We start from the raw sequence: 49357 nt of genomic DNA on the forward strand, positions 1-49357 counted from the left end.
CTGTTCGGCGGCTCGGTGGATGCGGGGCAGTTGCAGAACCTGCAAAAAATCATCTTTGGCGTGTTGATCATCGTGTTCCTGATCAAGGAACCCGAAGGCTTGATTCGCCTCTTGCACAACCTGCTTGACCGTCTGCGGCAATGGCCGCTGCGTTTCTGACCTTGATGAGAACTCCTATGCGTACATCCTTGAAACGTTCCCTTGTCGGCGCTGCTTTTGCGTTGGCAGCTTTGGCCGGTGCTGTGCCCCAGGCAATCGCCTCGCCCGACCAGCAATTTATCCCGCTGGCCACCTACCGCGTCGGCGCCTATGCCTCCAGCGGCGTGCAGGTGTGGGCCGGGATGATCGACTACCTGCGTTATATTAATGAGGTCGAAGGCGGTATCAACGGCGTCAAACTGGTGTGGCAGGAATGCGAGACCGAATGGACGGCGGAGAAGGGCATCGAGTGCTACGAGCGCTTCAAGAATGGCCTGGATGGCGCGCCGGTCGCGGTCTACCAGCCTAACGGCGCACCGGCGGCGTATGCGCTGAGCGAGCGCGCGGAAGTCGACAAGATCCCGCTGATTACCCTCGGTTATGGCCGCACCGAAGCCACCGACGGCACCGTGTTTCCTTATAACTTCCCGGTGATGCTGACCTTCTACAGCGAAGCGTCCACACTGGTGAATTACATTGCCCAGCGCGAAGGCGGCTTCGACAAACTCAAGGGCAAGAAGATCGCCACGGTCTATCACGATTCGGCTTACGGCCGTGAAACCCTCGGCCCGTTGAAGTTACTGGCCGAGAAATACGGCTTTGAAAATATCCAGATTCCCGTGGCCGACCCGGGCAACGAGCAGTCGGCGCAATGGCGCCAGGTGCGCCAGGCCAATCCGGACTGGGTGTTTTTGCGCACCTGGGGCGTGTCCACGCCCGTGGCGGTGAAGACCGCTGCACGTTTTGGCTTCCCGGTTGACCATATCATTGGCGATATCTGGGCCAGTTCCAGCGAGGACGTGTTGCCCGCGGGCGCCGCCGCCAAAGGTTACCTGGCGCTCACGCCTTACCCGGCAGGTGCTGACTTCGAGATCCATAAACGCCTCAAACAGTCCATCCTCGACAAAGGCCACAGCGACCTCAAGGACCTGAAAAACTTCGGCAGCGTCTACTACAACTCCGGCCTGGTGAACGCCGCCGTGGCGGTGGAAGCGATCCGTACCGCCCAGGCCAAGTTCGGCAAGCGCCCGCTTAATGGCGAAGAAGGCCGTTGGGGCCTGGAGCATCTGAATATCGATGACACGCGCCTTAAAGACATGGGCTATCTGGGCCTGATGCAGAACCTCAAGCTGTCGTGCCGCGACCACGAAGGCGGCGGCTCGGCGCGTGTGCAACAGTGGGACGGCGCCAACTGGACGCTGATCAGCGACTGGATCGCCGCCGACCGTGCGCTGCTGCGCCCGCTGATCGATGAAAAGTCCGCCGCGTTCGCCAAGGAAAAAGGCCTGACGCCGCGTACCTGCACCGGGGATGAATAAGCCATGAGCCAGCCCGCCGCTGAACCTGCGAGCCCGTCACTGTTAAACGTCAATGACATCGAAGTGATCTACGACGGCGCCATACTGGCGGTGGCCGGGGTCTCGCTGCACGTGCCCAAGGGCGCCATCGTGGCGTTGCTGGGTGCCAACGGCGCCGGCAAAAGCACCACGCTCAAGGCCATTTCGGGGCTGGTACGCGCCGAACGCGCCGAGGTCAGCCGTGGCGTGATCGAGTATGCCGGCCGCGACCTGGCCGGCATCGACCCCAGCCAACGGGTGCGCCAGGGCATGGTCCACGTATTGGAAGGCCGCCATGTGTTCGGCCAACTGAGCGTGGAAGACAACCTGCGCAGCGGCGGCTTTGTGCGGCGCCTGAGCCGCCAAGACATGGAGCACGACCTGGAGCGTATCTACGCCTGGTTCCCACGGCTCAAGACCAAGCGCCACACCCGCGCCGGGCTGACCTCCGGCGGCGAGCAGCAAATGGTCGCCATTGGCCGCGCGTTGATGACTCGGCCGACTTTAGTCTTGCTCGACGAGCCTTCCATGGGCTTGGCGCCGATGATCGTGCAGGAGATTTTCGCAATCATCGCCCAGCTTAACCGCGAGCAACAGGTGAGCTTCCTGATCGCCGAGCAGAACATCAATGTCGCGCTCAACTATGCCTCCCACGGCTATGTGCTGGATACTGGGCGCGTGGTTTTGAGCGGCAGTGCGGCTGAACTGCTGGCGCGGGGTGATTTGCATGATATTTATCTGGGCAAACAGTAAGGGCGAATGTGCATGACTGAATCCATCCGCAACGCTGATGTGCTGATCATCGGCGGCGGCTTGAGCGGCACCATGCTGGCGGTGCAACTGCTGCGCCAGCCTGGCAAGCGGCAGATCCTGGTGATTGAACCACGCAAGGAACTTGGCCGTGGCGAGGCCTACAGTGCCGTCGAACTGGGGCACACCCTGAACGGCAATGCGGCGCGCATGAGTGTCGACCCGGACAACCCCGATGACTTGACCCAATGGCTCACCGACTACATCGGTGCTGGGGGCTGGCCGGAGTCGAATCAGCAGCCTGTACCCATCAGTGAGTTGTTCCCGCCACGCGGGATTTTTGGCGTGTATGCGCAACAGCGTCTGGCTGAGGCCAAGGCGCTCTCGGCTTCCACGGTCGAGCATATTCGTGCCGAGGTGGTCGACCTGCAAGTGGATGCCGACTCAACTCGGCTGACGCTGGATAACGGCCAACAATTGCGCGGTGCCCAGGCCGTATTGGCCACTGGCATGTTCCCGGCGGCACGCACGCCGCAGACCGAATCCAGCGGCTTGAATGCAGCGGCAGTGGACCCGTGGGACGTCAAGGCCATGCGCCAGATCGAGCCGCAGTCGACGGTGCTGATCATCGGTTCCGGGCTTACCATGGTGGATGCCGTGGTGTCCCTGGAACAGGCCGGTCATCGCGGGCCGATCGAGATATTTTCGCGCCATGGCCTGCTACCCCATGTGCGCCGGCAACCGCCGAGCTGGGTGGACTTCCTCGCCGACGACCACAACCTGCGCAGCCCTCGACAGTTGCTGCGCGAGGTGCGGCGCCAATGCCAACTGGCGGTGGAACAGGGCATTGATTGGCAAGCGCCGCTGGACACGGTGCGAGCGCATATCGGCCGCTTGTGGAGCCAGGCCAGTGAGCGCGAGAAACGCCAGTTCGTGCGCCATGTAAGGCCGTGGTGGGAGAGCCATCACCATCGCTCGCCGCCATTGAGCGCGCAGTTGGTGGCGCGGTTGCATGAAGCAGGACGGTTGCGGATTCAGGCGGCGTCGTTCAAGGGGCTGGTGGCGTCGGACAACGGGGTGACGATCAAGCTGCGACGGCGCGGCGAACAAGCTGTCACCCAGGTGTCGGGTGCTGCGTTGATTAACTCCAGCGGTATTGAGTACGACTGGCGGCGAGTGGCCAAACCGCTGCCGCAGCAGTTGCTCAAACGTGGGTTGATCAAGCCTGGGCCGTTGGCGTTGGGAATTGCGGCGGATACATCAGGTGCAGTGCTGGATGCTCAAGGCCAGGTCAGCCAACGCCTGTTTGCCATGGGCCCGCCCTTGCGGGGGATGTGGTGGGAGAGCACGGCAGTCACCGACGTGGCGATTCAAGCCAAGGCCCTGGCCGCCAAACTCACCTCAGCATGAATGTGGGAGCTGGCTTGCCTGCGATAGCGGTGGGTCAGGCACAGCTGTTCTAACTGACAGTCCGCCATCGCAGGCAAGCCAGCTCCCACCTTTGGATCTCCAGCTATTTTGATGTTTTTACAAACCCCGGCTTGAGCCCAAACACCTCGACACCTTCGGCGGTTGACTGTCCTGTGGTGACTTTCACCCGCTCAACCGGCTTATCCATCGCGGCCCGATATTCCACGCTCATGTCCGGCTGGATCGCCTGGCTCGGCACCACAATCGCCTGCGCATTGTTGTAGGTGACGATGGTCAACCGCGCACTCATCCCCAGCCGCACCCGCTGCAATTGCTGCGCAGTGAGCGTGGGGATCGACAAGGTGACCGGAAACTGCGCGCTGCCCTGGCTATCGCTGGCAATCGCCAGGCCGCTGACCACGCTGACGGAGCCGGTCAGGCGCTCGCCGTCAAAGCCATCACCCATCACTTCCACGGCCTGGCCCTGATGCAACTGGTTGATGTCCAGTTCCGACACCTTGGCGACAATTTTCAGCCGTTCGATATTGGCCAGCCCGAACAGCACCTGCCCCTGGCTGACCTTGCTGCCGGCCTGCACCGGTGCGTTGTTATTGGCTCCCCCTGGCGAGGAGTTATTGCTGCCCGGCGCCGGCACGACGATGCCGGAGAAGGGCGCCTTGACCTCTTGGCCGTCGAGCAGCTTGTGCAGGGCGTCGTATTTCACCGTGGCGTTGGTCAGCTCCATCTCGGCGATTTGTCGGTATTCGCCTTTGCCCTGATCTTGCGCCTGCTGCAGCTCGCTGCGGGCCGAGGCCAGGTCCAGTTGTTGCTGTTGGGTCTGCTGCTTGAGATCGTCCAGCTCGTTGCGCGGGATGATGCCGCGCTTGAACAGGTTTTCACTCTCGGTGAGTTTGCGCTGGGTGTTGCCGGCGGTCATTTCTGCGGTGCGCAGGCTGCGGCGTGCGCGGCTGACGGCGGGGCTGCTGTCCCAGTCTTGCATCTCTTGCACGGTGCGTCGGGCCTTGAGCTGGGCGGAAAGCGCGTCGCGCAGTTGCACTTCGAGGGTGGAGGGGTCCATGCGCAACAGTACCTGGCCGGCCTCGACGCGTTGGCCTTGTTCAACCAGGTTGACCAGCACATTGCCGTCGAACGGCGCGGTGAGGGTGATGGTGGTGTCGGGTTCGATCTTGCCCACCAGGCCTATCTGGTGCACCAACGGGTCGGGCTTGACTGCCAGCCATTGCTCGGTTGCGGCCGGCTGATCGGTAGCCGGGCTGCGCAGGGCAATGCCTGCGCCCGCCAACAGCACGACGATCACGGCACCCAGCAGGTATTTTTTATTAGTAGTCATTGAGGGCGATTTCCCAACTTTCCAGCGTCATGCCCAGGGTCAAATCGAGCTGGGTCTGGGCGTTCAGATAAGCGATCAGTGCATTGAGCCGCGCGTTTTCGGCGTTGCGCAGGTCAGTTTCGTAACTCAACACCTGGAAGTTGGTGGAGCGCCCGGCACTGAGTTTTTCCCGCTCGATTTCGATCTTGCGCCGCGACAGCTCGACGGCGCGCTGGGAAATTTCATATTGGCGCCAACGCGTGCCCAGGTCGCGCACCACGTCGTTGACACTGCGTTCCAGTTCCTGGCGCGCATCGGTGATACGGATCTCCTGGTCTTCCACATTGACCCGCGCGCGCACCTCGGCCTGGCGGGTGCTGATGTCGCCGATGGGAATCTGCACCTGCACCCCGGCGTAGCTGTTCCAGGTGCGGTTATTGTTGTTGCCGCTGTCATTGTTGCTGTAGGCATCGCGCAGCTGGTTGGCGCCTGCCACCAGGTCCACCTGCCAGCGCCCGGAGTCTTTGGCGATCACCAGGTTGAGGTCGGCCTGTTGGCTGCCGAGCAGGGCGGCGAGGTACTCCGGCTGCTGGGTCTGCGCCAGGCTGAAGGCCTGGCGTTTGTCGATGGTCATCGGCTTGGCTTCCAGGGCTTCGCTGGCGCGGATCGGCGTCGACAGGTCCAGCGCCAGCAGGCGCAGCAAGGCCAGGCGGCTGGTGTCGAGTTGGTTCTGGGCCTCTTCCACGCCCAATTGCTGGGTGGCGATATCGGCTTCGGTCTGCACGATTTCGAACTCAGCCATGCGCCCCGCGCTGATCAGCGCCTTGTTCACGTCCAGCAAGGTGTTGGAGCGCTTGAGTGCGTCCTGGACGATGCTCAACTGCTCTTGGGCGCGCAGCAGTTCGCGGTAGGTGGCGATGATCTGGCTGATGGTCTGCGCCACGGTGGCCTTGAGGTTCAGGCGGTTGGCCTGCTCCGACAGGCGCGACAGGCGCAGCGGCGCGGTGGTGGCGTCCCAGCCGCCGCCGCGCATCAGCGGTTGGATCAGCGTGAGGTCGAGGCCGTCGCTGCGGTAGCGGCCGGCGCGGTCGGCGTTGTTCAGTTGTTGGGTCCAGGCCATGCTCAACTGGGTGCCGTACTCACTGAGCAAGGTCGCTCTCGGCGCCAGGTTGGCATTGCGCGCGTTGTCGGCCGAGCCGCGACTTTGGCGGTAGTAACTGTTCAGGGAGAGCTTGGGGTTGAAGGTGTCTTCGGCCACCCGCAGGTCGAACTTTTGCGCCACGCGTTGCAGGTACGCGCTGCGGATCGCCGGGTTTTTGCGCAGGCCCAGGTACACCGCATCACCCAGGGTCAGCGTCGTGACCTGGTTATTGAGCGACACACTGCGGTCATAGCCACTGCGGGTGGTGCTCGGCGCCGATGGGTTGATCACCACATCGGCGGCCATGGCTGGCAGGCTTGCCAGGGCGAGTAACCACAGCCATTTATTCATCGCGCAGGGCCTCCACCGGCTGCAGCCGCGAGGCCGAGACCGCCGGGTAGATGCCAAAGAACAAACCCACCAGCAAGGTGCTGCCCACCCCCAGCGGCAGGGCGGCGGCGGCCAGGGCAAATTCCCAGCCCGACAGCCAGGCGTAGAGCCACGCGGCGGTCATGCCCAGCACCGCACCGCACAGCGCACCCACCGCCGTCAGCGTGACCGCTTCGAGCAAAAACAGATTGCGGATGTCACGCTGGCGCGCGCCCAGGGCCATGCGGATGCCGATTTCGCGGCGGCGCTCCGAGACATTCATCAGCATCACGTTCATCACGCCGACACCGCCACCGACCAGGGAAATCGCGCCCAGCGCCAGCAGCAAGTAGGCGAACGTGCGGCTTTGCCGGGTCATGCCATCGATCATTTGCTGGGGCACCTGAATGTCGACATCGTGGTCGGTGAGCTGGCTTTTCAGGGCAACTGCGGCCTCACGGGCGATGCGCTCCATGTCCTGGCCGGGTGCGGCGCGGATGATCACATTGCCGATCTGCGGCGTCGGGTAGATGCGCCGCATGCCTTCGGCGGGGATAAACAGCGATTCGTTGGCCTGCACCGGCATCAGCATCGCGCGGGGTTGGTTGTGCAGGATGCCCACCACCAGGAACAGGTAATCGTTGATACGCACACGGTCGCCCAGCTTCAGCGGGTTGCCCGGCGTGCCCAAGGCCTGGGCGACTTGATCGCCGATCACGCCGTAGGTTTCGTTGGCGTCGAAGGCGGACAGAAATCGCCCCTCGCGCAGGGCCAGGCGCATGGCGTCCTTGATATCCGCGGTGCTGCCGACGAAGTTGGCGTTGGCCGTGCGGCCTTGGAACACCAGCGGCCCGCTGAACAGGCTGAGCGCGCCGATATGGGCAATGCCCGGCACCGCCTGGCGCACCGCGTCCAGGTCAAGGCTGGCGCGCATCGGTGCATTGCTGTTGCCTTTGGACGGGAACTGGGCGATCAGGGTGTCGGTGCCCATGTCCTTGAAAATCATCGCCGCGTCCACCGCCGCGTTATGGCCGATATTGATCAGGGCCACCACCGATGAGCTGCCGATCACGATGCCCAGCAACGCCAGGATCGAACGTTTGCCCAGGGTGCGCAGGCTCACAAAGGCTTCATGCAGCAGTTGGCTCAGGCTCTGTTCGACCCGCTGGCTCATAGGCGCCCAGCCTCATGCACCACGCCATTGCGTACCAGGATCTTGCGCTCCAGGCGCTCGGCGATGTGTGCATCGTGGGTGACGATAATCAGCGTCACCTGCTGCTCGCGGTTCAGGGCCAGGAGCAGGTCCATGATCTCCTGGGCAGTGGTGCTGTCGAGGTTGCCGGTGGGTTCGTCGGCGAGGATCACCGACGGCTTGCCGACCAGCGCGCGGGCGATCGCTACGCGTTGGCGCTGGCCACCGGAAAGATCGGCCGGGCGGTGGTGGGCGCGCTCGGCCAGGCCGACTTGCGCGAGCATGCGCAGCGCCTGTTCCACCGACTCATGGCGCGACACGCCACGGTAACTGAGGGGCAGGGCGACGTTGTCCAGGGCACTGAGGCGGGGCAGCAGGTTGAAACTCTGGAACACAAAGCCGATCTGCTGGTTGCGGATCGCCGCCAGCTCATCCGGCGTGGCGCTGAAGATATCGTGGCCGGCAAAGTGGTACTGGCCGCCGTCGGGCAAGTCCAGCAGGCCAAGAATATTGAGCAGGGTACTTTTGCCGGAGCCTGAGGCGCCGAGAATGCCGCAGCTGTCGCCGGGGGCGATGGACAGGCACACGTCATTGAGAATCGACAGGTGTTGCCCGGCGAGCTGATAGCTCTTGCCGATGCCTTGCAGGGAGATCAAGCCTGGGTGCGCGGGGGTATCTGTCATCATGACTACGCCTGCAGTCTCGACGCTATCGCCACGCCCCCGGCAAAGCCTTGTAACAAGTTCGGGAACTGCCTGATACGCGCCACGGACTGGTTTTATTTCTTGTTTTTAAAATATTGTTTGAATAGTAACCGCGATCAACGCGCTTCGCCAGCCATGGATGTAGAGCGGTTTCACCTCTTGTGACGATTTGCCGGTCGTTCGGCTGCGGCGCCTGAAAATCCCTTCGGCTACCCTCGACAGGCCTGTTTATACAGGCCTTTCGTAGCATGGCGCAGTGTCACTACTTGCTTTCGAAGGGCTGCCCCGGTATAAAAAATCAAATTATTTTTTAAAACAATATTTCCCACGTGGAACCTTTCATGGTCGCGAAGAAACTCAGCGCTCCAAACGTTACCAAGACTCGACTGCTGGATGCGACAGAGGCTCTTTTCATCAAATACGGCTATGACGCCGTGTTGCTCCGGCAGATTACCGAGCGCGCCCAGGTGAACCTGGCCGCCGTGAACTACCACTTCGGGGACAAGGACTCCCTGATGAAAACCCTGCTGATGCAACGCCTGGAGCCGCTCAACGAGCAGCGCCTGGAACTGCTCGCGCGCTGCGAAGCCGAGGCCGATGGCCCGCTCGACTGCGACACCTTGCTCGGCGTGCTGTTCGCCCCGGCCATGGGCCTGGAACGCAGTGACCCGGCCAGCGGGGAAGGGCGATCATTTATCCGTTTCCTGGGCCGGGTGTACAGCGACACCTCGCCGTTTATCCAGGAATACCTCAAGGTGCATTACCAGCCGGTGTTCCAGCGCTTCTTCGAAGCCTTCGCCCTGGCCCTGCCGGATCTGCCACGCAATGAGCTGGGCGTGCGCCTGCAATTTGCCCTCAAGGCGATTTCCGGGGTAATGGCCGGCACTGAACTGCGCCTGCTGATGAACTCCATGAGCCTGGGCCGCCCGGCCACGGATGCCGAGGTCATGGCCAAGCTGATCACCCTGGTCTCGGCCGCAATTCGCGTACCGCAGCAAAGCCCCGAAGCGGAAACCGCACTGGCCAAGGTGCTCGACACCCAGCGCGCCATTCGCGAACAAGCCGCTGCGCCCGCCACCAAAGCCGCACGTTAAATCCCTAAATCCAAAGCAAAAAAAAACCCGCTGGGGCGGCGGGTTTTGATGTGCAGCGTTTGTAACGGATGAGGCTTCACCCTACGGCTGCGGATGTGAATAAATCGTGAAAAAAATGTAAGAAAATGGCTGGGGTAGACAGATTTACGCTGGTCGCGTGGTCTGTCGGATTTTACCTACGCGCCAGCCACTCGTCGCCACTGTCAGTTCTGACAGTAGATTTGCCGATTGCTCCAAGCGCCTTATTTACCTTGCTCGTCGCGCTATTCCTGCGCGGCCTTAATCCAGCAAGGTGATAGTTATGTCTACCCCTCCAGATAACTTCGATAGGCTAGATGTTGGCCCCTACCCGCCGTCCGACGGAATAAACCTGAGCAATACGAAGTATAAGGAACTGGCCCGTATAGGCCTGGGGCGTAATGAATTACTGCCCATCTGTTATTGGATTTTTGAGCCGTGGACAGACTGGGCTCAGTTTGACCGCTGTGCCGTTCAGTTGGGTCTGCCTAATCCAATGAAGGCCGAAGCCGTTACCGTGGAGATAAAAAAACGATATTCTGTTAGCTTCGATGGATACAAGATTTCCGACGGAAACCATAGATTCTATGGGCAGGTCTTTCGAGCGGGTTCGGGGCAAGAAGTTCGTTCGGACGAAGATTTGGTTTTTTGCAAACAGAGTATACCGGGCGGTAATGATCCCAACCCCGGGGAACCGTGGCATAGCGGCCTGTTGATGAAAGTTGTAGATCTTCCGGAAGGCTCGAGCATCACGAAAAAAATTGCTGAAAGTGGCATTCAGATCTGGGTGTATCCTTATTTGGACATCCGCCAGAATGACAGCAATATATTCTATTTCGGTACGTTTTCGTATACGCATACGGTCAGTCCGACAGAGGCGTCCCAAAAGGGCGGCTACCCTGTGTCAGTTCCCTACGAGGGCTACCTGGAAAAGCTTCCATCGCGCGGAACTTTCACTGTTCGCATGGGCGTGAAGGACGTAGTGGGGAATGAGCCTCTGGGGGCGTACACCCTTTCCAAGCCCTATATGTTGCGCAGCGAAATAGATCCCAACTTACTCAACGCCCCCGTGGTGATGAAGAACAGCGATGAAATTACCGTCGTTGATCTGGATGTCCCATTTGATGCTGAAGTTATAGTGTTGATCCACCCCCCCAAATCAAAACCGGCACCCAAGCCGCTCAACAAAATCGTATTGGTTGTGGAAGCTTCCCCGGAGGGCGGTTCACCCGTCATTACGCGCTTCGACGCCATCACGGACAGAAATTTTGAATCAGAGACGATCTCACTCCCCAGTAAATTTTTCCATGACATAGGCCGCGGCACGATACGCCTATGGTGGGAGTGGAGGACTGCTAAGGATGTCTTCATTAAAGAATCGGGTAGTTACTCGCTCGATATAACCGGTACACCGACACGGATGCCGGCGCTGAAACTTCTCCACCCTTTTAACGCCGGGCTGATTTCAGCAGATGTGAATGGAGTCGCTGAGGTTCCGATATATTCACCTTATGCAGCGAACAACCTCGAGCTTATACAAGCGGTGCACAAAGGCGGCCAAAACGGTGCGACACTCGTTACTTTGAGTAGGCAGCGCGCCGGTGCTGAGGGCGGAACACAGGTATTGCCGGCAGACCTCTTGAAACAGTTCGATGGGCTGGGGCCGTTTGATGTTTTTTTAGACGTAAGAATGTTCAATGGGAACAGTCCTCGTCAATCAGAAGTCGTGATGGCTGAGGTGGGCAAGGCGCTTCCAGTATTGCCTGAAGTGTATATTAAAGAGGCTAAAAAATTCTACGGTAACTGGAACCTTGACCTGAAGGATTTGAATGGCTATTCGGTTGGGGTCTACTTTAATTATGCCAATACAAAAGTCGGGGACACGATAGTCCTTACCCTTGCAGGGGAATCGCCGAGAAACTATCTTCAAATTGAAATTGATATCTTTGAGGATATTGCAGGGGAGGCCTTGTTGGAACTTGAGACACCCATTGAGCAGGCGTTTATTGAGCATAACCTAGGCAAGAGTCTCGATATCTATTACAGCGTGATGAGCCCAGGGGCGCCGCCCGTCACCCTGCGCTCGGAAGTGCTCAAGCTTAGTATCGGTGAGCCGGTGAACCTCGAAAGCTTTAAACTGCTTGAGGCGAACGCCACCGCGATGACGATTAACCCGGTGGCTGTCATCAACGGCGCGAATGGCGAGGTGAGGTACTCGAAGGCCGCAAAAGGTGACCGCCTTCTTATTTCCTGGCTTGGGCAGTATGGTATCAGCCAACATAAGCTAGAAATAACGGTTGATCCGAAGCTCGGTGTTTTCACATTTAAAATTCCGGTTGAAGTGATCACACTGGCGGTGCGGCCTGATGGCAATAATATCCTGATGAATTGCACGTTGCTTCGCGGGTCATTCAGCTACGCGTTCGAGCCTTTGCAGTTATTGCTGTTGCCTCTCGATGCACTGCCCAGGCCGTATATCAGCAAATACGCACATACCACGGTGCTGCCGGTCTACGAGCTGGATGCGCCTCGCTGGATTATTGATGTATGGAAATTTATCAGCGTGGGTCAGTTCATGTTCATGACGATCACTGGCGAATTCGCTGATGGCGGACTTTACGAAAATAAAATTTTTACGCCGAACGAGGTCATCGCAGATCACCTTGCCAAGGGCGTCTCCGTTCCTTTGGCGATGGATAAAATACCTCTGCTTAAGGACGGCTCATTGTTAAAAGTTTCGTTCTCGGTCAGTTTTGTAAAAATTCCTCTTATGCAGACGGCGATACCTTTTGGCGAAACAGCCTATGTGATCCAGCAACTTCCTACCGTGCTGGCCTTCCCGACCCTTATTGGCGCCGCCACGATCGCACAAGAAACAACGGTTGACCCACTGGCCATTGAGAAAAGCGTTGTCGTCAAAATAGTACTTAAAGGTATGCGCGCCTCGGACATTTTATTGTGTAAATGGATACAGGAAAATGGAGAGGTTGTAGAGTTGGAGGTTCCAGGCAGTGCGACGGGCTCAGTGTTGGCCGATTTTACTGGGGAGCAGGCGCTGCACAATGGTGTTGGGCGCAGGGTACAGTTGATGTACGTACTCGTGCGTGATGGAAAATCCACGCCCTCTGAAGTTCAAACAGTATCGGTTGCTGCGATTGCGCCCGCTAACCTTCCGAAGGCAACGATCAATAATCAAGCTGCTGGTACCACTGTCGATTTGAATACCTTTGCCGGTAATACACGAGCGGACATGGTCAAGGTCCCGCTGTGTAAAGCAGGGCAAACAATATGGATAACCCTTATTGGTGGTGGCAGGTCGGTGGAAATATTACCCGCTCATACCATCAATGTGGATGAAGTAAAAAATGGTTTTGTAAATATACCCGTATTGCGTGGCACGCTGACGGCACTGCCTAATGGTACAACGTTTCAGCTGGAGGTGAGGGTTGCCTTCGATGGCGGTGTGGACAAAACCCGAGCGTTGGTGTTTCCGTTAGTGCAGTACACTAAGTCTGATTCATTTGCGACACTGGGTACTAACTTTGTCTACGGGTTAGGCCCTTGGACGCCAGGCAATGGAGCAGATCGATATAAGTTTTCGGGATCAGGACTTGATTTGTCTACTATTGCAGATAGACCGCCCACTTATGCGGGGCCGGTAATCACGACCTATCTAAATCTTAACGCTGTTCATATCTATCAAGTTTCATTTACTATATTTAATTATTCGCCGTCAGGTGGATGGAACTTGGATCCTTCTCTCGCAATACATGTAGGAGGGCGATTGATTTCTGGCGTGGTCTCGCCGCCCAAGAATACTTGGTACACGCTAGCCGCTAACGTTAAGGTTCCTGCAAACGGGGTAACGGCCGTTACCCTTCATAACTATCAGAATAGTGGCTTAGGTAACGATTTCATCGTCAACTCCGCCAGCATCATTCGCCTGACATGATCCTTCCTCGCTGAACAATCGGGACAGCTCTACCTAACCGTAGGCTGTCCCTTTTTTCACCGCTCTCAAATCTTCCAATGACTTGCCGTCTTCGCCAGCAACTGCCGCATCGCCTCCACATTGCCGACCAGTTGCAACGTCAACAACCGATACCCATCCAATGCACTTTGCACCGGTGCATCCAACCCAGCTTCATCCGCTGCGTGCACCGTAGGCCGCTCCAGGCGCTCGGTAAACCCGGATTTCAGTGCGCGCGCCATCCCCACCAATTGCACGCGAATCTGCCGGTGCTCGGCCTTTAACATCACTTGCATCCGCACCATTGCCTGCTCATCACGCGGGTCCGGCCGGGTGTTGCCAAGAATCTCCAGGGTACTGATGCACATGCGCAGGTGCCGTTGAATCATGTCCAACTCGGTCATCGAGATACGCACTTCCTTGGACACCGAAGGCATCAGCGAGCGCAGTTGCAGTATGGCGGCATTCAGGCGGTTGAGCAGCTTGAAGTGTTCATCGTCAGTGACTGACTGGCCGTTGATGATGCGGCTGTAAATCGCCGCACAGTCGCGCAGTGCGCTGGCCATGTTGTAGCGCCACGAATACACCGCGTACAGCGGCAGGGCAAAGGAAAACGCCAGTGCCAACACGATGCCGATAAGGATATCGACGGTGCGCCACAAGCCATCCGAGATCGGGTTGTCGCCGTGGCCGGCGACGATAAACACCGTAATCGCCGACAGCAGCGCGATGTAACCGCCTTTGCCGATGGCGTGATAGGAAAAGAACCCGCACACCACCGACATCAGCAGATAGGTTAGCAGCGGTATGCCGAAATAGGCCTGTTGCACCACCAGCAGCAGGCCGACGCTGGCACCGATCAGGGTGCCGTAGGCGCGCTCCACGGCTTTTTTGCCGATATTGCCGTGGTGCTGCAAGCCGCCGATCACGATCAGCATGGTCACCGAGGCCCACTCGCCGTGGGGCAGGTTGATGCCGGTGGTGAGCAGGATGGTCGCCAACAGGCCGATGGACACGCGCACGGCGTGGATCAGCTTGGCGTGGCGATAGCGGCGGTAGGGGTCGAGCAAAGGGCGCAGCAGGCGCCGGGCGAAGAAGGGCAGGTTCATCGGTATTAAAGTGGCCTCATTATGCAGGGTGGACCGGATCGCGTGTGGGAGCCGGGCTTGCCCGCGATGCAGGCACTTCGGTCTTTCAGTCAGACCGCAGTGATGCTATCGCAGGCAAGCCAGCTCCCACTCTGACCTGTTTATACAGGGAGCGGCGCTGTCTTCAGAAAATGTAATCCGTGGTCAAGAAACTCGAATCTCGATTACGCAAGATATCGCTGACCAACGCCTTGTTGCTCTCCTGGAACTTGGTCGCCACCAACGTGCGGATCGAGAACACGCGCAGCGCGTCATGCACCGACAGCGTGCCCTCGGCCGAGTTCTTGCGCCCGTTGAACGGGAAGGTGTCCGGCCCGCGCTGGCACTGGGCGTTGATGTTGATACGCCCGACCTGGTTGGCAAAGGTGTCCACCAGCCGCCCGACTTCCACGGCGTTGGTGCCGAAGATGCTCAACTGTTGGCCGAAGTCCGAGTCCAGTACGTATTCGATCACGGTCTCCAGGTCACGGTACGGCACGATCGGTACAACCGGGCCGAACTGTTCCTCGTTGTAAACGCGCATTTGCGGGTTCACCGGGTACAAAACGGCGGGGTAGAAGAACGAACCGCGACTTTCGCCGCCATTGGGGTTCACCACCTTGGCGCCGTGCTGCGCGGCGTCGGCCACCAACGCGTTGAGGTAATCGACCTTGCCGACTTCCGGCAACGGCGTCAGCGATACGCCGTCTTCCCAGGGCATACCGGGTTTGAGCGTCGCCAGTTTGCTGTTGAATTTCTGGATGAAGCTGTCGACTACCGCTTCGTGTACGAACAGGATCTTCAGCGCAGTGCAGCGTTGGCCGTTGAATGACAGGGAGCCAGTGACCGCTTCGCTCACGGCATTGTCCAGGTCGACCTCGGGCAGCACGATGCCGGGGTTTTTTGCGTCCAGGCCCAAGGCTGCGCGCAGGCGGTGTGGCTTTGGATGCAGTTTTTTCAGGTCGCTGGCGGCCTTGTTGGTGCCGATAAACGCAAAGATATCGATTTTGCCGCTGGCCATCAGCGCGCTGACGGTTTCGCGGCCGCTGCCGTAGATCACGTTGATCACGCCGGCCGGGAAGCTGTCGCGGAACGCCTCCAGCAGCGGGCGAATCAACAGCACGCCGAGCTTGGCCGGCTTGAACACCACAGTGTTGCCCATGATCAACGCGGGGATCAGCGTGGTGAAGGTCTCGTTGAGCGGGTAGTTGTAAGGGCCCATGCACAGTGCCACGCCCAGTGGCACGCGGCGGATCTGGCCGAGGGTGTCCTGTTCCAGCTCAAAGCGGCTGCTGCGGCGATCGAGTTCCTTGAGGGCGTTGATGGTGTCGGTGATGTAGTCGCAGGTACGGTCGAATTCTTTCTGTGAGTCCTTGAGGTTCTTGCCGATTTCCCACATCAGCAGCTTGACCACCGCGTCGCGCTGTTCGCGCATGCGTCGTAAAAAGGCTTCGACATGCTGGATACGTTCGGCCACGCGCATCGTCGGCCATTCACCCTGGCCGCGGTCATAGGCGCGCACGGCGGCGTCCAGGGCGGTGAGGGCGGTGTCGGCATCCAGCAGCGGCGTGCTGCCGATGTGTACGCGCTCATCGCCCAGTTGCACCGGGCTTTGCACCTTGGCCAGCGGGCCGTTCCACACCTGCAACTGGCCGTCGACCAGGTAATCACGCTGTTCGATGGGCGCGGCCAGGCGGAATTGCTCGGGAATTTCGCTGGCGGCGGTGGGAAACAGCTGGGCGAGCAGGTTACTGGTGGTCATGTCGCTACCCCTGGAATAGTTGCAAAACATGACTAGAGAGTCACCCATCCAAGGGCTGTGTGGCAAGCGCCAGAGGCGTTACGAAGGCGCGCACGCACTCGCCGGCCGTCAGGCTGCCGATGCTCACCAACACCGTCAGTGGCAGGAACGCCACGCCGGTGCGCAGCGGCGAGAGGCCCAGAAATACAGGCTGAGTACAAACAGCAGGCCATACAGCAGGCCGTGGCGCACGCCTGATTGATCAGCGCCAGGGATTCGCGTGCGGTGCGGGTCACGCCCAAAGGCTGGGCGCAGTTCAAGGCGCAATTGGGCCTGGAACCGCGTGATCTGGAAAACCTTGAGCAAAAGCCCGCGCTGGCCGGTTAAACTGCGCGGCTTTTCAGAAGGAGTTCACATGAGTCACTACCAGCCGGGCATTCTTGCCGCACCGGTGCCGTTGCAGGCACGCCATCTGTTTTTTGCCGTTGATGCACTGGCAGCCGTACCCGCCGCGTTAGACGCGCTGGTGCAGTTGGCGGACGAGGGCGCAGTGGTCGGTGTTGGCGAGCCGCTGGTAACTTCGCTCGGCGCGCACATTGAAGGGCTGCGCGCATTCCCCGCCGTTACTGGCCCAGGCGCCCATAACCCGTCCACCCAGCAGGCGTTGTGGGTGTGGCTGCACGGTGTGGATCGCGGTGAACTGCTGCTGCGCAGCCGCGCATTTGAAAAGGCCCTGGCTCCGGCATTCCGGCTGGTGCAGATGACCGAAGGCTTCCGCTACAAGACCGGCTTCGATCTGACCGATTACGAAGACGGCACCGAAAACCCCCACGCCGCCGCCGCCGTCGAAGCCGCCCTGACCGACAGCGGCGCCAGCTTTGCCGCGATCCAGCAATGGCAACACGACCTCGATGGTTTTGCCGCGTTGCCCGCCCAGGAGCGTGACCACATCATCGGCCGCCGCCATGGCGATAACGAAGAGCTGGACGACGCCCCCGAATCCGCTCACACCAAACGCACCGCCCAGGAAAGTTTTACCCCGCAAGCCTTTGTGGTGCGCCGCTCGATGCCGTGGGCCGAGAACGGCCAGGCGGGGTTGATGTTCCTGGCGTTTGGGCATTCCTTCGATGCGTTTGAAGCGCAACTGCGGCGCATGAGCGGGTTGGAAGACGGGATTGTGGATGGGTTGTATCGGATCAGTACGCCGCTGACCGGTGGCTATTACTGGTGCCCACCGGTGAAGGATGGGCATTTGGACGTGAGCGCACTCGTCTGATCCCCCAGATCTGAAACAGTGTGGGGGGCTGTGGCGAGGGCGCTTGCTCCCGTTCGACTGCGCAGCAGTCGCAGCTATCCTGGGGGCGCTTCGCATCCCAGCGGGAGCAAGCTCCCTCGCCACACAAGCCAGCTCCCACAGTTTGATTGTGTGGGGGCGTAGATCACGCCACCCACTGGCGCTTATCGTCACCATCCACCGACGGTTTCATCACCTGCACCGGCTCGGGTTCCAACCAGGTGGGCGCGACGAACCGATAACCCAGGCCCGCTGCGGTGGCGATGTAGAACGAGTCATTGTCGCCCAGCGCGCGGCGCAGGGTCTTGATCTGTGTGCGCAGGTTGCATTCCTCCACCACCAGCCTGGGCCAGGCGATGTCGAGCAATTGGTGTTTATGCAGCAATTCACCAGGCCGGGAGGCGAGGGCGATCAGCAAGGTCAGGGCGCGGTTGCCCAGGTTCACGGGTTGCCCATGCTTGAGCAGCAGATAACGGTGGGGCAGCAGTTGGAACGGGCCGAAGTGAATGCCGAAAGAGGCGTCATCGGTGAGGTGGCTGCGAGTCGAGTACGTCATGTCAGTTAACCTTTGTGCGTGGACATTGCAGCCCGACGCGGCTCCTTTTTACGCCGGGTTGCCAGGGAGAGTCAGGTGTTGATCGCCGGGATCGGGTCAGACGGATAATCGCCATCCATCGTCGGGCCACCGGTGAGGCCGTATTGCTGCAGCACAGGTGTCAGTTGCCCGTAGAACGCGTCTTGCGCCTTGCCATGGGCATCGGCCAGGGCGAACGGCAGGAACGCGCTGCCGATACCCCCGAGAATCGCCGTGGCGCCGCCAAGGATGCCGCTGATGGTGCCGGCCACTGCACCGATTTCGGTGGCGCCATACAAACCGGCACCGGCTTCCACCAGGCCGGCGACGGCCGCACCTGTGCCGAGCACACCGGTGGACACCGAGAAACTGCCGGTGAGGTAGTCGCCTTTTTTCAAGGAGTCGACGCCGCCGATAATCCCGATCACGCCGCCGATAATGCCGCCGGCCGAACCAATGATCTTGCCCGCCGCGCCGATATTGGCGATCTGTTGCGCCGACAGCGGGCCTTTGCCCACCGGCACTTTGCCGGGGAAATCGCCAATGGTGCCGCCGTCCGGGCGGTTGACCCAGGTGACGCCATAGCCGGCTTCCTTGGCGTATTTGGTCCCGCCTTCGAGCAGCAACCCGGCAAATTGCAGGCCCGCCGATACGCGGTTGGCATCCGCCACCGGGGTGGTGCTGCCGCTGGCCGAACGCGCCATCAGCACGCCGCTCATCAACACCGCGCTGCCAATGTGCAGCAGGCCTTGCTTGAACGCCGGGCTGACATCCCCGAATTTCATACCTTCGATAGCCTTGGGCAAGGCATCGGCAATCTTGTTGCCCTGACGGCCGATGTCCCATACCGACCGCAGCATCGACACCACCTGTGCCGGGTCGATCTTGCCGCCGTCGGAGGTGGTGAACATCGCGGGGTCTTTTTGCTGCGCGTCGTTGATCGCAGCGGTGACTTTGGCGTCGTCGAAGTTGCCGTTGCCATCGCCGAGCGTGACGTTCAACGTGTCGGTGGTCGCACCGCCGAGCAACGCATCGCCGAGGTTTTCGTTGAAGTTGACCTGCAAGGTCGCCGCGTCATCCGCCGTGGCCTTGTCACCCAGAAAGGCCTGGGCCGACGCGGTGCTGGCGGCGAAACTGCTGGCCGCTACGGTCGGGTCCAGGCCACCGGCTACCGCATCGGTGAAGGCTTTGCCGGTCACCAGCTGGTTCTTGTAGTAGCTGAGGATCGCGTCACTTTGCCCGGCGTTGGCCGCCACCTTGGTCAGGTCCACATGGCCGTTGCCCCCCAGTGCGAGGTTGGCGATCGTCGCGTCGTTGGCGGCGTTTTGCAGGCCCATGCCCATGTCGATCTGTTTGCCGTTCTGGTCCTTGGCATTGAGGTTGTCGTTGAGGTTTTTGCCCGACTCGATGCCACCTTCAAAGTAGTTCTGCATCGCGACCTTCATGCTCGGGTCGCTGCTAACGATATCCCTGAGCGCGGGGCCGCGATTGTTCTGCAGGAAGCTTTGCACATCCGGGTCTGCCGACAGGGTCTCGATGCCGCTTTGCAGCTGCGCCTTGATCTTGTCTTCGTTGGGGTTCAGGCCCCAGTTGGGCGAGGTGTACTTGTCCATCAAGCCTGCGTTGCCGACGTAGTCGCTGACCAGCAGGCGCGTTTGTGCATCGGTCAGTTGCACCATCACGGCGGCTTTTTGTTCGCCGGTGTAGTTCTGCGGGTTGGCCAGGATATCGGCGGTGAGCTTGGAGGTATCCACACCGGCGACGGCATCGCGGGTGGCGGCGCCGTCGAGGAAGGTCAGGGTGTCACTGTCGGTTTTCGGCGCCTGTTTCTCCAGCCACGCGCCGATGTTGTCGCGGGTGCCGATGTTGTCGGATTTGCCGGTGGCGGGGTTGTCACCGCCGGTTTCCAGGGCGTGGAACAGGCCGGGGCGCGACCACATTGCTGCAGCGCCGGTCAGCTCGTTGCTCAAGGCCGAATCACTGCCCAGGGCTTGCAGGTTATCGGGGCGGATCATGCCGTCGTTGCTGCGCTGGTTGTCACCTGGGCGCATGGCGGTGCCGGAACTGGCGACCAGGCTTTCGTTGGCCATCACGATGGCGGCGGACTTGGCGTTGGCCTTGGCCAAGTCGCCTGGGTGGCTGCTCATAAAGCTGCCATAGGACTTCGCCGCCGCGCCGATATCGCTGTTGGTGTTGCTGATGAAATGGTCAACGTCGGAATGGGTGATCACATTGTCGGCTTTGCCGCGACCACCGCTGTCCAGCGCGGCCATCAGGTTCGGGCTGCTGGCCACGTACTTGAGCACGGCCTGAGCCTGGGGCGGCAAGGTGGTCGGCGGGTTGGCAAAGTCGATCGGCGCGCCGTGCAGGCCCCAGGCGTCCCAGTTCTGCGAGAGCAATTGTGCGGCGGCGCGCGGGCGGTTCAGGTCGAGTTGTTCTTTGGTCGGTGTCGTGCTGGTGTTGCCAGTGATGCTGTTCCAGTCCTTGGCGCCGGCCACACCGAACGACGAGTTGTCGATCCACGAAGTATCGCAGGCGCCTGCGGCACCGGTAGTACCGGCGTAAAGCTTGGCCACTTGGTCGTACAGGGCAGGGGTGATGTCCTGGGACACGATCACTTTGTCGCCGGACGCGGTCTGGTAGCGGATCAACCCTGGCCCGACTTCCTCGGGCGGGCCGATATGGGTGGCTGGGTCGATGCTCTCGTTGGCACCGGCCAGGCGATAGCCTTCGGCGCCGCTGGCATTGATCGCCGACAGCTTGGTGAAGTCGCCGCTGACCTGATCGAACAGCTGCGGCGTGTCTTTCTGGCTGACCACCACCTTGTGACCCGAGGCGGTCTCATAGCGGATCAGCCCGGGGCCGAGTTCAGTCGGGCTGCCGATGGCCGTGTAGTTGCCCAGCCCCGGCGCCACGGTGCTCGCATCGGCATGGGTGTAGCCGGCCGCTTTACTGTCACTGAGGTTTTTTTCGAAGCTCGCATCGTTCTGTTGGGTGTTGTACTGGTTGACCAGTGTTTCGTAGAGACGCGGGTTGTCGCTCTGCTTGAGAGTGACTGGCTTGTCGCTGCCCAACGGTGTGTAGGTGATGCTGTTGTTCACCGGCGCCTGAACGTTTTGATAGGGCAGTGGGATCGACGGGCCGCGGATCTTCGACGGGTCGAAGGTCGGCTGGTTGACGGCGGTGTACAACGCGGTTTCGAATTTTTTCTGCGAGCCGTCTGTGCCCGGTGTTTGCGAAGGGTCACGACTACTTGGGATCGCTGGCATACATGCTCACCTGGAAGTTGTTTCATATATCAGGGCCTGCACACTGACTATTTAGCTATTAGTGCATCTGTACTAATCAGGCGCAGGAAATTAGTTGCCCGCGAGCATTAAGGTCGCTCGCGCCGAGCTATGAAACGCGATGAGTAAGTCGCTTTTGTTACAAATGGAAATATCTGCGAAGTTGGGCAAAAGGCTATTAGCGAAAAATGTGAAGTCGATACAAAAAAGACGTCGACGTCGTGACGGACTGCGCGTTTTTACGCTGTAAACCTGCCGCCTATTGTTCAAGAGAATGTCGGGGTGTGCGTGCAACGCCGCGTAATAAGGGGCTTTGGCCTTGTTTGAATGTTTCGCTAAAAGTTCCGCGGGCGAACCGGCATGAGTTTTTTTCAACGCCGGGTTGAGCCAAACAATTCACACCCTGTAGCCGAAACGTTTCACAAGCTTTCACAGCGAAGGCGTTTTGATCGTGAGTAGTATGGCCCCCATGCAAACCAACGACGGTTCAAACGCTCACTGTCTGACGTATTGGGCATTTACCGGGTTTGCATACTTTCAGCTTGCTGTTGCGCAACTGAATAACTTCCCTATCGATGCAAGGAGATGAACATGGCTGATGTCCCACCAGTAAAAGCCGGCGGCGCCGACGACGCTATCGCGAAGATGGAAGCGACCTTCAACATGGCTATCGAGAAGTCGGCCAAGATCACCGAAATCAGCACCGCGAAAAAAGCTGAGCTCGACGCCACCAAACAGCGTCCGCAGAACTGATTTGCCAAACGGGCGGCGCTGGCGCTGCCCGTTTACCTGCTGATTCTTGACCCCGTTGCACATTTTCAAGGGGGCAAACCCACACATGACAGCCTTGATTTCTTTGGGGCCGGTGGCTGCGACTGGCGCACCGACCCTCACTGTGACCGCCGGTTTGCACCAGGGCAGTTCCCTGATGCTTGATCAGCCTGTCTACACCATCGGCGCGGACCTCGCGGCCGACCTTGTGCTCAGCGACCCCGGTATCGCCGGCCTGCACCTGCGCCTGCGTTTTGAGGGCGGCCATGTGGCGGTCGAAGCCTTGGGCGGTGAGGTGCTGGTCGCCGGCACTGTGCGAATTCCCCGGGGCAATGGTCATCGCGCGCGACTGCCTTTGCAACTGCGCATCGGCACCGCCGGTGTGAGCCTGGCGCTGCCTGAAGAGGCAGAGCAACCCTCCCGCGCTCCGCGCAGATTAACGCCTTGGATTGTCGCGCTCGGCCTGCTGTTTATCTGTGCAGGGGCACTGGCCTTTCGCAGTGACCCGCCGTTGGCGCAGGTGGCGGCAGTGGTCGATGTGCCGGCGATTAAACAGCCGTCCCGCGAACAGGCCAAAGCCTGGCTGGAGCAACAGTTGCAAGCCGCCCGCCTGGATGCGGTGAGCGTCACCAACAGCAACGGCCAGCTCAGCGCCGAGGGCAGTTTCGAACAGTCACAAAAGCCTCAATGGCTGGCCCTGCAACAAGCCTTCGACCAGCGCTACGGCCAGCAGATCGTGCTCAACCCCCGCGTTGCCGCGCGTGCCGATGCCGCGAGCCCACGCGTGCGCTTCCAGGCCGTGTGGTTCGGCGCCCACCCCTACGTGATCAATGACAGCGGCAAGCGCCTGTACCCCGGCGCTGCGCTGGCGGACAACTGGGTGCTGGAACGCATCGAGAACAACCAAGTGATCCTCGCCCGTGGCGATGAGCGCTTTACCTTCACCTTATGAGTCGGTCTATGGGACGTATACACATGATCGTTCCCACGCTCTGCGTGGTAATGCCGCCCCGGACGCTCCGCGTCCTGAAATCAGCGCAATGCGTGACCCCTGCGCAAGGTGACGCAGAGCGTCACAGGATGCATGCCCACGCAGAGCGTGGGAACGATCAACAGGCCCCGGCATGAAAGTCGAACCCCGCCCGTTAATTCCCAGTGATGTGCGCAGCGCGCCTATCGAAGCGATTCACCCGGTCAATTCACGCCAGGCCACCGCCTTCGAAGCGGTGCTCAAGACCCGCAAGACCCAAACCCGCCGCTCGCTGCGCAGCGACCTCGAAGCCCTCACCAGCGCCGCCGGGGTGGACTCCCTGCTGTTCGGCAGCGCGCGTTCCCTGGAGCTGTTGGAGCATGTGATGGAACACATCCTGCCGAGCCTGGACGCTGAGCCCGAGATCAAGGCCCTGGCCCATGACCTGATCAGCGAAGAGATAGAGATGCGCCGCAACCTCGACCAGCAGCGCTCACAGGTGCATGCCTGATGGCCCGCGATAACGAGGACGCCGTGCAACTGCTCAAGGGCATTGGCGAGCTGTACCGGCGCAATGGTCAGTCCCAGCGCGCGCTGGTGATGTTGCTGATTGCCGTGAGTGTCGCGCCCCACGACTGCGTGCTGTTGCGTGCGCTGGTGCTGGCGTTCACCGACAGTGGCGATGCCGCGCGGGCACTCGGCGCCCTCGACCGCCTGGTGGCGCTGGAAGGTGAGTCCGCCAGCCTGTTGCTGCTGCGCGCGCGTGCGCTGTGGTACGGCGAGCGCAAGGACGAAGCGCGCCAGTGCTTCAAACGCTACTTAGCCGCACGCAGGGCCAACCCATGAGCGTACTCAATCGTCTGAACAATGTGGCGCGCATGGCTGCGCAGCGCACTGACGTGATCATCGTCGCGTTTATGCTGATGGCGATTGTGATGATGATCATCCCGCTGCCCACCTACCTGGTGGACATGCTGATCGGCCTCAATATTGCCCTGAGCATCCTGATCCTGATCGTAGCGTTCTACATCGGCCACTCCGTGGAGTTCTCTGCGCTGCCGCCGCTGATTCTGCTCAGCACCTTGTTTCGCCTGTCGCTGTCGATCACCACCACGCGCCTGATTCTGCTGCACGGTGACGCCGGGCATATCGTCAAGGCGTTCGGTGACTTCGTGATTGCCGGGCAAGTGGTGGTCGGCATGGTGGTGTTCCTGATCATCACCGTGGCGCAGTTCGTGGTTATCACCAAAGGTGCCGAGCGCGTCGCGGAAGTGGCGGCGCGCTTTACCCTGGACGCCATGCCCGGCAAGCAGATGAGCATCGACAACGACCTGCGCAATGGCGATATCGACCAGGCCGAAGCCCGCCGTCGGCGCTCGCGCCTGGAGCGGGAAAGCCAGATGTTCGGCGCAATGGACGGCGCGATGAAGTTCGTCAAAGGCGACGCCATCGCAGGGCTGGTGATCCTCGCGGTCAACCTGCTGGGCGGCATGCTGATCGGCATGCTCGAACGCGACATGCCGTTCGGCGTGGCGGTGCACACCTATTCGCTGCTGACCGTGGGTGACGGCCTGATCGCCCAGATCCCGGCGCTGTTGATTTCAGTCGCGGCGGGCACCGTCGTGACGCGTGTCAACAGCGACGGCGAGGCCGGCGACCTGGGCAGCGAGATCATCAAGCAACTGGGCGCCAGCTACCGTGCGCTGGGCCTGACGGCGCTGATCATGATCGGCGTAAGCCTGCTGCCGGGTTTTCCGACCTGGGTATTTATCGGTTTGTCCTTAGCCTTTGGCAGTGCGGCATTTTTGATGTATCGCCGGCAGGCCCGTCAGCCCCAGGGTGAACTTGAAGCGTTGGTGCAAGCACCTGAGCCGGTGGTCGAGGTGCCGGCCGAACAGGATGACAACCTGCTGCCCGACACCCGTGTACTGCTGACCCTCGGCAGCGGCCTGTCCCAAAGCGCGCCGCGCCAGATGCTGCGCCAGCGTGTCGAAGCGCTGTGTCACGACATTCGCACCGAGCTTGGCGTGGACGTACCAGTGCCAGGCATCTACATGGAAGCCAAGGCCACGCCGGGCAGTTTTTGCGTGTCTTTGGAAGGCGTGCCGGTGAGCGAGGGCGAATTGCCGATCAACTGCCTGCTGTTGCAGGACGACCCGGTGCATGTGCAGTTGCTCGATATCGCTACCGTACAAGCCGATTCGCCGCTCAATGGCCGCCCTGCGCACTGGATCGAGCGTCAGCACGAAGACACCTTGCGCAATGCCGGCATCGGCTTTTTGCTGCCTGACGAAGTGCTGCGCGGTGTGCTGGAACGCAGCCTGCGCCGCTATGCCGCGGACTTCCTCGGCATCCAGGAAACCCGTCTGTTGCTCGAGCGCACCGAAGCCACTTACGGCGAGCTGGTCAAAGAGGCCCTGCGCCTGGTGCCGCTGCAACGCGTGGCCGAAACCCTGCGCTTGCTGGTCGGCGAAGGCGTGTCGATCCGCAACCAGCGCGCCTTGCTCGAAGCCATGGTGGAGTGGGGCGCGCGTGAAACTGACGCCGGGCGCCTGGCTGAGCATTTGCGTGCAGCGCTGGCGCGGCAGATCAGTCATCAGTATGCGGATCGCAACCGGGTGATCGGCGCACTGGTACTGGCGCCGGGCCTGGAAGACCAGCTTCGTGCGTCCTTGCGTCGCCAGGAGCCGCAGCGCGAGTTGATCCCCGAAGACGTCAGCCGCGCCTTGCTTGCGCAACTGCGTCAGGCTTGCGAGAACACCCGTGAGGCCAACAGCGCCGTGTTGCTGGTGCACCCGGAACTGCGCCGCAGCTTGCGTCGCCTGGTACTGCGCGGCGAGCTGGAACTGGCGGTGCTGTCGTTCCGCGAATTGGCCACCGAGTACAACCTGCAAGCGCTGGTGACCATCAGCCTCACCGATATTTCCAATCGCCGCGCGCCTGCTGCGGCTTCTGTCACTCCCCTGGCGTCTGCCTCATGATGCGTTTTTGTGTGTTGTTACTCGCTTTGATTGCGTGTGCCAGTCAGGCCCAGGACATTGCCCGAGGTGCTGGCGGCTCGATCAACCTGGCGTCCGGTGAAGGGCGCATTTTGCATTTCGTGGCGCCGGTGGATTCGGTGCTGGTGGCCGAACCCAATGTGGCCGACCTGCAAGTGGTGTCGCCCGGCACTATCTATATCTTCGGCAAGGCGCCGGGCAACACCAGCCTGATAGCCCTGGGCAACGACGGCAAACAACTGGCCAGCCTGACGCTTTCGGTCAGCAGTGACAGCCAGGCGGTGACCACGCCGATGCAGACCCTGCACCCCGGCAACGGTGCGCAGATCAGCGGCGCCGGCAACCGCCTGATTGCCAAGGGCACGCTCGGTTCGGTGGCCGAGGCCACCGACCTCAACGCGCTGCTCAACCCTCAGGGCCAAGGTTTCCAGAGCGCGATCAACACCACCGAATATGCCGGTGCCGCCCAGGTGAACCTACGGGTGCGCTTTGCCGAAGTGTCGCGTTCCGAGTTGCTGCACTACGGCGTGAACTGGAACGCGATGTTCAATAACGGCACGTTTTCCTTCGGCCTGATCACGGGCGGCCCATTGGCGGCAGCGACGGCCGGTGGCTTGGCGACGGCGGGCACCGGTTCCGGCAATGTGAATATCGACGGCATGCTCGATGCGCTGCAAGCCAATGGCATCTTGCAGATCCTGGCCGAGCCGAATATCACCGCCATGACCGGCCAGACCGCGAGCTTCCTCGCTGGTGGCGAAGTGGCGATCCCGGTGCCGGTCAACCGCGACCTGGTGGGCATCGAATACAAGTCCTTCGGTGTGTCGTTGTTGTTCAACCCGACCTTGCTGCCTAACGGGCGTATCGCCCTGCAAGTGCGCCCGGAAGTCAGCAGCGTGGTCAGCGGCGGCACTGTGGACTTCGGCAATTTCCATGTGCCGTCCTTCAGCGTGCGCCGCGCCGACACGCGGGTGGAAGTCGGCAGTGGGCAGACGTTCGCCATCGCCGGGTTGTTCCAGCGCGAGAGCAGCCAGGACATCGAAAAACTGCCATTGCTGGGCGACCTGCCGATCCTCGGCAACCTGTTCCGCTCCAAGCGCTTCCAACGCAATGAAACCGAACTGGTGATCCTGATTACCCCGTACCTGGTCGAGCCGGTACGCGGTCGCGGTCTGGCCACGCCCCTGGACGCCTTACCGACCACTGCCGCAGCCAGCGGACCGCGCAGCGGCGGGGCGTTCGGTTTCTACATGAATTGACTAAGGGGCCTGCCATGACTGTTTTGCGTGTGTTGATGCTGTTGCCCTTGGTGTTGGTGGGCTGCAAGACCCATTTGGCGCCGACGTATTACTCGCCCGAATACCGCGCCGATGGCGTGCCGAGCCAGTGCCAGCAACCGGCGGCCAAGGATGAGATTGGGTTGGATGAAGACTTCAAGCCGACCTTGCCGTTGGGCTGCGCGAACAATTTGAACCTGATGCAGATGGTCGAGCGTAAGCAGGACCTGACCCAGGGCCGCGCGACCGGGCCAGCAATGGCCGCGCCGGTGGGCCGGGCGGCGCAGGTGTATATCGAAGGGTTCGACCGCGAGCAGTTGCAGCGGCGCAAGGACCAGCAGGAAGCCAAGGCCGGCGCTGCAGGAGGCCAGCAATGAGGCCCCAATGTGGGAGCGGGCTTGCTCGCGAAAGCGGCCTCATGGTCGACCACTACCCAACTGAAGCTACCCGGTCTAACTGTGGGAGCTGGCTTGTCGGATCGCCGCACCGCTGCGATAGCGGTGAGTCGGCGTACATATCCGTTGTTGTAGTAACGGCCACTTATGGTTCCGCTCTTACAGCGGCTCACTTTTGGAAAGACCCAAAAGTAAGCAAAAGGTCTTCGCCCCACCACTCGGCACCTCGCTTAGGCTCGGTGTGCCCTCACTCCGGCTTTGGAGCGTGGGCCGCCGCGATGGGCCATCCTTGGCCCAGCGCGGCTAACCCGGCGTCCTGCCGGGTTACCCTCGCTCCAAAGCCTGCGTTCGGCCAGCGTGGTTTAACGGGGCGACTCAGATCAACATCAAAAGCAGATCAAAAGCCAGATCACAAGCCAGATCAAAAGCGGGTTGGTCGTGTATCAGCGCGGGTCCACCAACCCCAGCTCCTTGGCTTGCGCCACCGGATCACTGATCGCTTTGATGCGCTTGGCTTCGGTCACCAACTGTGCCCGCTCAGCCGCCGGAATATCATCCAGCGCCAGCCCGGCAACCTTTTGTTCATACCCCGCCAACACCATCACCAACAGTTCATTACGCTGATGCCGTGGCAAGGCCCGGGGCGATTGGGTGACGGGGGCGATGGTGTCCAGCGCCTGTTGCGATTGCCCACCCAGCGCATAAGCCAGGGCCAGGTTGCAGCGGCTGTCGAGGTTGTCGGGTTGCAGGCTGAGGCTTTGGGCGAAGGCGGTTTGTGCGGCGACGGCCTGGCCGTTCAAGACCTGCGCGATGCCCAGGCGTGTGTAGGCGACCGGCAGGTGGTTGATCTCGGCGGCCTGGCCCAGCGCCGTGACGGCGCGTTGGGTCTTGCCCAGTTGCAACTGCGCGGTGCCAAGACCGAGCAGGGCGTCGGCGTTGCGGGCGTCCAAACCCAGGGCTTGCTGGAAGGCGCGCTCGGCGCCCGACGCGTCCTTGGCGTCGAGCCTGGCCTGGCCGAGCTTGAGCCACAGGTCGATGCCGGCGCCGGGTTGCTGGGTGGCGCGCTCGTACAGCGCAGCCGCGCTGGCGTAATCGCCGCGCTTGTTCAGGTCGTTGGCCAGTTGCAGGGACTTGTCGGAATCGGTCGCAGGTTTGCTGGAGCAGGCAGCCAACAGCAGGGTACTGGCAAGCAGGAAATTCTTGGTCATCGTCACAACTCGTCGGGCGAAGGCGCAGGCCATGTAAGCATATTTTTCATGGCCATCCTATGCCTGTTCGGCGCCAGTTTGGCCCACGCGGCCGAAGCGCCCGAATGGTTTTCCAAACCCTATGCCTACGTGTTGGTCGACCAGGATGTGCGCGGCGCACTGGAAGAGTTCGGCCACAACCTCGACATCCCCGTGGTGCTCTCGGACAAGGTGCGCGGCAAGGCGCGCAGCACGATTCGCGCCGCCAGCGCCGGTGAGTTCCTGCAAACCCTGTGCAACACCAACGGCCTGACCTGGTACTTCGACGGCAACCTTCTGTACCTCAACGCCAACGATGAGATCGGCACAAAACTGTTCAAGGCCAGCGCATTGAACCTCGACCAATTGCAGGCTTACCTCAACACCCTTGATGTGTTCGGCCAGCAGCTGTCGATGCGCAATGGCCCCGAAGGCGATGAAGTGTTCGTGTCCGGGCCACCGCCGTACCTGGCGCTGGTGCAACAGCACGTCGATCACCTGCAACCCAACGCCGTGGCCGCCCCGGTGGCCCGCGAGCGGGGTGTGCGGGTGTTTCGCGGCGCGCAAGTCAGTACCGAAACCCCAACCCAGTAAAGGAGCAGCACCATGTCCGTAACGGCCGTAGACAGCAACCTCGCCCCCGGTGGCGCCAGCCCTGAAGCCAAGTTCAATGCCGCGGTGGATAACGCCAAGGCTGCCGACAAACCGGCGGACACCTCGGACGCCGACGACGCCAAATTCAACGATGCGTTGATCACCCAGGCCGTCACCATCGGCGGCCAGTTCATCATCATGCCGAAGATGCAGGAACTGCTGAACGACGCCATGTCCGATGACGACGACGAGTAGGAGGCCCCTATGACTATCAGTCTCGCCGCCGGCGCCACGGCCTTGCCGCCGTCCGCCGGTGCGGGGCCCGCCGGGGCCTCGCAGAACCTGTTCGAACACATGGCCAACACCGCCAAGGGCATGCCCGAGGGCGCCAGCCCGCACCAGATCGGTTCGGGCTTGATGGAGCGCATGAACAGCTTTATCGACCGTTCGCGAGCGTTCTCCGAGCGTGCGGATTTGCTCACCAACAACCCCTCGGCGCCGCCACCCGCGCAGGCCGAAATCCGCACGGCCAGTGCTTCTCCCCAGGCTGAGTCGGGAAAAAAAGTTGGCGAGCAGCAGGTCGACCAGATCGTCCATTCCCTGGGCAAGATGTTCGACTACTCCATCGAAACCCAGATGGTGGTGCGCGGTGCAACGCAGATTTCCGGCTCCGCCAACACGCTGCTCAAGGGTCAATAACGCCATGCCAAGCCCAAACCGCGCCCTGCGCCTGTTGCTGATCGGCCTGCTGGCCAGTCTGTTGCAGGCGTGCAACACCGACCTCTATACCAACCTCAGCGAGCGCGATGCCAACGCCATGGTCGCGGTGCTGCTGCGCGGTGGTATCCCGGCGGAGCGCAAGACCCAGGACAACGGCCAGCTCAAAGTGGTGGTCGACGAGGAGCGTTTCGCCGAAGCCATGACGCTGCTCGACAACGCCGGCCTGCCGCAACAGAGCTTTTCCAATATGGGCCAAGTGTTCAAGGGCAACGGCCTGGTGTCGTCGCCGGTGCAGGAGCGCGCGCAGATGATCTATGCGCTGAGCGAGGAGCTATCGCATTCGGTGTCGCAGATCGACGGCATCGTCGCCGCGCGCGTGCATGTGGTGCTGCCCGATAACGACCTGCTCAAACGCGTGATCTCACCCTCGTCGGCCTCGGTACTGGTGCGTTACGACCCGGGCACCGACATCAATACGCTGATCCCGCAGATCAAGACGCTGGTGGCCAACGGCATTTCCGGTCTGAGCTACGAAGGCGTTTCGGTCACGGCGATCAAGGCGGCTGTCGCCATCAGCCAGAACCCGGCACAACCACGGCTGGCGCGCTTTATGGGCTTGTGGATGCTGGAAGACAACGTGCCTCAGGCGCGTTTCATGTTCGGCACGTTGTTGCTGATTGCGCTTGGCGCCCTCGGTGTATTGGCACGCCAGCAGTGGGCGCGGCGCCAGTCCCAGGCGCTGTATGTGCTCAAGGAGGGTGAATGAGTTTATTCGAACGCTGGCAGGGGTTGATCGCCGAGCCTTTGCAGTTTGTGCGCGGGCCTAGCCTGGGCGCGTGTTTTGCCGCTGAGCTGCCAGATGACGTGTTGCAGGCCATGCAGGCCCAGCCACGTTTTCGCCCGCGCCTGCAGCAGTTGCTGGTCAAGCACTACCAGTTGGCGCCGATCGAGCAATTGGTCACGCCGTTGGCGGCCGACCTGCCGGTGTTGCTGCTGTCGCCTGCGCAATTTGCGCGCCTGCCGAGGTTATGCGGGGCTATCTGGCACGGCGCAACCTTGAGCCGTGAGATCCGCCGCGAGGTGGTCAATGAGCTGCGTGAAGGCCTCGGCGCCGAGGTCTTTGTGGCCGCCCTGGCTCTGCGCCAACTGGGGGGCGCGGCGGATCTGCTGCGTGAACCGGTCGAGTTGATCGAAGCCATCGACCGTGACGGCCTTGGCTGTGTCGCCGCCTGGCTGCAGGCCCAGCACGCTGACTGGCAAGGCTGGCTGCGCTTGCGTTTTGACTTTCCCCAGGGCTACAGCGCACGCGTGCCGCGTGACCTGGAAATCGTCCAGGCCGGCGCTGCTTGCCTGCTGGCCGAGGAGATTGCCCCATGAATGAACTACCGAGCCGTCCGGCTGCGCGTATTTTGCGGGCCGAAGAAGCCGCGTTGTGGACCGACGGTTTTGCCTTCCTGCAAGCGGCCAAAGACCAGGCCGAACAGATCAAGGCCGACAGCGACCAGTGGCTGCACGCCGCCCGCGCCGAGGGCTTTGAAAGCGCCCGGCAGGCCGGTGCCGAGCAGGTCGCGCAATTGCTGGTGCAGACCCAAGCCCAGGTGCAGCACTACCTGAGCAGCCTGGAGACTTCGCTGGCCGATTTGGCGTTGGGCATCGTGCGTGAAGTGCTGGGCGAATTGGATAACGCCGAGCGCGTCGTGCGCTGCACCCGCCAAGCCCTGAGCGCGTTTCGCCAGGACCAGGCACTGACCCTGTGGGTGCCACCCGCCGAGGTCGACGCATTGCGCCAACGCCTTAAGCTTGAAGGCTTGGCGCTTGCAGTGGACGCCGATGAACAGCTTGGCGCCGGCCAGGCACGCCTCAGCAGCCCGGCCGGCTCGGTGGAGCTGGGCCTGGACGCGCAATTGCAAACCCTGCGCCGCAGCTTGCTGCCCTTTGCCGAAGAAGGTGTGGCATGAACCTGGAGCAGTTGCTGCCACGCCTGACTGAGCGCCTGGCCCAGGCGCGCCCGCGACCAATGCACGGCACCGTGCTGAGCATTCGCGGCGTGCTGCTGCGCGCCAGCGTGGCCGGTGCGAGCATTGGTGAGCTGTGCCAATTGCGCGATCCCGGCAGCAGCCGCAGCTTGAGTGCCGAGGTCATTGGTTTTGATGGTGACGAGGCGATTCTGTCGCCCATCGGCTCGATGGAAGGGTTGTCGACCCGCACGCAGATCACCGCCACCGGCGAAACCCTCGGCGTGGCGGTCGGTGATGCGCAGTTGGGGCGTGTGATCAGCCCTATGGGCGATTTTCTCGACGGTGATGGCCTGCCACTGACTCTGGCCCTGAAAAGCTATCCGCTGCACACCGAGCCTCCGGCACCGTTTTCGCGGCAGCTGATCGTGCGCTCCATGGCCTTGGGCATCCGCTCCATCGACGGCTTGCTGACCTTGGCCCAGGGCCAACGCATGGGCATCTTTGGCGAGCCAGGCGTGGGCAAATCGTCGCTGCTTGCCAGCATCATCCGCAACAGCGAAGCCGATGTGATTGTGATCGGCCTGATCGGCGAGCGGGGCAGGGAAGTGCGCGAGTTGCTCGACGTGCAACTCGATGCCCAGGCGCGCGCACGCACGGTGGCGGTGGTCGCCACCTCGGATCGCCCGGCGGCCGAGCGTGTACGTGCCGCGTTCGTCGCCACCACCCTGGCCGAATACCACCGCGACCAAGGCCGCAATGTATTGCTGCTAATGGACAGCCTCACGCGTTTTGCCCGCGCCCAGCGCGAAATCGGCCTGGCCGTGGGCGAGCCACCGACCCGTCGCGGTTACCCGCCGTCGTTCTTCTCGGCGTTGCCACGCCTGCTCGAACGCGCCGGCCCCGGCCCTACCGGCAGCATTACCGCGCTGTACACCGTGCTCACTGAAGGCGATGCCGCCAGCGACCCGGTGGCCGAGGAAGCGCGTTCGATCCTCGACGGGCATATCGCCCTGAGCGCCGAGTTGGCCCAGCGCAATTACTTCCCGGCGGTGGACGTGCTGCGCAGTCGCAGCCGCTTGATGGAGCAGGTCGCCGGGGAGGAGCACAAGCGCCTGGCCATGCGAATCCGTGAGCTGATGGCGCGCTACGGCGAAATCGAAATGCTGATCCGTGTGGGCGAGTACTCCGCCGGCAGCGACCCGCTGGCGGACGAAGCCATTGCACGCCACGCCGCCATCGAAGCATTCCTGCGCCAGAACGCGGGCGAGCCCAGCAACCTGGAACAGACCCTGATGCACATGCGCCAGGTGTTGGCATGAGCCGCGCAATCGAGATACACGCAAAACCCTGTGGGAGCAGGCAAGCCAGCTCCCACAGTCGATCTTCGCTGATCCGGAAACGGTAGTCGCTGGCATTAGAAAGGAGAACGCCCAATGAAAACCGACCAACTGCGCACCCTGCAAACCTTGCGGGTACTGCGCGAACAACGTGCTGCCAGCCAACTGGCCGCCCAGCAGCAACGCTGCGAGCAGACCCATGGCGTGTTGACCGATGCCAAGGAGCAACTGCGCCTGCACCGTGAGGCAATTGCCGAGGAAGCCCGTCAGGTGTACGCCTCGCTCACCGAGGGCTTGTCGGTAGCCAGTTGGCAGGCGGCTCAGGACCGTTTGCGTGGGTTGTCGGATGACCAGCAGCAGTTGGAAAACGACGTGAGCCACGTGTCCACCACCCTGCAAAGCCAGGAGCGTGAGCGCGACCTGTTCCGCCAGGAACGCCTGAGCCGCCAGCGTCAGTCCGATGCCTGGCAGAGCCTGCTGGAAGGGCGTGAAAGCGATGAGCGCCGCGTCGGTGAACTGCGTGATGAAGGCACCGGCACATGATTGCAGCCCTTGCCGACCCGCTGTCGCCATGGTTGACGCACTACGACCCGGCCTTGCTGGCGCTGCATAACCAACTGCACCGGCGCCGCCGCGCCTGGCGGGGCCGCTGCGCCGGGCAAGACCTGCGCGTGAACTGGGCCGCTGAACCGCAGCCGCTTGATGCGGCACGCGAGGTGCTGCTGTTGCTTGGTCGCGCGCCAGTGCGTTTGCGGCTGTCGGCTGCGGCATTGGAGCAGGTGTTGGTGCCGCTGGCGTTGCAATTTGACGTGCAACTGCTGCCGGCGCTGCCGCGTGCATTGCTGCTGGAACTGGCGGTACTGGACCTGATCGAGCGTCTCGAACCGCTGCTGGGTCAGCCGCTGCAATTGCTCGAAGCGCCGCAAGACCAACAGCCTTATGCGCTGCACCTGGCGCTGGAATTGTCCTTCGCCAACCAGCCTGCCACGCACGCGCAACTGGACCTGAGCGAAGGCGCCGCCGTGTTGTTGGCGCCGTTGCTGGATCAACACGCCCAGCTTGAGCCGGACCCTTTGCCCGACCTGCGCCAGAGCCTGGCGCTGCTGGCCGGGCAGCAGCACTTGAGCCTCGGTGAGCTGCGCAGCCTGCGCCCCGGCGATGTGCTGATGCTCGAACCCGGCCCGGGTTTGCTGCTGGAGCTGGCGGGTCGCCTGCAGGCCCGCTGCCAATACCAGGGTGAAGTCTTGCGCTTGCAGGAAGCCTTGCAAGCACCTCTTTTGCACATGGAGAACACGATGACTGATGTTGATGCGGCTGCGGCCCTGGATGATCTGCCGCTCAAACTGGTGTGCCAGGTCGGCAGCCTGGAATTGACCCTGGCGCAACTGCGTGAACTGGGCGCCGGCAGCTTGTTGCAGTTCAATACACCCGGCGTGGACAGCGTCGATTTGATGGTCAACGGGCGCCGTGTCGGCCAGGGCCAATTGGTGAAAATCGGTGACGGCCTGGGTGTGCGCCTGCTGAGTTTCGCCACCCCATGACCGGTTATCAGCCCAACCTGATCGAGATCATCCTGGTCGTTGCGACGATCGGGCTGATCCCGTTGGCGGTGGTGACACTCACCGGTTTCATGAAGATCTCGGTGGTGCTGTTCCTGATCCGCAACGCCCTCGGTGTGCAGCAGACCCCGCCGAACCTGGTGCTGTACGGCATCGCGCTGATCCTCTCGGTGTATGTGACCACGCCGTTGATTGGTGACATGTACCGGCAAGTGGAGGGCCGCGACCTTAATATCGAGCATGTGGAGCAGCTCAAGGATCTGGGCGATGCGCTGCGCCCGCCCTTGCAGGCGCATTTGAAGCGCTTTGCGAACGAGTCCGAGCGCGGTTTTTTTGTGCAGGCCACCGAGACCATCTGGTCGCCGGAGGCGCGGGCCGACTTGCGCGACGATGACCTGGTGGTGTTGATTCCGGCGTTCGTCAGTTCGGAACTGACGCGGGCCTTCGAGATCGGCTTTTTGCTCTATATCCCATTCCTGGTGGTGGACTTGCTGGTGTCCAACGTGCTGATGGCGATGGGCATGTCGATGGTTTCGCCGAACCTGATTTCGATCCCGCTGAAGATCTTTTTATTCGTGTCCTTGAGCGGCTGGTCGCGCTTGATGCACGGTTTGATTCTGAGTTACGGCTGAGGCACGACCCATGGGCCAGGATGTGTTCCTGTCATTGATGAAACAGGCACTGATGACGGTGCTGATGCTCTCGGCGCCGGCGCTGGGCGTGGCGATTATCGTGGGTTTGAGCGTAGGGCTGTTCCAGGCGCTGACGCAGATCCAGGACCAGACCCTGCCGCAGGTGGTAAAGCTGGTGGCGGTATTGCTGACCATCGTGTTTCTCGGCCCGGTATTGGCCGGGCAAGTCGCGGAACTGGGTGGCCAGGTGCTGGACAACTTCCCGATGTGGACGCGCTGACCGCCCATGGATGCCAGCCTGACCGCGCAGTTCCTGGAAGTCGCCTATCCGGTGATCAGTTCTGCCTCGCTCGCCGCCTGTCGAGCCATGGGCGTGGTGGTGATCACCCCGGCGTTCAACCGCCTGGGCCTCACCGGCATGATTCGCGGCTGTGTGGCCGTGGCGATTTCCATCCCGATGTTCTTTCCGGTGTTCGATGCGCTGACCCACATGCCCGAACACGGCAGCGTGTTTATCGCCGGCTTGCTGATCAAGGAGTTCTTGATCGGCATCCTTATCGGCCTGCTATTCGGCATTCCGTTCTGGGCGGCGGAAGTGGCGGGGGAGTTGATCGACCTGCAACGCGGCTCGACCATGGCGCAGCTGGTGGACCCGCTGTCCACCGGCGAGTCGAGCGTGATGTCGACCTTGCTCACGGTGATGCTGATCACGCTGTTCTTTATGTCCGGCGGTTTTATCCTGATGGTCGACGGCTATTACCACAGTTACCAGTTATGGCCGGTGACCGCATTTACGCCGGTATTTGCCAGCTCCGCGTTGCTGGCGGTGCTGTCGATCCTCGACCAGATCATGCGGGTTGGCGTGCTGATGGTCTCGCCGTTGCTGATCGCGTTGCTGGTCACCGACTTGATGCTTGCGTACCTGTCGCGGATGGCGCCGAACCTGCATATTTTCGACTTGTCGTTGCCGGTGAAAAACCTGTTTTTCTCGATTCTGATGGTGATCTACATCGGCTTTTTGATCCCGCTGATGCTCGACCAACTGGCCGAGTTTCGTGGCACCGTCGAGCTGCTTAAAACCCTGGCGGGCATGGAGTAGCCCATGGCCGATACCAGCGAAGAGAAATCCCAGCCGGCAACGGACAAAAAACTCAGCGACGCGCGCAAGAAAGGCCAGGTCGCCAAGAGCCAGGACCTGGTGTCGGGCATGGTCATTTTGTTCTGCACCCTGTGCATCTCGATTCTGGCGCCACGGGCCATGGCCCAGGTGACGGCGCTGATCGACCTGACCGCGCAGATCTATATCGAGCCGTTCGCCACCGTGTGGCCGCGGGTGCTAGACCATGCCGAGCAGTTGATCATCGGTATTACCCTGCCAGTGATGGCGGTGACCACCGGGGTGGTGATCCTGACCAATATCATCACCATGCGCGGCTTTGTGTTCTCGGTGGACCCGATCAAGCCGGAGTTCAAGCGCATCAACCCGGCAGAGGGCATGAAGAAGATCTTCGCCCTGCGTAACCTGGTGGAGTTCATCAAGGGGTTGGTCAAGGTGCACGTGTTGGCGATTGCGTTCTATGTGGTCGGCAAGCACGCGCTGCAGGCGCTGATGGAGTCTTCGCGCTGTGGCGCCGAATGCATGGAGTCGACGTTTTTCCTGGTGCTCAAGCCGCTGGTGTTTACCGTGCTGTGCGCCTTTATCACCGTGGGCGCCGTTGACGTGTTAATGCAGCGTTGGCTGTTCGGCCGCGACATGAAAATGACCCGCAGCGAAACCAAACGTGAACGCAAGGACATCGACGGCGACCCGCTGATCAAGAGCGAGCGCCGGCGCCAGCGCAATGAAATGCAGGCACTTGCGACCAAGCTGGGGTTGGGCCGTGCGTCGATGATGATCGGGACTACCGATGGCTGGGTGATCGGCGTGCGCTATGTGCGCGGCGAAACGCCGGTGCCAGTGATTGTCTGCCGCGCCGCGCCGGAGGAGGCGTTGCTGATGTTGCAGGAGGCTTACGATTTAGGCATCCCGCATGCGCCGGACCGGGCCTTGGCGGCGGAGATTGCGCGCAGAACCGTACCCGGTGACCCGGTGCCCGACGCCTCATTCCAGGCCGTGGCGGATTGGCTGGTCGCCGCCCGCCTGATCTGACCCAACACACCACTCAGCCGTTACCCAAATGACGGATATATACCCACCCCATCACCGATGCTGAAACCGCGGCAACGCAGCAATCCGCAACTTAGGTTCCTGCAACCGCGCCAAGTCAGCAGCAATCTGCGCCCGCCAAAAATGCGCCCCCGCCAACTGCGCATCCACCCACGCCTGGCGCAGCAGCACCTTGGCCTTGTCAACCGAACCATAGTGACCTTGGCGCAAGATCAGTTGCGCCTTGATCCGCAACATCTGCGGCACAAACCAGCGCTCATGATGGCCAATCGCCAATTGCAGCGTATCTTCCAACACCTCCAAAGCCAGTTTTTCCAGGCCCAGGCGCGCCAGGCCCAAGGCGTATTCACAGCGCAGCAGGCTGTAGAGCTGGCTGTCGCCCTGGCTTTGCAGGTGTTGCAAGGCTTCACCCAGTTGCGGCACGCCCGTTTCCGGTGAGCCCTCGCGGATCAGCAGGATGTTCTCGAAGCACAGGCGAAATTGCCGCCAGATCGGCAAGTCCTGGAGCGTAGTGCTGCTTTGCAGCAGGCCCAGGTAATAGCGCACCTGCGGCAGGTTGGACGCCAATAGCGCCAGCGGCAGTGCGCCCAGGCACAGGGTGTACCAGAGGGTGGCGGGGTGGTCGAGGCTGATGGCATCGTCGACGCAGCTGGCGATCAGGCGCAGCGCCGGGTCGACGTCGCCTTCGAGCAATTGCACCTTGGCCTTGAGACAACGGGCGGCAATGCGTTGGTCAAAATGCACGTCGATGATGTGCGAGCGCGGTGCCGACGGCGAGCCAAGCGCTTCATCGATGTTTTGCCGCGCGCCCAGCAGGTCGCCCATATGAAACAGCGCCACGGCGCGCATGCGTTTGCCGAGCAATTGCTGATTACCGCCGCTGTTGAGGGCGATATAACGCTCGGCCAGTTCCAGGGCTTCAGTGTATTGGTTGCAGCCGCAGCGGTCGGTCCACAGGCCCCACAAGGCGCGCATTTTGTGTTCGGCATCGCCCAGGTCGCGGGCATCTTCGCGGACTTGGCGCCAGGCTTCGCGCATTTCCGCGCCGGTGCCGTAGGTCAGCATCAGCACGCTGGCCAGAGCGGTTTGCAGCAGCATGCGCTGACGCACGGCCAAGGGTGCAACGGCGTCGCTGGCCAGGCCCTTGTCGACCCAGGTTCGGCATTCACTGACCCGCGACAGGCGCAACCATAACGGCACGCCGCCCAGGGTCAGTTCGATGGCCAGGGGCAGCTCGCCGCTGGCGGAATAGGCCCAGTCCAGAGCCGAGCGAATGGTGCTGCTTTCGGGGCCGTAGAGGGCGATCCAGGTGTCTGGCGACAGGCCGTCCAGGGTTTGCCCGGCTTCTTGCAATACGCCGAGGGCATAGTGGGCGTGGCGCCGGCTGGTGGCATTGACTTCGCCGTGTTCTTCGAGCTTTTCCAGGGCATAGGCGCGGGTGGTTTCCAGCAGGCGATAGCGCTTGAGCAACTGCGCCTCACCGGCGATCAACAGCGATTTGTCCATCAGGCTTTCGAGCAACGGCAGGGCGTTGCGTGGGTCCAGGCTGCTGCTGGCGGTCATGGCCTTGACCGCATCCAGGGTGAAGGAGCCAGTGAACACCGCCAGTTGACGCAACATGGCCTGCTCGTCACCACTGAGCATCGAGTAGGTCCAGTCCAGCGTGGCACTGAGGGTGCGATGGCGGGCGAGGGCGGTGCGTCGGCCGGTCATTTGCAGGCGGAAACTGCCGTCAAGCAGGCCGACCAGGTCCTGGACGCCAAAGGTCCGTACCCGGGCCGCGGCGATTTCGATGGCGAGCGCGTTGCTGTCGAGTTTGCGGCAGATGGCGCAGACGGCTGCCACGTCGGTGTCGTTGAACACAAAGTCGGGGTCGAGGGCGCGCACGCGCTCGACAAACAGGCGCACGCCGGACCAGGCCATTGCCTCACTGGCGTTGAGGCGGGTGCCTTCGTCGGGCACTTCCAGTGGCGCCAAGTCATGCACCCGCTCACCGTCGGCGCGCAGTGGTTCGCGGCTGGTGGTCAGTACATAACATTGTGGGGCGCAGCGCAGCAGGGTCTCCACCGCGTCGGCGGCGGCCGGCAGTACGTGTTCGCAGTTGTCCAGTACCAGCAGCAGACGGCGTTCGGCCAAGGCGGCGGCGATGGTCGGCAGCGGTTCAGTGCTGACGGTCTGGATCCCCAGGGCGCTGGCGAGCATACCGGCCACCCATTGCCCGCTGGTGGCGGGCGCCAGGTCGACGAAGCAGGTGTCGAGCTTGGATTCATGCGCCAGCCGCTGCGCCACGGCGGTGGCCACGGTCGTCTTGCCGATGCCGCCGGGGCCGGTGAGGGTGACGAAGCGCTGGCTGAGCAACTGCTCGGCAAGGCTTGAAATCAAGCTGTCACGGCCGATGACCTCGCAGGACGGCACTGGCGGCGCGGGCTCCTCGGTGCGTGCGCAGAGCACCGGCAGGCTTTCTTCGCCGGCGGTTTGCACGGTCACCGGCGCCACAAAGCGATAACCACGCCCCGGCACGGTGACGATATAGCTGAAGTTGCCATCGTCGCCCAGTGCCCGGCGCAATGCGACGATCTGTGCACGCAGGTTGCATTCCTCCACCACCACCTTGGGCCAGGCGAAGGCGATCAGCTCGGTCTTCTCCAGCAATTCACCGGCGCGGGTCGCCAGGGCGATCAACAGGTAGAGGGCGCGACTCCCCAGGCTGACCGGCTCGCCGTTACGCAGCAGCACGTGCTGCCTGGCCAGTAACAGGAAGGGGCCAAAGCCCAGGACATTCTCGGCGGCTGCCGGGGTCGGGTGATCGGCGTCCATCAAGGACACCGCGTGGTTCTTGCTCGAGCTCATCAAATCGTCCTTTTTATAGTCGGGCTTGTTATTGGCGATCAGGCCATTCGCCCTTTTTGGGGTACAGATGTGCAGCAGCAGTCTTGGAAAGTTGATGTCGATCAAAACGTCGGAAAGGCCGCCCTCCTTTGGGGCGTAGTCGTTGTTATGGGCGTATCACAGCGCATGTCCCGGAGGATGAGACTGTCGCAAAGCTGAAACATTTTATTACCAGAAACCCTGATAAAGCAGAATGTATGCCAGTTGGCATGTACCAAAGATGACAACAACCATATGAAATTTATGGTGATTTTTAGGGTCGTTGGCGACCGGCGAATGCCTTCGTTCGGAAACACGAATATTTCTAATTGTGTCGTTCGGGATGCCGACTAAAACGCTGGCGATTTGGCGGTGGTTTATTGGCTTTGTATTACAAAGTATCCCCGCACCACCTTGATACATCGGCATGACGTTCTGGCGTGTCTGCGACACAGAGCGGATACACGCCTGGCTTTAACTCTGTTCACCAGCTGGCGCAGGCGGTCACCCACCGCCACACGCGCCCTGGCCACACTCAGTCAAGCCAGGAGATACACCGATGAAGCGACCCTACGCGGCCCTTGCGGCCACTTTCGCCCTGTCCCTCAGCGCCTTTGCGGCGATGGCCCATGCCGACGACGCCAAGCCCCAGGAAAAATGCTTCGGCGTCGCCCTCGCCGGTGCCAACGACTGCGCTGCCGGTAAAGGCACCTCGTGCGCCGGTACCGCCACCGCCGATTACCAGGGCAACGCCTGGGTATTGGTCGACAAGGGCACCTGCACCCAGATCAAGACGCCCAAAGGCTTCGGCAGCCTGACGGAACAGCCGTGATCCAGCGCCTGTTGCCCCAAGCGCTGCTGTTGCTGGTGGCCCGGCTGGGCATCGCAGCGGTGTTCTTCCTGTCGGGACGCACCAAGGTCAGCGGATTTATGAGCCTCAAACCGTCGACCTACACCTTGTTCCGTTCGGAATACGCCTTGCCGCTGATCCCGTCGGACTGGGCCGCGCACCTGGCGACCTACGCCGAACACCTGTTTCCGCTGTTGCTGCTAGTGGGCCTGCTGACGCGCCCGGCGGCCGCCGCGCTGCTGGGCATGACCCTGGTGATCGAGGTGTTCGTATACCCCGAGGCCTGGCCGACGCACCTGACCTGGGCGGGCCTGTTGCTGCCGCTGCTGGCCTATGGCGGCGGGGCGTGGTCGCTGGATCGCCGGCTGTTCGGCAAACCTTAACAACCCTGATGGAGATACCCGATGCGCATGCTTTCTTCTTTGGCCATGGCCATGGCCCTGACTGTCCCCGTGCTGGCCCAGGCGGCCGATACACCGCAGCCCGGCACCGGCAAAAGTGTGGTGATCTTGCCCGGCTCGTTTGTCGACGGTTCTGGCTGGCGCGTGGTGCACGACATCCTGATTCACAAGGGCTACAAGGTCACCGTGGTGCACCAGGGCCACGAAAACCTCGCGGCGGATGTGGCCGAGGCGCGTGAAGTGCTGGAGCAACAAGTCGGCCCCGTGGTGTTGGTGGGCCACAGTTCCGGTGGCGCGGTGATCTCGATTGCCGGCGACCGCGACAAGGTCAAGTCGATGGTCTACGTCTCGGCGCTGCAGCCGGAAGTGGGCGAGAACATGGCCCAGTTGATCGGCTCGATGCCGGCGCCCAGCGATGACATCAAGCAGAGTCGCGACGGCCACCTGTTCTTTGATCGCAGCAAATACAACGCCGATTTTGCCGCCGACCTGACCCCCAACCGCACCGACTTCATGGCCGCCTCCCAAGTGCCGGCTACCACCGCCTTGTTCGGCGGCACCGTGTGGGCGGCGGCGTGGCACAAAAAGCCGACGTATGCCGTGGTGTCCACCGAAGACCGTGCGCTCAGCCCCGCGCTGCAACGCTGGATGTACCAGCGCGCGGGTTCCAAGGTCACCGAAATCAAGGCTAGCCACTTGGTGTACATCTCCCAGCCTGAGGCTGTGGCGAAGGTCATCGAAGACGCGGCTTCCGTTATCAAATAATCCCTCTCACCCCACACAAGACCTCAAAAGGAAATAACCATGAACACTGCACTTAAATCCCGTCTGAGCCTCGCCGCCGCCGCCGCCCTGATTGCCATGGCGTCGGCGTCATTCGCCAGTGCCGCCAGCGCCGCCGACCAGCAGGAAAAGCCCGGCCGATGCTACGGCGTCAACAGTTGCAAGGGCGAAAGCCTGTGCGCCACCGCCAAGCACGACTGCAAGGGCCTCAACAGTTGCAAGGGCGAGGGCGTGATCGTCAAGACGCCGTCTGAATGCCTCAAGGCCGGTGGCACGTTGACTGAGCCGAAATAACGCCTTCCTGTGGCGAGCAAGCTTGCTTGTGCAGCGCCTCCAGAAACGGGCGACTGCTGCGCAGCCGAGCGGGAGCAAGCTCCCTCGCCACAGTTTTTGCTGGAGTACCGATGATGCCGACATTTAACCCGCGCTTTTCCGGCTATGGCCTGGGGCTGCGCAAGGAGCATTACTGCGACTTCCTGGAAACCTTGGTGCCCGTGGATTTTGTCGAAGTGATTTCTGAGAATTTTATGGTCGCAGGTGGGCAACCACGGCACATCCTGCGCCAGATTCGCGAGCGTTACCCGGTGGCGCTGCACGGGGTGTCGATGTCGATCGGCACGGCCGAAGGGCTGGACCCGGAGTACCTGCGGCGTCTCAAAGCGCTGGTGGATGAGGTGGAGCCGCTGTTTGTCTCCGACCACCTGAGTTGGTCGCGCAGCGGGGGGTTCAATGCCCACGATTTGTTGCCGGTGCCCTATACGGACGAGGCTCTGGACCGCGTTTGCGCCAATATCCACCAGGCCCAGGAGGTGTTGGGCCGCACGCTGCTGGTGGAAAACCCGTCCAGCTACCTGGCGTTTGACGGTGCCAGCATGAGCGAATGCGCATTTATCGCCGCCATGGCCGAGCGCACGGGGTGCGAGTTGTTACTGGACATCAATAATGTGTTTGTCAGTGCCAGCAATCATGGCTTTGATGCCCTGGCCTTTCTCGAAGGCATTCCTGCTGAGCGCGTGCGCCAGATTCACTTGGCCGGCCATAGCCAGGGCCGTGAGCTGTTGATCGACAGCCACGACAGCCCGGTGTGCAGCGGGGTTTGGGCGTTGTATGCCAAGGCTGTCGGGTTGCTCGGGCCGGTGGCCACGATGATTGAGCGCGATGATGCCATCCCGCCGCTGGCCGAATTGCTTGAGGAGCTGTCAATGGCGCGGGCTTTGGGGCTGGCCCAATGAACCTGGTGCAGTGGCAGCAGGCATTTCGCACGTGGCTGGTGAGTGCGTCGGATGATTCGGCCCGACTGCTGGGCGACCGGCACGCAGGCCTGGCGGTGTACCAGAACAACTATCGCGCGCAGCTGGTGGGTTGCCTGGAACAGGCGTTTCCGATTGTGCGACGTTGGCTGGGCGAGGAGGCGTTTCTGGCGGCCAGCATTACCCATATCGACCAGCAACCCCCGCATGCCTGGACCCTGGATGCGTATCCCGAAGGGTTTTACGCGACCTTGAAGACCGTATTGCCGAATAACCCGGATGTGCATGAACTGGCCTGGATCGAGTCGGCGCTGAATGAGGCGTTTGTCGCCGCCGATGCGACGCCCTTGCCGTTGCAAGCCCTGGCCGAGCTGGATTGGGACAGCGCCGTTTTGCGCCTGACGCCGTCGTTGCGCTGCCATGGGCTGACTACCAATGCTGAGGCTATCTGGTCGGCACTGTGGCAAGACGCGCTTGCGCCGCAGGCAATGATGCTGGAACAGGCAGGTGGATTGTTAGTGTGGCGGCGTCAGTACACCTCACGTTTACGTCAGGTCAGTGCGTTGGAGCTTGAGGCCGTGTTGCACCTGCAGGCCGACGGCAGCTTTGCCGGGCTGTGCGAGTTTCTGGTGGCGCGCCTGGGTGAAGAGGCGGGAGTGGCCCAGGCCGGTGAATACCTGGCCGGGTGGTTAGGCAGTGAGTTGATCGTTGACCCTGTGGCGAGCGGGCTTGCCCCGCGTTGGAGTGCGAAGCACTCCCAGTGAAGCCACCTCGGGTATTCCTGACGGACCTGGTCAGCCAGGTTTTGGGGCCGCTTCGCAGCCCAACGCGGGGCAAGCCCGCTCGCCATAACAAGCCAGTTCTCCACTACAGCCCCGTTCGCAGCGAAGGTCTGGATAGTCTTAGCCATCCAAACATGAAAATTCGGACAGCCAGGTAATCGGCCACTGAAAAAAATTCGCGCAACCCTTAATCTAAGGGCCTTTGTCACCTGTGCGGATTGTTCATGTCTTCTGTTGCCGATGGGCTGCCTTCCAATAAACGCTTGCCGGCGGTGATCGCCTTGTCTTTGGGCATTGGCATGGCAACCCTGGACACCGCCATTGTCAATACGGCGCTGCCGACGCTGGCACAAGGTATCGGCACTGATTCGGCCTCGGTGATCTGGGTGGTGAACGCCTACCAGTTGGCGATTATCGCCACGGTGCTGCCGTTCGCGTCGCTCAGTGATGTGCTCGGCCACCGGCGCGTGTACCTCGGCGGCTTGCTGCTGTTTATTGTCTCGTCGCTGTTTTGCGGGTTGGCCGGTTCTTTGCTCACCCTGACTGCCGCGCGGGTGGCCCAAGGGCTCGGGGCGGCGGCGGTGATGAGTGTCAACACGGCGTTGTTGCGGCATATCTACCCGTCAAAAATGCTCGGGCGCGGCCTGGGCTATAACTCGCTGGTGGTGGGGTTGGCCTTCACGCTGGGGCCGACCGCCGCGTCGGCGATTCTGTCGGTGGCGAGCTGGCATTGGCTGTACCTGATCAACGTGCCGCTGGGGCTGCTGGCCCTGGGGCTGGGCCTGCGGTCATTGCCGACACTGCCGTTGACCGGTCACGCGTTCGATCGGTTTTCGGCGCTGTTGTGTGCTGGTCTGTTCGCGCTGTTGGTGCTGGGGCTGGGCACGGCGGTGCATGGCGCCCAAGGCACACTGACCCTCGGTTTGATTGCGCTGGCGATGGTGTGCGGCGCATTGCTGTTGCGCCGTGAAGCCGGTCACCCGGCGCCGATGCTGGCCGTGGACTTGTTCAAGCGCCCGGTGTTTGCGCTGTCTTCTCTCACGGCCATCTGTGCGTTCAGCGCCCAGGGCCTGGCCTTTGTTTCGCTGCCGTTTCTGTTGCAGGCGGTGCTGGGGCACAGCCAGGTGGCAACCGGTTTTTTGATGACGCCGTGGCCTGCCGTGGTGGCGGTGATGGCCCTGGTGGCGGGGCGGCTGGCGGATCGTGTGTCGCTGGGCCTGTTGTGCGGCATCGGTTTGCTGATGCTCAGCGCGGGCATGGCGGCGTTGGCGACCTTGGGCAGCGGCGCCAGCGCCTTCGATATTGGCTGGCGCATGGCCTTGTGCGGCGCCGGTTTCGGTTTTTTCCAGTCACCCAACCTCAAGGCGATCATGACCAGCGCGCCGTTGGCCCGCAGCGGTGGGGCCAGTGGCATCGTCGCGATTTCACGTTTGCTGGGGCAAACGCTGGGGGCGTCGTTGGTGGCGTTCTGCTTTCACCTCTCCCTGGGCAGCGGCCCGCAATACGCGCTGTGGCTGGGCTGTGGGTTTGCGCTGGTGGGCAGTGTGGCCAGTGGGCTGCGCTTGTTGCCGTATAAACACAAGGTTTAGCCCTTGTAAAACACGCGGCGGCAACGCTAACGTGGCGGCCTGAATATTTCGGGATGTTTCAGATTTATGTCCAGCCTGGCTCTACGCACTGCTGATACCACCTCCCGACGTGCCGCACTGACCCTCGCGTTATGCCTGCCCAGTGATGTGTTGCTCTACTTGCTGCTGCCCATGGAATCCCAGGCCTTTGGCATCACCCTGGCCCAGGCCGGGGTGTTGCTCGCAGCCAACCGCCTGGTGCGGATTTTCGGCTACCGCCATGTGTTGAATTTCTACGCCCGTAATGGCGACCGGCTGACCTGCATGATCGCCGCGGGTGCCGCCACGGTGTGCGCCTTGGGCAACTCGATGCTGTCAGGTTTTGCCGCTTTGTTGGGGCTGCGGCTGATCTGGGGCCTGTGTTTTGCCGCGCTGAACCTGTCGACCCAAGTGTTGGCCACCTCTGAGCCTGCGGGCGCGGCGCGCAGGGCAGGGCGCTCCAGGGCGGTGATCGCCCTCGGGCCGATGCTGGCGCTGCCGCTGGGGGGCTGGCTGACCCTGTGGGCCGGGCCGCGACCTATCTTCATGATTCTGGCCGGCTGCTGCCTGGCGGGCGTGTGGGTGGCACGTGGTTTGCCGACCGCCGGGCACGATTTGCACAGCACCGGGCGCCGCTTCAAGTGGCCGGACAGCGTGGCGGTGTGGTCGTTTATCGAAGGCGTGGCGTTGGACGGGCTGTTTATCTTTGGCCTGTCGATCCAGGCGCAGAAGATTCTTGGCGGCGATGCGGTACTGATCGCCGGCGGCCTGATGGCACTGCGCTATGCCTCGGAGATGCTCCTGAGCCCGCTGGGTGGGCGTGCGGCGCAGCGTTTTGGTGCCACCTCGATGCTGCTGTTGTTTTCGTTCTTGAGTGCCTTGGCGCTGACGGCATTTGGCAGTTATTGGGTGATCGTCGGCGCGGCCGCGGTGCTGGTGCTGCGCGCCTTGCAATTGCCGTTGGTGACCACTTTGGTGGCTGAGCGCAACCCTGGTTCGATGCGCGTTTCGGCCCTGGCCTCCAACGCGGTGTGGCGCGATGTCGGCGCTGGCCTTGGGCCGCTGATGGCGGGGTTGCTGCTACCGGTGGCGTCGGCGCCGTGGGTGTTCGGTCTGGCAGGCGCGGCGATTGCCGTCAGCGCCGTGTTCTGCTGGCGCGCGAAGGTTTCCAACTGATTATGGTTTTTTGAAACCTTCCAGCCAGGCGGGGTCGAAGCGGGTTTGTTCGGTGTCGATGCCCAGGGCCTGCATTTTCGCCCTATGCGCTTCCATCTCGCCGACCAGTTGCGCCTGGGCGCTGGAGTTGGCGTCCAGGTCATGCATCTGCGTCAGGCCCAAGTGGTAAAAACGCAGCACTTTGAGGGCAGTGGGGTCGTTGGCCTGTGCGCGGTCCTTGAGGGTGTGCATCACATTGGTCACGCGCATCAGGTTGCGCTTGAGCTGCCAGCCGTACACTGCAGGCGCCAGCCATGGTTGGGTCCAAAATGGGCCGCGCACCAGGGCGACGGTGATCAGCACCCCGGCGAATACGCCGCCGATGTTGAAACGCAAATTATCGCCGCCGGGTTCGCCGAACAGCATCACCGCCAGGGTTGATAGCAGCATGGCCAGGGCCATGAACAGCACGGCGATGATCAGCGTGCTGCGGCGGGTTTGTTGGCGGAAGGTTGCGGGGTCGCAGGGTTTGAGCTCGAACATCCGGGTCAGGTCTCAAGAAAGGCGGGGTGGCATCTTCGCATGCTTTGGGCAAACAAGTTGAACGATGGCTTGGGGTGGTTTCTCTAAATCTGTATAGCCCTTTTGAGGTAAGCCATTATGTCTGAGTACAAGCAACCGCCGCCGGGTACACCTGACCCTGACCGTACGCCGGGAGAGGAGGAGCGTGACAACGATGCGTTGCGGCCCAATGACCCGGCCGAGCGTCAGGACGAAGATGATGTGGAGCGGGTTGAGGAAGACCTGGAAAACCTGCATGACAGGGCGCGCCCGCTATAGGTTCAGGAGGTGACTGTGAGTAATCATCCGAAAGGCCCGGGTTCGGGCGAGCATGCCAGCGGCGAGAATGAGTTGGGGTTTGATCCTGATTCGCCTGATGTGTCGGACCCGCAGGTTGATCCTGTTGGGCCGGCGATTGCGCCGTTGGATAAGGACAAGGAGCAGCGGAAAAAGGTGGATTATGATCCGTTGGGGGATCTTAAGAAGCCTAGGTGATGTCGGCGCTTTTGGTGTACATATCCGTTGCTGCGGTAACGGCGGCTTATGGTTCCGCTCTTACAGCGGGTCACTTTTGGCAAACGCCCGGAATGCCGGCCCAGCCAAAAGTAACCAAAAGGTCTTCGCCCCACCACTCGGCACCTCGCTAATGCTCGGTGTGCCCGCACTCCGGCTTGAATCCGTGGGCCGCCGCGATGGGCCATCCTTGGCCCAGCGCGGCTAACCCGGCGTCCTGCCGGGTTACCCACGGATTCAAGCCTGCGTTCGGCCATCGTGGTTGACGGGGCGCCTCAGATCAAAAGCAAGATCAAAAGCAGAGCACGGCGGCCTGAAAGCCGACCTGAGTGGTTGAATCAAAAGCGAAAAGCGAAAAGCGGATTTGCATACACCTGGGATCTGCTTTTCTGTGGGAGCTGGCTTGCCTGCGATGCAGACACCTCGGTACATCAGGCACACCGAGT

At 61.6% G+C, this 49357-nt stretch carries 49 protein-coding genes (1 of these 49 running past the window's edge); 38 read left to right on the forward strand and 11 right to left on the reverse strand.

Annotated elements, in window-relative coordinates; translation table 11 throughout:
* The 4 genes in view from HBO41_RS25675 to HBO41_RS25690 are tightly spaced (at most 17 nt apart) and all read left to right on the forward strand, a layout consistent with a single transcriptional unit that may run on beyond the window.
* Positions 1-159, forward strand: the 3' portion of a protein-coding gene (locus HBO41_RS25675; protein WP_169988211.1) for a branched-chain amino acid ABC transporter permease. Its footprint begins 891 nt before the window's first position; the window shows 159 of its 1050 coding nt (coding positions 892-1050); its start codon lies beyond the left edge, outside the window; its stop codon occupies positions 157-159.
* Between the two features lie 17 nt (positions 160-176).
* Positions 177-1517, forward strand: a complete 1341-nt coding sequence (locus HBO41_RS25680; RefSeq protein ID WP_169988213.1) for an ABC transporter substrate-binding protein — start codon at positions 177-179, stop codon at positions 1515-1517.
* Between the two features lie 3 nt (positions 1518-1520).
* Positions 1521-2288, forward strand: coding sequence for an ABC transporter ATP-binding protein (locus tag HBO41_RS25685; RefSeq protein ID WP_017137550.1), 768 nt, complete (start codon positions 1521-1523; stop codon positions 2286-2288).
* Positions 2289-2300: 12 nt separating this feature from the next.
* Positions 2301-3695: an FAD/NAD(P)-binding protein gene (locus tag HBO41_RS25690; RefSeq protein ID WP_099550530.1), complete on the forward strand. Its 1395-nt coding sequence runs from the start codon at positions 2301-2303 to the stop codon at positions 3693-3695.
* Positions 3696-3798: 103 nt separating this feature from the next.
* Here HBO41_RS25690 and HBO41_RS25695 read toward each other — a convergent pair whose 3' ends face one another.
* Genes HBO41_RS25695 through HBO41_RS25710 form a run of 4 tightly spaced genes read right to left on the reverse strand, consistent with a single transcriptional unit; the run spans position 3799 to position 8413 of the window.
* Positions 3799-5046, reverse strand: a complete 1248-nt coding sequence (locus tag HBO41_RS25695) for an efflux RND transporter periplasmic adaptor subunit (RefSeq protein ID WP_099550529.1) — start codon at positions 5044-5046, stop codon at positions 3799-3801.
* A complete protein-coding gene (locus HBO41_RS25700) occupies positions 5036-6517 on the reverse strand; it encodes a TolC family protein (protein WP_099550528.1) in 1482 nt (493 codons plus the stop codon). Before HBO41_RS25700 ends, HBO41_RS25695 begins: the two co-directional genes overlap by 11 nt.
* On the reverse strand, positions 6510-7709 hold the full coding sequence (locus HBO41_RS25705) for an ABC transporter permease (protein ID WP_017137554.1): 1200 nt from the start codon (positions 7707-7709) through the stop codon (positions 6510-6512). Before HBO41_RS25705 ends, HBO41_RS25700 begins: the two co-directional genes overlap by 8 nt.
* Entirely contained in the window at positions 7706-8413 is a 708-nt protein-coding gene (locus HBO41_RS25710) for an ABC transporter ATP-binding protein (RefSeq protein WP_017137555.1), read from the reverse strand. Before HBO41_RS25710 ends, HBO41_RS25705 begins: the two co-directional genes overlap by 4 nt.
* A gap of 359 nt (positions 8414-8772) precedes the next feature.
* On the opposite strand from HBO41_RS25710, the gene HBO41_RS25715 reads away from it, so the two are divergent.
* Entirely contained in the window at positions 8773-9525 is a 753-nt protein-coding gene (locus tag HBO41_RS25715) for a TetR/AcrR family transcriptional regulator (protein WP_099550527.1), read from the forward strand.
* A gap of 301 nt (positions 9526-9826) precedes the next feature.
* Positions 9827-13495: a hypothetical protein gene (locus HBO41_RS25720; RefSeq protein ID WP_017137557.1), complete on the forward strand. Its 3669-nt coding sequence runs from the start codon at positions 9827-9829 to the stop codon at positions 13493-13495.
* 65 nt (positions 13496-13560) lie between these two features.
* On the opposite strand, the gene HBO41_RS25725 is transcribed toward HBO41_RS25720, so the two are convergent.
* Both HBO41_RS25725 and HBO41_RS25730 read right to left on the reverse strand, forming a co-directional pair.
* Positions 13561-14622: an FUSC family protein gene (locus tag HBO41_RS25725; protein ID WP_169988215.1), complete on the reverse strand. Its 1062-nt coding sequence runs from the start codon at positions 14620-14622 to the stop codon at positions 13561-13563.
* Between the two features lie 163 nt (positions 14623-14785).
* Positions 14786-16402: an NADP-dependent glyceraldehyde-3-phosphate dehydrogenase gene (locus HBO41_RS25730; RefSeq protein ID WP_138449200.1), complete on the reverse strand. Its 1617-nt coding sequence runs from the start codon at positions 16400-16402 to the stop codon at positions 14786-14788.
* Positions 16403-16639: 237 nt separating this feature from the next.
* On the opposite strand from HBO41_RS25730, the gene HBO41_RS29605 reads away from it, so the two are divergent.
* Both HBO41_RS29605 and HBO41_RS25740 read left to right on the forward strand, forming a co-directional pair.
* Positions 16640-16768: a hypothetical protein gene (locus HBO41_RS29605; protein WP_017137560.1), complete on the forward strand. Its 129-nt coding sequence runs from the start codon at positions 16640-16642 to the stop codon at positions 16766-16768.
* Between the two features lie 28 nt (positions 16769-16796).
* Positions 16797-17657, forward strand: coding sequence for a Dyp-type peroxidase (locus HBO41_RS25740; protein ID WP_169988217.1), 861 nt, complete (start codon positions 16797-16799; stop codon positions 17655-17657).
* Between the two features lie 163 nt (positions 17658-17820).
* Here the strand turns inward: HBO41_RS25740 and HBO41_RS25745 are convergent, their stop codons facing one another.
* Together HBO41_RS25745 and HBO41_RS25750 are read right to left on the reverse strand one after the other, a co-directional pair.
* A complete protein-coding gene (locus tag HBO41_RS25745; protein WP_017137562.1) occupies positions 17821-18231 on the reverse strand; it encodes a winged helix-turn-helix domain-containing protein in 411 nt (136 codons plus the stop codon).
* 71 nt (positions 18232-18302) lie between these two features.
* Complete coding sequence (locus tag HBO41_RS25750) at positions 18303-21518, reverse strand: type III effector HrpK domain-containing protein (RefSeq protein ID WP_169988219.1); 3216 nt, start codon at positions 21516-21518, stop codon at positions 18303-18305.
* 609 nt (positions 21519-22127) lie between these two features.
* On the opposite strand from HBO41_RS25750, the gene HBO41_RS25755 reads away from it, so the two are divergent.
* The 7 genes from HBO41_RS25755 to HBO41_RS25785 all read left to right on the forward strand — a co-directional run bounded on the left by HBO41_RS25755 (position 22128) and on the right by HBO41_RS25785 (position 27930).
* Positions 22128-22289 (forward strand): hypothetical protein, encoded by a 162-nt coding sequence (locus HBO41_RS25755; RefSeq protein WP_016969018.1) that lies wholly within the window; start codon positions 22128-22130, stop codon positions 22287-22289.
* A gap of 85 nt (positions 22290-22374) precedes the next feature.
* Positions 22375-23259: an FHA domain-containing protein gene (locus HBO41_RS25760; RefSeq protein ID WP_169988221.1), complete on the forward strand. Its 885-nt coding sequence runs from the start codon at positions 22375-22377 to the stop codon at positions 23257-23259.
* 172 nt (positions 23260-23431) lie between these two features.
* Complete coding sequence (locus tag HBO41_RS25765) at positions 23432-23788, forward strand: hypothetical protein (RefSeq protein WP_017137565.1); 357 nt, start codon at positions 23432-23434, stop codon at positions 23786-23788.
* Positions 23788-24123 (forward strand): lipopolysaccharide assembly protein LapB, encoded by a 336-nt coding sequence (locus tag HBO41_RS25770; RefSeq protein ID WP_099550521.1) that lies wholly within the window; start codon positions 23788-23790, stop codon positions 24121-24123. Before HBO41_RS25765 ends, HBO41_RS25770 begins: the two co-directional genes overlap by 1 nt.
* Positions 24120-26258 carry a type III secretion system export apparatus subunit SctV gene (sctV, locus tag HBO41_RS25775; protein WP_169988223.1) on the forward strand — a complete coding sequence of 713 codons (2139 nt, stop codon included), beginning with the start codon at positions 24120-24122 and terminating at the stop codon, positions 26256-26258. The genes HBO41_RS25770 and sctV overlap by 4 nt, the downstream gene beginning before the upstream one ends.
* Positions 26255-27535 (forward strand): type II and III secretion system protein family protein, encoded by a 1281-nt coding sequence (locus HBO41_RS25780; protein WP_017137568.1) that lies wholly within the window; start codon positions 26255-26257, stop codon positions 27533-27535. The genes sctV and HBO41_RS25780 overlap by 4 nt, the downstream gene beginning before the upstream one ends.
* Positions 27536-27549: 14 nt before the next feature.
* Positions 27550-27930: a hypothetical protein gene (locus HBO41_RS25785; protein WP_017137569.1), complete on the forward strand. Its 381-nt coding sequence runs from the start codon at positions 27550-27552 to the stop codon at positions 27928-27930.
* Positions 27931-28391: 461 nt separating this feature from the next.
* Here HBO41_RS25785 and HBO41_RS25790 read toward each other — a convergent pair whose 3' ends face one another.
* Entirely contained in the window at positions 28392-29156 is a 765-nt protein-coding gene (locus HBO41_RS25790; RefSeq protein WP_017137570.1) for a tetratricopeptide repeat protein, read from the reverse strand.
* Between the two features lie 48 nt (positions 29157-29204).
* Between HBO41_RS25790 and HBO41_RS25795 the strand changes: the two genes are divergently transcribed.
* The 13 genes from HBO41_RS25795 to HBO41_RS25855 all read left to right on the forward strand — a co-directional run bounded on the left by HBO41_RS25795 (position 29205) and on the right by HBO41_RS25855 (position 38123).
* On the forward strand, positions 29205-29768 hold the full coding sequence (locus HBO41_RS25795; protein WP_017137571.1) for a hypothetical protein: 564 nt from the start codon (positions 29205-29207) through the stop codon (positions 29766-29768).
* A 12-nt stretch (positions 29769-29780) separates the two neighbouring features.
* Entirely contained in the window at positions 29781-30023 is a 243-nt protein-coding gene (locus tag HBO41_RS25800) for a hypothetical protein (protein ID WP_017137572.1), read from the forward strand.
* A gap of 9 nt (positions 30024-30032) precedes the next feature.
* Positions 30033-30467, forward strand: coding sequence for a hypothetical protein (locus HBO41_RS25805; RefSeq protein ID WP_017137573.1), 435 nt, complete (start codon positions 30033-30035; stop codon positions 30465-30467).
* Between the two features lie 4 nt (positions 30468-30471).
* Positions 30472-31254: a type III secretion system inner membrane ring lipoprotein SctJ gene (gene sctJ, locus HBO41_RS25810; RefSeq protein ID WP_017137574.1), complete on the forward strand. Its 783-nt coding sequence runs from the start codon at positions 30472-30474 to the stop codon at positions 31252-31254.
* Positions 31251-31865 (forward strand): type III secretion protein, encoded by a 615-nt coding sequence (locus HBO41_RS25815; protein ID WP_169988225.1) that lies wholly within the window; start codon positions 31251-31253, stop codon positions 31863-31865. The genes sctJ and HBO41_RS25815 overlap by 4 nt, the downstream gene beginning before the upstream one ends.
* Positions 31862-32446 (forward strand): type III secretion system stator protein SctL, encoded by a 585-nt coding sequence (gene sctL / locus HBO41_RS25820; protein ID WP_169988227.1) that lies wholly within the window; start codon positions 31862-31864, stop codon positions 32444-32446. The genes HBO41_RS25815 and sctL overlap by 4 nt, the downstream gene beginning before the upstream one ends.
* Entirely contained in the window at positions 32443-33765 is a 1323-nt protein-coding gene (locus HBO41_RS25825) for a FliI/YscN family ATPase (protein WP_099550515.1), read from the forward strand. The genes sctL and HBO41_RS25825 overlap by 4 nt, the downstream gene beginning before the upstream one ends.
* Positions 33766-33879: 114 nt before the next feature.
* Positions 33880-34326 carry a hypothetical protein gene (locus HBO41_RS25830; RefSeq protein WP_017137578.1) on the forward strand — a complete coding sequence of 149 codons (447 nt, stop codon included), beginning with the start codon at positions 33880-33882 and terminating at the stop codon, positions 34324-34326.
* On the forward strand, positions 34323-35324 hold the full coding sequence (gene sctQ, locus HBO41_RS25835; protein ID WP_099550514.1) for a type III secretion system cytoplasmic ring protein SctQ: 1002 nt from the start codon (positions 34323-34325) through the stop codon (positions 35322-35324). The genes HBO41_RS25830 and sctQ overlap by 4 nt, the downstream gene beginning before the upstream one ends.
* On the forward strand, positions 35321-35974 hold the full coding sequence (sctR, locus tag HBO41_RS25840) for a type III secretion system export apparatus subunit SctR (RefSeq protein WP_017137580.1): 654 nt from the start codon (positions 35321-35323) through the stop codon (positions 35972-35974). The genes sctQ and sctR overlap by 4 nt, the downstream gene beginning before the upstream one ends.
* 10 nt (positions 35975-35984) lie before the next feature.
* Complete coding sequence (locus tag HBO41_RS25845; RefSeq protein ID WP_016969171.1) at positions 35985-36254, forward strand: EscS/YscS/HrcS family type III secretion system export apparatus protein; 270 nt, start codon at positions 35985-35987, stop codon at positions 36252-36254.
* 6 nt (positions 36255-36260) lie between these two features.
* Positions 36261-37073, forward strand: coding sequence for a type III secretion system export apparatus subunit SctT (sctT, locus tag HBO41_RS25850; RefSeq protein ID WP_169988229.1), 813 nt, complete (start codon positions 36261-36263; stop codon positions 37071-37073).
* A gap of 3 nt (positions 37074-37076) precedes the next feature.
* A complete protein-coding gene (locus HBO41_RS25855) occupies positions 37077-38123 on the forward strand; it encodes an EscU/YscU/HrcU family type III secretion system export apparatus switch protein (RefSeq protein ID WP_099550512.1) in 1047 nt (348 codons plus the stop codon).
* A 51-nt stretch (positions 38124-38174) separates the two neighbouring features.
* On the opposite strand, the gene HBO41_RS25860 is transcribed toward HBO41_RS25855, so the two are convergent.
* Positions 38175-40991, reverse strand: a complete 2817-nt coding sequence (locus tag HBO41_RS25860; RefSeq protein ID WP_169988232.1) for a winged helix-turn-helix domain-containing protein — start codon at positions 40989-40991, stop codon at positions 38175-38177.
* A 577-nt stretch (positions 40992-41568) separates the two neighbouring features.
* Between HBO41_RS25860 and HBO41_RS25865 the strand changes: the two genes are divergently transcribed.
* The 8 genes from HBO41_RS25865 (at position 41569) to HBO41_RS25900 (ending at position 47858) form a co-directional block, all read left to right on the forward strand.
* On the forward strand, positions 41569-41841 hold the full coding sequence (locus HBO41_RS25865; protein WP_017137583.1) for a DUF2282 domain-containing protein: 273 nt from the start codon (positions 41569-41571) through the stop codon (positions 41839-41841).
* Positions 41838-42242: a DoxX family protein gene (locus HBO41_RS25870; RefSeq protein WP_017137584.1), complete on the forward strand. Its 405-nt coding sequence runs from the start codon at positions 41838-41840 to the stop codon at positions 42240-42242. Before HBO41_RS25865 ends, HBO41_RS25870 begins: the two co-directional genes overlap by 4 nt.
* A 21-nt stretch (positions 42243-42263) precedes the next feature.
* Positions 42264-43025, forward strand: a complete 762-nt coding sequence (locus tag HBO41_RS25875) for an alpha/beta fold hydrolase (protein WP_169988234.1) — start codon at positions 42264-42266, stop codon at positions 43023-43025.
* Between the two features lie 39 nt (positions 43026-43064).
* Entirely contained in the window at positions 43065-43337 is a 273-nt protein-coding gene (locus HBO41_RS25880; protein ID WP_017137586.1) for a hypothetical protein, read from the forward strand.
* A 113-nt stretch (positions 43338-43450) separates the two neighbouring features.
* Positions 43451-44275 (forward strand): DUF692 domain-containing protein, encoded by an 825-nt coding sequence (locus HBO41_RS25885; protein WP_169988249.1) that lies wholly within the window; start codon positions 43451-43453, stop codon positions 44273-44275.
* Entirely contained in the window at positions 44272-45057 is a 786-nt protein-coding gene (locus HBO41_RS25890; RefSeq protein ID WP_169988236.1) for a DNA-binding domain-containing protein, read from the forward strand. Before HBO41_RS25885 ends, HBO41_RS25890 begins: the two co-directional genes overlap by 4 nt.
* A gap of 242 nt (positions 45058-45299) precedes the next feature.
* Positions 45300-46664, forward strand: a complete 1365-nt coding sequence (locus HBO41_RS25895; protein WP_099550509.1) for an MFS transporter — start codon at positions 45300-45302, stop codon at positions 46662-46664.
* A gap of 66 nt (positions 46665-46730) precedes the next feature.
* Positions 46731-47858, forward strand: a complete 1128-nt coding sequence (locus HBO41_RS25900; RefSeq protein WP_017137590.1) for an MFS transporter — start codon at positions 46731-46733, stop codon at positions 47856-47858.
* On the opposite strand, the gene HBO41_RS25905 is transcribed toward HBO41_RS25900, so the two are convergent.
* Positions 47859-48380 carry a DUF3087 domain-containing protein gene (locus HBO41_RS25905; protein WP_099550508.1) on the reverse strand — a complete coding sequence of 174 codons (522 nt, stop codon included), beginning with the start codon at positions 48378-48380 and terminating at the stop codon, positions 47859-47861.
* Positions 48381-48497: 117 nt separating this feature from the next.
* Between HBO41_RS25905 and HBO41_RS25910 the strand changes: the two genes are divergently transcribed.
* Both HBO41_RS25910 and HBO41_RS25915 read left to right on the forward strand, forming a co-directional pair.
* Positions 48498-48677, forward strand: coding sequence for a hypothetical protein (locus HBO41_RS25910; protein WP_099550507.1), 180 nt, complete (start codon positions 48498-48500; stop codon positions 48675-48677).
* A gap of 15 nt (positions 48678-48692) precedes the next feature.
* Positions 48693-48893, forward strand: coding sequence for a DUF6021 family protein (locus HBO41_RS25915; RefSeq protein WP_169988239.1), 201 nt, complete (start codon positions 48693-48695; stop codon positions 48891-48893).
* The last annotated feature ends 464 nt before the right edge of the window (positions 48894-49357 follow it).

This window comes from Pseudomonas sp. WS 5146 (assembly GCF_012985495.1).
In the GTDB taxonomy this organism is placed as follows: domain Bacteria; phylum Pseudomonadota; class Gammaproteobacteria; order Pseudomonadales; family Pseudomonadaceae; genus Aquipseudomonas; species Aquipseudomonas edaphica.

Excerpts from the sequence above, each read along its gene's own strand:
- HBO41_RS25680 (WP_169988213.1), top strand. The coding sequence starts at position 177 with ATGCGTACATCCTTGAAACGTTCCCTTGTCGGCGCTGCTTTTGCGTTG.
- HBO41_RS25685 (WP_017137550.1), top strand. The coding sequence starts at position 1,521 with ATGAGCCAGCCCGCCGCTGAACCTGCGAGCCCGTCACTGTTAAACGTC.
- HBO41_RS25690 (WP_099550530.1), top strand. The coding sequence starts at position 2,301 with ATGACTGAATCCATCCGCAACGCTGATGTGCTGATCATCGGCGGCGGC.
- HBO41_RS25695 (WP_099550529.1), bottom strand. The coding sequence starts at position 5,046 with ATGACTACTAATAAAAAATACCTGCTGGGTGCCGTGATCGTCGTGCTG.
- HBO41_RS25700 (WP_099550528.1), bottom strand. The coding sequence starts at position 6,517 with ATGAATAAATGGCTGTGGTTACTCGCCCTGGCAAGCCTGCCAGCCATG.
- HBO41_RS25705 (WP_017137554.1), bottom strand. The coding sequence starts at position 7,709 with ATGAGCCAGCGGGTCGAACAGAGCCTGAGCCAACTGCTGCATGAAGCC.
- HBO41_RS25710 (WP_017137555.1), bottom strand. The coding sequence starts at position 8,413 with ATGATGACAGATACCCCCGCGCACCCAGGCTTGATCTCCCTGCAAGGC.
- HBO41_RS25715 (WP_099550527.1), top strand. The coding sequence starts at position 8,773 with ATGGTCGCGAAGAAACTCAGCGCTCCAAACGTTACCAAGACTCGACTG.
- HBO41_RS25720 (WP_017137557.1), top strand. The coding sequence starts at position 9,827 with ATGTCTACCCCTCCAGATAACTTCGATAGGCTAGATGTTGGCCCCTAC.
- HBO41_RS25725 (WP_169988215.1), bottom strand. The coding sequence starts at position 14,622 with ATGAACCTGCCCTTCTTCGCCCGGCGCCTGCTGCGCCCTTTGCTCGAC.
- HBO41_RS25730 (WP_138449200.1), bottom strand. The coding sequence starts at position 16,402 with ATGACCACCAGTAACCTGCTCGCCCAGCTGTTTCCCACCGCCGCCAGC.
- HBO41_RS25740 (WP_169988217.1), top strand. The coding sequence starts at position 16,797 with ATGAGTCACTACCAGCCGGGCATTCTTGCCGCACCGGTGCCGTTGCAG.
- HBO41_RS25745 (WP_017137562.1), bottom strand. The coding sequence starts at position 18,231 with ATGACGTACTCGACTCGCAGCCACCTCACCGATGACGCCTCTTTCGGC.
- HBO41_RS25750 (WP_169988219.1), bottom strand. The coding sequence starts at position 21,518 with ATGCCAGCGATCCCAAGTAGTCGTGACCCTTCGCAAACACCGGGCACA.
- HBO41_RS25755 (WP_016969018.1), top strand. The coding sequence starts at position 22,128 with ATGGCTGATGTCCCACCAGTAAAAGCCGGCGGCGCCGACGACGCTATC.
- HBO41_RS25760 (WP_169988221.1), top strand. The coding sequence starts at position 22,375 with ATGACAGCCTTGATTTCTTTGGGGCCGGTGGCTGCGACTGGCGCACCG.
- HBO41_RS25765 (WP_017137565.1), top strand. The coding sequence starts at position 23,432 with ATGAAAGTCGAACCCCGCCCGTTAATTCCCAGTGATGTGCGCAGCGCG.
- HBO41_RS25770 (WP_099550521.1), top strand. The coding sequence starts at position 23,788 with ATGGCCCGCGATAACGAGGACGCCGTGCAACTGCTCAAGGGCATTGGC.
- sctV (WP_169988223.1), top strand. The coding sequence starts at position 24,120 with ATGAGCGTACTCAATCGTCTGAACAATGTGGCGCGCATGGCTGCGCAG.
- HBO41_RS25780 (WP_017137568.1), top strand. The coding sequence starts at position 26,255 with ATGATGCGTTTTTGTGTGTTGTTACTCGCTTTGATTGCGTGTGCCAGT.
- HBO41_RS25785 (WP_017137569.1), top strand. The coding sequence starts at position 27,550 with ATGACTGTTTTGCGTGTGTTGATGCTGTTGCCCTTGGTGTTGGTGGGC.
- HBO41_RS25790 (WP_017137570.1), bottom strand. The coding sequence starts at position 29,156 with ATGACCAAGAATTTCCTGCTTGCCAGTACCCTGCTGTTGGCTGCCTGC.
- HBO41_RS25795 (WP_017137571.1), top strand. The coding sequence starts at position 29,205 with ATGGCCATCCTATGCCTGTTCGGCGCCAGTTTGGCCCACGCGGCCGAA.
- HBO41_RS25800 (WP_017137572.1), top strand. The coding sequence starts at position 29,781 with ATGTCCGTAACGGCCGTAGACAGCAACCTCGCCCCCGGTGGCGCCAGC.
- HBO41_RS25805 (WP_017137573.1), top strand. The coding sequence starts at position 30,033 with ATGACTATCAGTCTCGCCGCCGGCGCCACGGCCTTGCCGCCGTCCGCC.
- sctJ (WP_017137574.1), top strand. The coding sequence starts at position 30,472 with ATGCCAAGCCCAAACCGCGCCCTGCGCCTGTTGCTGATCGGCCTGCTG.
- HBO41_RS25815 (WP_169988225.1), top strand. The coding sequence starts at position 31,251 with ATGAGTTTATTCGAACGCTGGCAGGGGTTGATCGCCGAGCCTTTGCAG.
- sctL (WP_169988227.1), top strand. The coding sequence starts at position 31,862 with ATGAATGAACTACCGAGCCGTCCGGCTGCGCGTATTTTGCGGGCCGAA.
- HBO41_RS25825 (WP_099550515.1), top strand. The coding sequence starts at position 32,443 with ATGAACCTGGAGCAGTTGCTGCCACGCCTGACTGAGCGCCTGGCCCAG.
- HBO41_RS25830 (WP_017137578.1), top strand. The coding sequence starts at position 33,880 with ATGAAAACCGACCAACTGCGCACCCTGCAAACCTTGCGGGTACTGCGC.
- sctQ (WP_099550514.1), top strand. The coding sequence starts at position 34,323 with ATGATTGCAGCCCTTGCCGACCCGCTGTCGCCATGGTTGACGCACTAC.
- sctR (WP_017137580.1), top strand. The coding sequence starts at position 35,321 with ATGACCGGTTATCAGCCCAACCTGATCGAGATCATCCTGGTCGTTGCG.
- HBO41_RS25845 (WP_016969171.1), top strand. The coding sequence starts at position 35,985 with ATGGGCCAGGATGTGTTCCTGTCATTGATGAAACAGGCACTGATGACG.
- sctT (WP_169988229.1), top strand. The coding sequence starts at position 36,261 with ATGGATGCCAGCCTGACCGCGCAGTTCCTGGAAGTCGCCTATCCGGTG.
- HBO41_RS25855 (WP_099550512.1), top strand. The coding sequence starts at position 37,077 with ATGGCCGATACCAGCGAAGAGAAATCCCAGCCGGCAACGGACAAAAAA.
- HBO41_RS25860 (WP_169988232.1), bottom strand. The coding sequence starts at position 40,991 with ATGAGCTCGAGCAAGAACCACGCGGTGTCCTTGATGGACGCCGATCAC.
- HBO41_RS25865 (WP_017137583.1), top strand. The coding sequence starts at position 41,569 with ATGAAGCGACCCTACGCGGCCCTTGCGGCCACTTTCGCCCTGTCCCTC.
- HBO41_RS25875 (WP_169988234.1), top strand. The coding sequence starts at position 42,264 with ATGCGCATGCTTTCTTCTTTGGCCATGGCCATGGCCCTGACTGTCCCC.
- HBO41_RS25880 (WP_017137586.1), top strand. The coding sequence starts at position 43,065 with ATGAACACTGCACTTAAATCCCGTCTGAGCCTCGCCGCCGCCGCCGCC.
- HBO41_RS25885 (WP_169988249.1), top strand. The coding sequence starts at position 43,451 with ATGCCGACATTTAACCCGCGCTTTTCCGGCTATGGCCTGGGGCTGCGC.
- HBO41_RS25890 (WP_169988236.1), top strand. The coding sequence starts at position 44,272 with ATGAACCTGGTGCAGTGGCAGCAGGCATTTCGCACGTGGCTGGTGAGT.
- HBO41_RS25895 (WP_099550509.1), top strand. The coding sequence starts at position 45,300 with ATGTCTTCTGTTGCCGATGGGCTGCCTTCCAATAAACGCTTGCCGGCG.
- HBO41_RS25900 (WP_017137590.1), top strand. The coding sequence starts at position 46,731 with ATGTCCAGCCTGGCTCTACGCACTGCTGATACCACCTCCCGACGTGCC.
- HBO41_RS25905 (WP_099550508.1), bottom strand. The coding sequence starts at position 48,380 with ATGTTCGAGCTCAAACCCTGCGACCCCGCAACCTTCCGCCAACAAACC.
- HBO41_RS25910 (WP_099550507.1), top strand. The coding sequence starts at position 48,498 with ATGTCTGAGTACAAGCAACCGCCGCCGGGTACACCTGACCCTGACCGT.